Source organism: Oceanisphaera ostreae (assembly GCF_042676125.1).
Classification (GTDB): Bacteria; Pseudomonadota; Gammaproteobacteria; order Enterobacterales; family Aeromonadaceae; genus Oceanimonas; species Oceanimonas ostreae.
Window position 1 is genome coordinate 1 of sequence record NZ_JBHTJS010000028.1, and the last position, 55636, is coordinate 55636.

General features: G+C 49.0%; 61 protein-coding genes (1 of these 61 cut by a window edge). 25 read left to right on the plus strand and 36 right to left on the minus strand.

Annotated elements, in window-relative coordinates; genetic code table 11:
- Window positions 1–223 precede the first annotated feature (223 nt).
- The gene (gene rpmE / locus ACFQ1C_RS06725) at window positions 224–439 is read right to left on the minus strand and encodes a 50S ribosomal protein L31 (protein ID WP_379557834.1); all 216 of its coding nucleotides are present in this window, start codon (window positions 437–439) and stop codon (window positions 224–226) included.
- A gap of 143 nt (window positions 440–582) precedes the next feature.
- Between rpmE and priA the strand changes: the two genes are divergently transcribed.
- The 6 genes from priA (at window position 583) to rraA (ending at window position 7940) form a co-directional block, all read left to right on the plus strand.
- Window positions 583–2781 carry a primosomal protein N' gene (gene priA / locus ACFQ1C_RS06730; protein WP_379557835.1) on the plus strand — a complete coding sequence of 733 codons (2199 nt, stop codon included), beginning with the start codon at window positions 583–585 and terminating at the stop codon, window positions 2779–2781.
- Window positions 2782–2991: 210 nt separating this feature from the next.
- On the plus strand, window positions 2992–4749 hold the full coding sequence (gene argS / locus ACFQ1C_RS06735) for an arginine--tRNA ligase (RefSeq protein WP_379557836.1): 1758 nt from the start codon (window positions 2992–2994) through the stop codon (window positions 4747–4749).
- A 3-nt stretch (window positions 4750–4752) separates the two neighbouring features.
- Window positions 4753–5340, plus strand: a complete 588-nt coding sequence (locus ACFQ1C_RS06740) for an SPOR domain-containing protein (protein WP_379557837.1) — start codon at window positions 4753–4755, stop codon at window positions 5338–5340.
- Between the two features lie 81 nt (window positions 5341–5421).
- The gene (hslV, locus tag ACFQ1C_RS06745) at window positions 5422–5952 is read left to right on the plus strand and encodes an ATP-dependent protease subunit HslV (RefSeq protein ID WP_379557838.1); all 531 of its coding nucleotides are present in this window, start codon (window positions 5422–5424) and stop codon (window positions 5950–5952) included.
- A 46-nt stretch (window positions 5953–5998) separates the two neighbouring features.
- Window positions 5999–7330, plus strand: coding sequence for an HslU--HslV peptidase ATPase subunit (gene hslU / locus ACFQ1C_RS06750; RefSeq protein WP_379557839.1), 1332 nt, complete (start codon window positions 5999–6001; stop codon window positions 7328–7330).
- Between the two features lie 100 nt (window positions 7331–7430).
- Window positions 7431–7940 carry a ribonuclease E activity regulator RraA gene (gene rraA, locus ACFQ1C_RS06755; RefSeq protein WP_379557840.1) on the plus strand — a complete coding sequence of 170 codons (510 nt, stop codon included), beginning with the start codon at window positions 7431–7433 and terminating at the stop codon, window positions 7938–7940.
- A 78-nt stretch (window positions 7941–8018) separates the two neighbouring features.
- Here the strand turns inward: rraA and zapB are convergent, their stop codons facing one another.
- The 10 genes from zapB to ACFQ1C_RS06805 all read right to left on the minus strand — a co-directional run bounded on the left by zapB (window position 8019) and on the right by ACFQ1C_RS06805 (window position 16166).
- Window positions 8019–8270, minus strand: a complete 252-nt coding sequence (gene zapB, locus ACFQ1C_RS06760) for a cell division protein ZapB (RefSeq protein ID WP_379557841.1) — start codon at window positions 8268–8270, stop codon at window positions 8019–8021.
- A 154-nt stretch (window positions 8271–8424) separates the two neighbouring features.
- Window positions 8425–9207, minus strand: coding sequence for a serine O-acetyltransferase (gene cysE / locus ACFQ1C_RS06765; protein WP_379557842.1), 783 nt, complete (start codon window positions 9205–9207; stop codon window positions 8425–8427).
- Between the two features lie 3 nt (window positions 9208–9210).
- Window positions 9211–10161, minus strand: a complete 951-nt coding sequence (fieF, locus tag ACFQ1C_RS06770; protein ID WP_379557843.1) for a cation efflux pump FieF — start codon at window positions 10159–10161, stop codon at window positions 9211–9213.
- A 144-nt stretch (window positions 10162–10305) separates the two neighbouring features.
- The gene (locus ACFQ1C_RS06775) at window positions 10306–10770 is read right to left on the minus strand and encodes a tRNA (cytidine(34)-2'-O)-methyltransferase (protein WP_379557844.1); all 465 of its coding nucleotides are present in this window, start codon (window positions 10768–10770) and stop codon (window positions 10306–10308) included.
- 127 nt (window positions 10771–10897) lie between these two features.
- Window positions 10898–12313, minus strand: a complete 1416-nt coding sequence (dinF, locus tag ACFQ1C_RS06780; protein ID WP_379557845.1) for an MATE family efflux transporter DinF — start codon at window positions 12311–12313, stop codon at window positions 10898–10900.
- Window positions 12314–12387: 74 nt separating this feature from the next.
- Window positions 12388–13035 (minus strand): SCO family protein, encoded by a 648-nt coding sequence (locus ACFQ1C_RS06785; protein WP_379557846.1) that lies wholly within the window; start codon window positions 13033–13035, stop codon window positions 12388–12390.
- The gene (gene cyoE / locus ACFQ1C_RS06790) at window positions 13028–13924 is read right to left on the minus strand and encodes a heme o synthase (protein WP_379557847.1); all 897 of its coding nucleotides are present in this window, start codon (window positions 13922–13924) and stop codon (window positions 13028–13030) included. The genes ACFQ1C_RS06785 and cyoE overlap by 8 nt, the downstream gene beginning before the upstream one ends.
- Window positions 13885–14907, minus strand: coding sequence for a COX15/CtaA family protein (locus ACFQ1C_RS06795; protein WP_379557848.1), 1023 nt, complete (start codon window positions 14905–14907; stop codon window positions 13885–13887). The genes cyoE and ACFQ1C_RS06795 overlap by 40 nt, the downstream gene beginning before the upstream one ends.
- 25 nt (window positions 14908–14932) lie before the next feature.
- The gene (locus ACFQ1C_RS06800) at window positions 14933–15487 is read right to left on the minus strand and encodes a hypothetical protein (RefSeq protein ID WP_379557849.1); all 555 of its coding nucleotides are present in this window, start codon (window positions 15485–15487) and stop codon (window positions 14933–14935) included.
- Window positions 15474–16166 (minus strand): SURF1 family protein, encoded by a 693-nt coding sequence (locus ACFQ1C_RS06805; protein ID WP_379557850.1) that lies wholly within the window; start codon window positions 16164–16166, stop codon window positions 15474–15476. Before ACFQ1C_RS06805 ends, ACFQ1C_RS06800 begins: the two co-directional genes overlap by 14 nt.
- A 23-nt stretch (window positions 16167–16189) precedes the next feature.
- On the opposite strand from ACFQ1C_RS06805, the gene ACFQ1C_RS06810 reads away from it, so the two are divergent.
- The gene (locus tag ACFQ1C_RS06810) at window positions 16190–16405 is read left to right on the plus strand and encodes a DUF2909 family protein (protein WP_379557851.1); all 216 of its coding nucleotides are present in this window, start codon (window positions 16190–16192) and stop codon (window positions 16403–16405) included.
- Between the two features lie 6 nt (window positions 16406–16411).
- On the opposite strand, the gene ACFQ1C_RS06815 is transcribed toward ACFQ1C_RS06810, so the two are convergent.
- The 5 genes from ACFQ1C_RS06815 to lexA form a co-directional block, all read right to left on the minus strand.
- The gene (locus tag ACFQ1C_RS06815; protein ID WP_379557852.1) at window positions 16412–17281 is read right to left on the minus strand and encodes a cytochrome c oxidase subunit 3; all 870 of its coding nucleotides are present in this window, start codon (window positions 17279–17281) and stop codon (window positions 16412–16414) included.
- Window positions 17282–17296: 15 nt separating this feature from the next.
- Window positions 17297–17821 carry a cytochrome c oxidase assembly protein gene (locus ACFQ1C_RS06820; protein WP_379557853.1) on the minus strand — a complete coding sequence of 175 codons (525 nt, stop codon included), beginning with the start codon at window positions 17819–17821 and terminating at the stop codon, window positions 17297–17299.
- Window positions 17808–19427: a cytochrome c oxidase subunit I gene (ctaD, locus tag ACFQ1C_RS06825; protein WP_379557854.1), complete on the minus strand. Its 1620-nt coding sequence runs from the start codon at window positions 19425–19427 to the stop codon at window positions 17808–17810. Before ctaD ends, ACFQ1C_RS06820 begins: the two co-directional genes overlap by 14 nt.
- A gap of 9 nt (window positions 19428–19436) precedes the next feature.
- On the minus strand, window positions 19437–20558 hold the full coding sequence (coxB, locus tag ACFQ1C_RS06830) for a cytochrome c oxidase subunit II (RefSeq protein WP_379557855.1): 1122 nt from the start codon (window positions 20556–20558) through the stop codon (window positions 19437–19439).
- Between the two features lie 331 nt (window positions 20559–20889).
- On the minus strand, window positions 20890–21504 hold the full coding sequence (gene lexA / locus ACFQ1C_RS06835) for a transcriptional repressor LexA (RefSeq protein ID WP_379557856.1): 615 nt from the start codon (window positions 21502–21504) through the stop codon (window positions 20890–20892).
- Between the two features lie 148 nt (window positions 21505–21652).
- On the opposite strand from lexA, the gene plsB reads away from it, so the two are divergent.
- A complete protein-coding gene (gene plsB, locus ACFQ1C_RS06840) occupies window positions 21653–24022 on the plus strand; it encodes a glycerol-3-phosphate 1-O-acyltransferase PlsB (protein WP_379557857.1) in 2370 nt (789 codons plus the stop codon).
- A 136-nt stretch (window positions 24023–24158) separates the two neighbouring features.
- Here the strand turns inward: plsB and ubiA are convergent, their stop codons facing one another.
- Complete coding sequence (gene ubiA, locus ACFQ1C_RS06845) at window positions 24159–25031, minus strand: 4-hydroxybenzoate octaprenyltransferase (protein ID WP_379557858.1); 873 nt, start codon at window positions 25029–25031, stop codon at window positions 24159–24161.
- Window positions 25028–25669: a chorismate--pyruvate lyase family protein gene (locus ACFQ1C_RS06850; protein ID WP_379557859.1), complete on the minus strand. Its 642-nt coding sequence runs from the start codon at window positions 25667–25669 to the stop codon at window positions 25028–25030. The genes ubiA and ACFQ1C_RS06850 overlap by 4 nt, the downstream gene beginning before the upstream one ends.
- 134 nt (window positions 25670–25803) lie before the next feature.
- Between ACFQ1C_RS06850 and ACFQ1C_RS06855 the strand changes: the two genes are divergently transcribed.
- A complete protein-coding gene (locus ACFQ1C_RS06855; protein ID WP_379557860.1) occupies window positions 25804–26196 on the plus strand; it encodes a flagellar basal body-associated FliL family protein in 393 nt (130 codons plus the stop codon).
- A 13-nt stretch (window positions 26197–26209) separates the two neighbouring features.
- On the opposite strand, the gene glpG is transcribed toward ACFQ1C_RS06855, so the two are convergent.
- From glpG to ACFQ1C_RS06905, 10 genes are all read right to left on the minus strand, one after another.
- A complete protein-coding gene (gene glpG / locus ACFQ1C_RS06860) occupies window positions 26210–27043 on the minus strand; it encodes a rhomboid family intramembrane serine protease GlpG (protein WP_379557861.1) in 834 nt (277 codons plus the stop codon).
- Window positions 27043–27360 carry a thiosulfate sulfurtransferase GlpE gene (gene glpE / locus ACFQ1C_RS06865; protein ID WP_379557862.1) on the minus strand — a complete coding sequence of 106 codons (318 nt, stop codon included), beginning with the start codon at window positions 27358–27360 and terminating at the stop codon, window positions 27043–27045. The genes glpG and glpE overlap by 1 nt, the downstream gene beginning before the upstream one ends.
- Window positions 27361–27547: 187 nt before the next feature.
- Window positions 27548–28252, minus strand: a complete 705-nt coding sequence (locus ACFQ1C_RS06870) for an ABC transporter ATP-binding protein (RefSeq protein WP_379557863.1) — start codon at window positions 28250–28252, stop codon at window positions 27548–27550.
- 2 nt (window positions 28253–28254) lie between these two features.
- Entirely contained in the window at window positions 28255–29019 is a 765-nt protein-coding gene (livG, locus tag ACFQ1C_RS06875) for a high-affinity branched-chain amino acid ABC transporter ATP-binding protein LivG (RefSeq protein WP_379557864.1), read from the minus strand.
- Window positions 29016–30257, minus strand: a complete 1242-nt coding sequence (locus ACFQ1C_RS06880; protein WP_379557865.1) for a high-affinity branched-chain amino acid ABC transporter permease LivM — start codon at window positions 30255–30257, stop codon at window positions 29016–29018. The genes livG and ACFQ1C_RS06880 overlap by 4 nt, the downstream gene beginning before the upstream one ends.
- Complete coding sequence (gene livH, locus ACFQ1C_RS06885; RefSeq protein WP_379557866.1) at window positions 30254–31177, minus strand: high-affinity branched-chain amino acid ABC transporter permease LivH; 924 nt, start codon at window positions 31175–31177, stop codon at window positions 30254–30256. Before livH ends, ACFQ1C_RS06880 begins: the two co-directional genes overlap by 4 nt.
- Window positions 31178–31359: 182 nt before the next feature.
- Window positions 31360–32475 (minus strand): branched-chain amino acid ABC transporter substrate-binding protein, encoded by a 1116-nt coding sequence (locus ACFQ1C_RS06890; protein WP_379557867.1) that lies wholly within the window; start codon window positions 32473–32475, stop codon window positions 31360–31362.
- 242 nt (window positions 32476–32717) lie between these two features.
- Window positions 32718–33743, minus strand: coding sequence for an L-threonine 3-dehydrogenase (gene tdh / locus ACFQ1C_RS06895; RefSeq protein ID WP_379557925.1), 1026 nt, complete (start codon window positions 33741–33743; stop codon window positions 32718–32720).
- A 10-nt stretch (window positions 33744–33753) separates the two neighbouring features.
- Window positions 33754–34944: a glycine C-acetyltransferase gene (locus ACFQ1C_RS06900; protein WP_379557868.1), complete on the minus strand. Its 1191-nt coding sequence runs from the start codon at window positions 34942–34944 to the stop codon at window positions 33754–33756.
- A gap of 96 nt (window positions 34945–35040) precedes the next feature.
- Entirely contained in the window at window positions 35041–35703 is a 663-nt protein-coding gene (locus ACFQ1C_RS06905) for a TetR/AcrR family transcriptional regulator (protein ID WP_379557869.1), read from the minus strand.
- Window positions 35704–35846: 143 nt separating this feature from the next.
- Between ACFQ1C_RS06905 and rfaD the strand changes: the two genes are divergently transcribed.
- The 4 genes from rfaD to ACFQ1C_RS06925 all read left to right on the plus strand — a co-directional run bounded on the left by rfaD (window position 35847) and on the right by ACFQ1C_RS06925 (window position 38544).
- The gene (gene rfaD, locus ACFQ1C_RS06910; protein ID WP_379557870.1) at window positions 35847–36800 is read left to right on the plus strand and encodes an ADP-glyceromanno-heptose 6-epimerase; all 954 of its coding nucleotides are present in this window, start codon (window positions 35847–35849) and stop codon (window positions 36798–36800) included.
- Window positions 36801–36840: 40 nt separating this feature from the next.
- Window positions 36841–37962, plus strand: a complete 1122-nt coding sequence (locus ACFQ1C_RS06915) for a glycosyltransferase (protein ID WP_379557871.1) — start codon at window positions 36841–36843, stop codon at window positions 37960–37962.
- A gap of 103 nt (window positions 37963–38065) precedes the next feature.
- Window positions 38066–38320 (plus strand): hypothetical protein, encoded by a 255-nt coding sequence (locus tag ACFQ1C_RS06920; protein WP_379557872.1) that lies wholly within the window; start codon window positions 38066–38068, stop codon window positions 38318–38320.
- Window positions 38321–38325: 5 nt separating this feature from the next.
- Window positions 38326–38544 (plus strand): hypothetical protein, encoded by a 219-nt coding sequence (locus tag ACFQ1C_RS06925; protein WP_379557873.1) that lies wholly within the window; start codon window positions 38326–38328, stop codon window positions 38542–38544.
- 298 nt (window positions 38545–38842) lie between these two features.
- Here ACFQ1C_RS06925 and ACFQ1C_RS06930 read toward each other — a convergent pair whose 3' ends face one another.
- Window positions 38843–39463: a hypothetical protein gene (locus tag ACFQ1C_RS06930; protein ID WP_379557874.1), complete on the minus strand. Its 621-nt coding sequence runs from the start codon at window positions 39461–39463 to the stop codon at window positions 38843–38845.
- A gap of 260 nt (window positions 39464–39723) precedes the next feature.
- Window positions 39724–40374, minus strand: coding sequence for a DUF1796 family putative cysteine peptidase (locus tag ACFQ1C_RS06935; RefSeq protein WP_379557875.1), 651 nt, complete (start codon window positions 40372–40374; stop codon window positions 39724–39726).
- 75 nt (window positions 40375–40449) lie between these two features.
- On the opposite strand from ACFQ1C_RS06935, the gene waaF reads away from it, so the two are divergent.
- A complete protein-coding gene (gene waaF / locus ACFQ1C_RS06940) occupies window positions 40450–41505 on the plus strand; it encodes a lipopolysaccharide heptosyltransferase II (RefSeq protein ID WP_379557926.1) in 1056 nt (351 codons plus the stop codon).
- A gap of 3 nt (window positions 41506–41508) precedes the next feature.
- On the plus strand, window positions 41509–42765 hold the full coding sequence (waaA, locus tag ACFQ1C_RS06945; protein ID WP_379557876.1) for a lipid IV(A) 3-deoxy-D-manno-octulosonic acid transferase: 1257 nt from the start codon (window positions 41509–41511) through the stop codon (window positions 42763–42765).
- 206 nt (window positions 42766–42971) lie between these two features.
- Here waaA and ACFQ1C_RS06950 read toward each other — a convergent pair whose 3' ends face one another.
- Complete coding sequence (locus ACFQ1C_RS06950; protein WP_379557877.1) at window positions 42972–43682, minus strand: 3-deoxy-D-manno-octulosonic acid kinase; 711 nt, start codon at window positions 43680–43682, stop codon at window positions 42972–42974.
- Between the two features lie 87 nt (window positions 43683–43769).
- Here ACFQ1C_RS06950 and ACFQ1C_RS06955 point away from each other — a divergent pair, with 87 nt between their 5' ends.
- Entirely contained in the window at window positions 43770–44834 is a 1065-nt protein-coding gene (locus ACFQ1C_RS06955) for a glycosyltransferase family 9 protein (protein ID WP_379557878.1), read from the plus strand.
- Window positions 44831–45610: a glycosyltransferase family 2 protein gene (locus tag ACFQ1C_RS06960; RefSeq protein ID WP_379557879.1), complete on the plus strand. Its 780-nt coding sequence runs from the start codon at window positions 44831–44833 to the stop codon at window positions 45608–45610. The genes ACFQ1C_RS06955 and ACFQ1C_RS06960 overlap by 4 nt, the downstream gene beginning before the upstream one ends.
- On the opposite strand, the gene ACFQ1C_RS06965 is transcribed toward ACFQ1C_RS06960, so the two are convergent.
- Window positions 45579–46598, minus strand: a complete 1020-nt coding sequence (locus ACFQ1C_RS06965; RefSeq protein ID WP_379557927.1) for a glycosyltransferase family 9 protein — start codon at window positions 46596–46598, stop codon at window positions 45579–45581. The genes ACFQ1C_RS06960 and ACFQ1C_RS06965 overlap by 32 nt on opposite strands.
- A gap of 79 nt (window positions 46599–46677) precedes the next feature.
- On the opposite strand from ACFQ1C_RS06965, the gene coaD reads away from it, so the two are divergent.
- Window positions 46678–47160, plus strand: coding sequence for a pantetheine-phosphate adenylyltransferase (coaD, locus tag ACFQ1C_RS06970; RefSeq protein ID WP_379557880.1), 483 nt, complete (start codon window positions 46678–46680; stop codon window positions 47158–47160).
- A gap of 308 nt (window positions 47161–47468) precedes the next feature.
- Here the strand turns inward: coaD and mutM are convergent, their stop codons facing one another.
- Entirely contained in the window at window positions 47469–48314 is an 846-nt protein-coding gene (gene mutM / locus ACFQ1C_RS06975) for a bifunctional DNA-formamidopyrimidine glycosylase/DNA-(apurinic or apyrimidinic site) lyase (protein ID WP_379557881.1), read from the minus strand.
- Window positions 48315–48496: 182 nt separating this feature from the next.
- On the opposite strand from mutM, the gene ACFQ1C_RS06980 reads away from it, so the two are divergent.
- Window positions 48497–48937 carry a hypothetical protein gene (locus tag ACFQ1C_RS06980; RefSeq protein WP_379557882.1) on the plus strand — a complete coding sequence of 147 codons (441 nt, stop codon included), beginning with the start codon at window positions 48497–48499 and terminating at the stop codon, window positions 48935–48937.
- A gap of 18 nt (window positions 48938–48955) precedes the next feature.
- A complete protein-coding gene (locus ACFQ1C_RS06985; RefSeq protein ID WP_379557883.1) occupies window positions 48956–49513 on the plus strand; it encodes a rhodanese-like domain-containing protein in 558 nt (185 codons plus the stop codon).
- Between the two features lie 47 nt (window positions 49514–49560).
- Here ACFQ1C_RS06985 and rpmG read toward each other — a convergent pair whose 3' ends face one another.
- From rpmG to radC, 3 genes are all read right to left on the minus strand, one after another.
- Window positions 49561–49728, minus strand: a complete 168-nt coding sequence (gene rpmG, locus ACFQ1C_RS06990; protein ID WP_087036289.1) for a 50S ribosomal protein L33 — start codon at window positions 49726–49728, stop codon at window positions 49561–49563.
- Window positions 49729–49739: 11 nt separating this feature from the next.
- A complete protein-coding gene (gene rpmB, locus ACFQ1C_RS06995) occupies window positions 49740–49976 on the minus strand; it encodes a 50S ribosomal protein L28 (protein WP_379557884.1) in 237 nt (78 codons plus the stop codon).
- A gap of 133 nt (window positions 49977–50109) precedes the next feature.
- Window positions 50110–50784 (minus strand): RadC family protein, encoded by a 675-nt coding sequence (gene radC / locus ACFQ1C_RS07000; RefSeq protein WP_379557885.1) that lies wholly within the window; start codon window positions 50782–50784, stop codon window positions 50110–50112.
- Window positions 50785–51099: 315 nt separating this feature from the next.
- On the opposite strand from radC, the gene coaBC reads away from it, so the two are divergent.
- From coaBC to ACFQ1C_RS07025, 5 genes are all read left to right on the plus strand, one after another.
- Window positions 51100–52338, plus strand: coding sequence for a bifunctional phosphopantothenoylcysteine decarboxylase/phosphopantothenate--cysteine ligase CoaBC (coaBC, locus tag ACFQ1C_RS07005; protein WP_379557886.1), 1239 nt, complete (start codon window positions 51100–51102; stop codon window positions 52336–52338).
- Window positions 52319–52774, plus strand: coding sequence for a dUTP diphosphatase (gene dut, locus ACFQ1C_RS07010; RefSeq protein WP_379557887.1), 456 nt, complete (start codon window positions 52319–52321; stop codon window positions 52772–52774). The genes coaBC and dut overlap by 20 nt, the downstream gene beginning before the upstream one ends.
- A gap of 17 nt (window positions 52775–52791) precedes the next feature.
- Window positions 52792–53400, plus strand: coding sequence for a nucleoid occlusion factor SlmA (gene slmA, locus ACFQ1C_RS07015; RefSeq protein WP_379557888.1), 609 nt, complete (start codon window positions 52792–52794; stop codon window positions 53398–53400).
- A 34-nt stretch (window positions 53401–53434) separates the two neighbouring features.
- Window positions 53435–54289: a small-conductance mechanosensitive channel MscS gene (mscS, locus tag ACFQ1C_RS07020; RefSeq protein ID WP_379557889.1), complete on the plus strand. Its 855-nt coding sequence runs from the start codon at window positions 53435–53437 to the stop codon at window positions 54287–54289.
- Window positions 54290–54381: 92 nt separating this feature from the next.
- On the plus strand, window positions 54382–55636 hold the 5' portion of the coding sequence (locus tag ACFQ1C_RS07025; RefSeq protein ID WP_379557890.1) for an LTA synthase family protein. It continues 734 nt past the right edge of the window; only the first 1255 of its 1989 coding nucleotides appear in the window; it begins with the start codon at window positions 54382–54384; the stop codon falls past the right edge of the window.

The window sequence follows — 55636 nt, forward strand, 5'->3', positions numbered from 1 at the left end:
GCCGACTAAATCATGCGTCTCATTTTGATTTATAATGCAATCAAAAGATGTGACTAAGTGACAGGCTATAAGCTGTCAGTTAAGGACAAAGACGAAACCAGCACTGCGGGTTCGGTTAAACGCGTTTAACTCACACAAAACTTAACCGCGAAAGGTCAACAGACCCTAAACATAAGGCAATAAAAAAGGCGCCCTAAGGCGCCCTTTTTGCGATAATAATCGCTTATTTCTTGCTGCCAAGCGCACCGAAGCGCTTGTTGAAACGGTCAACACGGCCGCCACTATCAAGCATTTTCTGCTTGCCAGTGTAGAACGGGTGACAAGCACCGCAAACGTCCAAGTTTAGGCTTTTGCCTAAAGTAGAACCAACTTTAATCTCGTTACCGCAAGAACATTTAGCAGTAATTTCGTTGTACTCTGGGTGAATACCGTTTTTCATGGGAAAACCTCTAAATTTTGTAGGCCGCGTCGCTATCTGATCCAATGCCAGACACCACACGTAATGATTCACGTTTTGTGAAGGGTGCGAATAATATAGTATCGCTTTTTTACAGGCAAGGATTAACGGAGGATAAATCATCAATGTCGATATCTACGGCGCATGCATTGCTGCGGGTTGCGCTGCCCGTTCCGCTGCGGCGAGAATTTGACTACACCTGCCCTTTGCCCCTGCCCGCACCTGGTTGTCGGGTGTCGGTGCCCTTTGGTAATCGGTCGCTAACGGCGCTGGTATTGTCTCACCCCGACGATTCAGACGTGGCGATCGCTAAATTAAAACCGATTACCGCAATAATAGACCAAATACCAATATTAGCTGAAGCGGAGCTTAAGCTGCTGGCATGGGCCACGCAATATTACCTGCACGCCCCAGGCGAGGTGTATTTTCAGGCTCTGCCTACTTTGTTACGCAAGGGAGAAACTGCAGCCTATCGCAGCTCACCTTATTGGCATCTACTGGATGAGCAGGCCGAAGTGTCGACGCAGGCCATTAAACAACAACAAGCGCTTACCCTGCTACGCCAAGGCCCACTAAGCAGCGGCGAGCTACAGATAAGGGGCATTAGCGGTGCCATTTTGCAGGCGCTGGCCAAAAAGCAGATCATAGAAAAACGCGAGCAAGTGCCCGTTCCTAATGATTGGCGAGATACTGCGCTTATTATTGCCCAAGATGATAAGCCACGCCTGACCACCGAGCAGGCACTGGCGGTGAGCGTGATTCAAGGCGCGAATGGATTTACTCCTTTTCTGCTAGAAGGCATTACCGGCTCGGGTAAAACCGAGGTATATCTGCAAATTATGGAAGCGGTATTGCAGGCCGGCTTACAAGTGTTGGTATTGGTGCCAGAGATAGGCTTAACACCGCAGACCATAGCGCGCTTTCAGCAGCGATTTAGTTTACCGATTAGCACGCTACACTCGGGCATGAACGAACGCGAACGGCTAGATGCTTGGTTGTCATGCCGAGATGGCAGCACCGCCATCGTCATCGGCACTCGCTCAGCCCTATTAACGCCCTTCGCCCGTTTGGGCCTGATTATTATTGATGAAGAGCACGATACGTCATTTAAGCAGCAAGAAGGGTTTCGCTATCATGCGCGAGACTTGGCACTGCTACGTGCTCACCAGCTGAATATTCCGATTGTGCTGGGCTCGGCGACGCCCAGCTTCGAGAGCTTGCACAATGCCGCCAGCGGAAAATATCAGCTACTAACCCTAAGTCAGCGCCCAGGCACGGCGACGGTGGCCGAACATGTATTGCTAGACAGCAGGCATGTACAAATGCATGCCGGTATATCCCCCCAGTTAATTGAGTTGCTGGGCCAAGATTTGGCCAAGGGCAATCAGGTGATGCTGTTTTTAAATCGCCGCGGCTACGCACCGGCCTTGTTATGCCATGGTTGTGGCTGGCTGGCGGATTGTGAACGCTGCGATGCACACTTTACTTGGCATCGCAGCCCCTCACGCTTGCACTGCCACCATTGCGACCATCAGCGCCCGCTGCCGCCGGCATGTCCGCAATGTGGTAGCCAGCAGCTGATTGGTACCGGCCTAGGAACGGAGCAAGTAGAGCAAGCCTTAACCGGCCTGTTTCCGCAATACGGCATTATTCGTATCGACCGAGATAATACGCGGCGCAAAGGCAGTTTTGCCCAGCATTTAGAGGGTATTCGCAATGGCCAATATCAAATATTGATTGGCACCCAGATGCTGGCTAAAGGCCATCACTTTCCCGATGTAACGTTAGTCGCCATGCTGGATGCCGACGGTGCGCTGTTTGCCAGTGATTTTAGGGCCACCGAGCGCTTTGCCCAGCTCTATATTCAGGTAGCAGGCCGAGCGGGCCGGGCCAGTAAGCCTGGGCGTGTGGTATTACAGACCCATCAGCCAGAACATGCGTTGTTGCAAGACTTGGCTAATCAGGGTTATCGCCACTTCGCCAATAGCGCATTACAAGAGCGCCAAGCCGCCATGCTGCCGCCCTTTAGTTTTCAGGCACTGTTTCGCGCCCAAGCTCCCGACGCCAACCACGTTCAAAGCTTTTTACAACAGCTGGTGCAACAGTTACAGCCTCAACTGCCAGCCACCGTGCTGTGCTTAGGCCCACTAAGTGCGCAAATGGAGCGCAAGGCGGGTCAATATCGTTATCAGCTATTGTTGCAGGCTAATAATCGACGTGAGCTGGCAGGGGCTTGCCGCTTAGCGTTGGCATTAATTGATACCCTGGTTTCGGCTCGTAAAGTGCGCTGGTCACTGGATATCGACCCCGCCGAGCTGTGGTAATACCAAAACGATTAACCCACTGCTTTATTTTGTTGCTGTATAAGGTCGAACAAATGATCTATGGAATTAAGACTTAGATATGCGCAAATATGCCTTTGAATTGGTCTGAATGCGCTCCCTTTATGCCTTGGCGGTAGTTTTCTGCAGCCGATATGAGTAGAATTTCCCACCCGGGTTAGCTCCAACCTTGTCTTTAATTTGGTGATAATAATGAAAGAACATATTCAGGCTCTGCTTGAGCAAACGCTATCGATCTTGAAACAGCAAGGCAAGCTGCCTGCAGAACTGGCTCCGCGCATTCAAGTAGACAGAACCAAAGACAAGGCTCATGGAGACTTAGCCACTAACCTCGCCTTGCTATTGGCTAAGCCGGCAGGACAAAACCCGCGCGCATTGGCACAACTGCTAGTAGATAACCTACCCGAGTCTGAGCTGGTGGCAAAAACCGAGCTGGCAGGTCCTGGTTTTATTAACTTTTTTCTCGACAGTAACTGGCTTGGCAGCCAAATAGACGCCATGGTGGCCGACGATCGCGCCAACGTGCCGGTAGCAGAACACCCACAAACCATTGTTGTTGATTACTCGGCCCCTAATGTGGCCAAAGAGATGCACGTTGGCCATTTGCGCTCGAGCGTCATTGGCGATGCCGTGGTGCGTGCCTTGGAGTTTCAGGGCCACAACGTGATCCGTGCTAACCATATCGGCGACTGGGGCACCCAGTTTGGCATGCTGATTGCGCACCTAGAAGAACTGGAAAAAGAAAATCCAGATGTCGCCGATTCGGGCTTATCAGACTTAGAGCAGTTTTATCGCGAGTCTAAGCAAAAATACGATGCCGACCCGGTATTTGCCGAGCGCGCCCGCAACTATGTGGTCAAGCTGCAAGGCGGCGACACTTACTGCTTAACCATGTGGCAGAAGCTGGTCAACATTACGCTGCAGCATAATCAAGCCGTGTACGACCGGCTCAACGTGTCTTTAACGCCGAAGCATGTCATGGGCGAAAGCATGTATAACCCCATGCTGGCGGGCATTGTTGAAGACTTACAACAGCAAGGGCTAGCGGTAGAAGACGAAGGCGCGATAGTGGTGTACTTGGATGAGTACAAAAACAAAGACGGTAACCCCATGGGCGTTATCATCCGCAAAAAAGACGGCGGCTATCTTTACACCACTACCGATATTGCCTGTGCCAAGTACCGTTACGAACAACTGAAAGCCGACCGCGTACTGTACTTTATCGATTCTCGTCAGCATCAACACCTGATGCAAGCGTGGAGCATAGTGCACAAAGCCGGTTATGTACCCGAGTCGGTTAGCCTAGAACACCATGCGTTTGGCATGATGCTCGGCAAAGACGGTCGTCCGTTTAAAACTCGCACCGGCGGCACAGTACGCTTGGTTGACTTGTTGGATGAAGCTCAAGAAAGAGCCTCCGCCCTGCTGGCCAAAAGAGACACCGACCTCAGTGATGCAGAAAAAGCCGAAATTGCCTGTCGCGTCGCCATGGGCGCCGTTAAGTATGCGGATCTGTCTAAGAGCCGTACCACCGACTACATCTTCGACTGGGACAACATGTTGTCGTTCGAGGGTAATACCGCGCCTTATCTGCAATATGCCTACACCCGCATCCAGTCTATTTTCCGAAAGTCTGACATTGTTAGCGATGCAAACTTGCAGGGAAAAGTGATTATTAACGCCCCAGCCGAAGAAGTGCTGGCAAACAAGCTGGTGCAATTTAATGACGCTATTAAGTCGGTGGCCGACAAAGGCTTGCCACACCTGATGTGCCTGTATCTTTATGAGCTGTCTGGCGCCTTTATGAGCTTTTATGAAGCCTGCCCCATCAATAAAGAAGGCGTAAGCATTGAAGAGCGCAGCAGCCGTTTGCGTTTATGTGCAGCCACCGCCAAGGTGCTAAAGCAAGGCCTGTCTTTGCTCGGCATAGACACCATGGAGCGCATGTAATCCATGGCCAAGGATTACGTTCGGCGCACTAAGCCCAAAGCTAAAAGCAAAGGCCGTGCGGCATCAACTAAAGGTGGCGCACGCGGTCGTGCGCCTCAGCCGAGCCGCATACCGGTGCTGCCTATCATTTTGCTAATTATGGTAGCCGGTGCTCTTGGTTATCTTATTTATATTGTGAAAGGGGCAGCCGACGGCAGACAGCCCGCCGTTACTCCGGTGGCCACCCAAACCGCTCCAGCCAAAAAGCCTCCAGTGGTTAATCCTATCGACCAAAAGCCGATTGAAAAGTGGACTTACATCGAGCAGCTAGAAAATAAAGAAGTGGTGGTGCACGTACCAGAAGCAACGGAGTCTACGCGCCCTTATTTGATGCAGTGTGGTTCTTTTCGTTCTGCGGCTCAGGCCGAACAACTGAAAGCCAAAATTGCCTTTCAGGGGTTGGTCGCACAAACACGTCATAAAAGTGGCAGTTCTTGGCATCGAGTCATTTTGGGTCCTTATGACAGTAAGCGACTGGCAGAGCAGCATAAACACAAGCTCATTAAGGCAAAAGCAGTAAGTGATTGTGCAATCTGGTTCTGGGAGGGTTGATCTCGCTCACTGCCGTCCCCATTTCTGTGTAAGTGACATTTTTGCCAGCAAGGCTGGCTACACAGTCAAGTGAGGTTTTTAGTGACAACAATCGTTTCAGTTCGCCGTAATGGCAAAGTGGTTATCGGCGGCGATGGCCAAGTTTCTTTAGGCAATACCGTCATGAAAGGTAATGCCCGCAAGGTACATCGTCTGTTTAATGGCAAGGTACTGGCTGGTTTTGCCGGTGGTACTGCCGATGCCTTTACCCTGCTGGAACGCTTTGAGGCCAAGCTACAGGCTCATCAGGGCAACCTAGAACGCGCTGCGGTGGCGCTAGCCAAAGACTGGCGCACCGACCGCTCCTTACGTCGACTAGAAGCTCTATTGGCGGTTGCCGACGACAAAAACTCCTTCATCATTACCGGTAACGGCGATGTGGTTCAGCCCGAGCAAGACTTGATCGCCATTGGTTCAGGTGGCGCTTTTGCCCAATCTGCTGCCCGCGCACTCTTGGAAAACACCGATTTAGACGCCAGCGAAATAGTGCAAAAAGCGCTAACTATTGCTGGCGAAATCTGCGTGTTTACTAATGGTAATCAAACCGTTGAAGAGCTGGATTACAACCACTAATTTGCTTCGGGCTCGACTTATCGAGCCCGCACCATAGGATTTGATTATGTCTGACATGACACCAAGAGAAATTGTCCACGAGCTAGACAAACACATCGTTGGCCAGTCTGACGCTAAGCGTGCTGTGGCTATTGCCCTGCGTAATCGCTGGCGTCGTATGCAGCTTCCTCAAGAGCTGCGCCAAGAAGTAACACCTAAAAATATTCTAATGATTGGTCCCACCGGTGTGGGTAAAACCGAAATTGCCCGTCGTTTGGCCAAACTGGCCGATGCGCCTTTTATTAAGGTAGAAGCGACCAAGTTCACCGAAGTGGGCTACGTGGGTAAAGAAGTAGACAGCATTATTCGCGATCTTACCGATGTGGCTATGAAGTTGACCCGCGATCAGCAGATCAAAAAACATCGTCATAGCGCCGAAGAAGCCGCCGAAGAACGTATTCTAGATGCCTTATTGCCTAACCCGCGCAATAGCAGGGGCGAAGAAGAAAAGGCAGATAACAGCGGTAGCCGTCAAATTTTCCGTAAGAAACTGCGCGAAGGCCAACTCGACGATAAAGAAATTGAAATAGATGTGTCAGCGCCACAAATGGGCGTAGAAATTATGGCGCCCCCCGGTATGGAAGAAATGACTAACCAGCTGCAAGGCATGTTTCAAAACTTGTCCGCTGGACACACCAGCAAACAGCGCAAAATGAAAATTAAAGACGCGCTTAAGCTGCTAGTCGATGAAGAAGCCGCCAAGCTACTGAACCCTGAAGAGCTAAAAGAACAAGCTATTTATGCTGTAGAAAACCACGGCATCGTCTTTATTGATGAATTTGATAAAATTTGTAAGCGTGGCGAAAGTTCGGGTCCCGATGTGTCTCGTGAAGGGGTGCAGCGCGATTTGTTACCGCTAATCGAAGGCAGCACCATTAACACCAAACATGGCATGGTGCGTACCGATCACATGCTGTTTATTGCCTCGGGCGCGTTTCAAGTGGCCAAGCCGTCTGACTTGATCCCGGAGTTACAAGGTCGTTTGCCCATTCGAGTAGAGCTACGCTCACTGGATACCGATGATTTTGAGCGTATTCTTACCGAACCTAATGCCTCACTTACTGAGCAATACAAGGCATTGCTAGCCACCGAAAATGTGGCCGTCGAGTTTACCAAAGAAGGTATTCGCCGTTTGGCCGAAGCCGCGTGGCGAGTAAACGAAAGCACCGAGAATATCGGTGCTCGCCGTTTACACACCGTAATGGAGCGCCTGCTAGATGAACTCTCTTTTGAGGCGTCAGATAAAGGCGGCTCCACTGTGGTAGTGGATGAAGCTTACGTGGATCGTTACCTCAAAGATTTGGTTGAAGACGAAGACTTAAGCCGCTATATCCTCTAATTTCTTCTCGTTACTGGGAGCGGCCACACGATAGTGATTGAAAACCGCTCCCATCGCCTTATACTTGAAGCCACCTTGTTTCCAGTATGTGGCTGATTCTATGGAATACAATACTTCAGAACTGTGCGATACCTATATTGATATGGTGGATGTGGTTGAACCCATGTTCTCCAGTTTTGGCGGCCGTAATTCCTTCGGCGGCTCCGTTTCTACCATTAAGTGCTTTGAGTCTAACGGCCTCATTATTGAGGCAGTAAAAGAAAATGGCGCAGGTCGGGTGCTGTTGATTGATGGCGGCGGCTCGCTACGCCGCGCACTGATTGATGCGAACATTGCCGAAACCGCAGCCGATAACGGCTGGGAAGGCATCATTTGCTATGGCTGCGTACGCGAAGTAGATGCACTGGAAGAGGTTGATATTGGCATTCAGGCCTTGGCTTCTATTCCGGTAGGTAGCGACGATAATGACATTGGCGAGCACGAAGTACCGGTCAACTTTGGTGGTGTGACATTTTTACCTGCCGACTATGTGTATGCCGATACTACGGGGATTATTCTGTCACCTGAGCCGCTGGATCTGGAAGACGAAGACGACGATCAACAGCCGTAAGCTAAAAGCTAAATTAAACGAAAAGGCCAACCCCATGGGTTGGCCTTTTTTATCTCTAACTTACAGCTTACGGCTTTGTTATGCGCTTTCTTCAACTTGGTCGATTTTGCCCAGCAACACGCGTAGACGATCTTGCCATGCTTCATGCTGCTGCTTTAACTGTTGGTTTTCTTGCTCTATTTGAGTGTGATCTTGCTTTAGCTGCTGATTGTCTTCACCTAGCTTAGCGTTCAACTCTTTTAGCTCTTCCACTTCCATTTGCAGCAAGTCAATGGCATCGACCGCAGCCTGAATTTTCGTTTCTAGTTTTTCTAATACATCAAAAGACATGCTCTCACCCCTAACTTACAATGATTTGGCCCACTGGCCCTCAGCAGCCGAGGATACAGCGGCCCTTGACAGACGACAAGTAGCCGATGCTATTGCGGCGCCGATTAGGTTAAATTTATTTGCTTTACGTCAATAACAGGCGTCAGTTGACGTCTTATATATTCTGATTCATATCTCGTGATGGCATTTCTGAGCAAGGGCGTCCCACTACTCTGGCCGGTACGCCCGCCACGGTAGTGTGTGCCGGTACGGGTTCCAATACCACACTGCCTGCACCAATTTTGGCGCCACAACCCACTTCAATATTACCTAATATTTTAGCGCCGGCGCCAATCATCACCCCTTCTCGGATTTTAGGGTGACGGTCACCGCCGGCCTTACCGGTACCGCCTAAGGTCACGCTTTGCAAAATAGAAACGTTATCTTCCACCACCGCCGTTTCGCCCACGACGATGCCGGTGGCGTGATCAAGCATGATCCCTTTACCAATACGTGCCGCTGGGTGTATATCTACCCCAAACACCACCGATATCTGATTTTGTAAATAAGTAGCCAACGCTCGGCGACCATGACACCACAACCAGTTAGCAATTCGATACCCCTGCAGAGCATGAAATCCTTTTAAATACAGTAACGGGGTCGAAAACAGATCCACGGCGGGATCTCGCTCCTGTACCGCACAAATGTCGGTAGCAGCCATATCAAGAATGGCGGGATCTGCCCCCATCACGTTTTCGATCACTTCACGTAAGCTAATGGCTGGCATCACCGAACTTTCGAGCTTATTGGCTAAAATAAAGCTGAGCGAGCACTTAAGCGTGTCGTGATTCAGTATGGTTGAATAATAAAAGCTGCCGAGCATCGGCTCTTCTACGATCATCCACCGGGCTTCTTCGCGGATGCGCAGCCAGGTACTCGCTTGAATGCCGTTTTCCATTGGTTAAACCTTGTTTGCTTTAAAATGAGATGTAGTCATATCCCCACTATTTTGGGGAAGAACCGACAATGGGTCCATATGAATGATGATATCGGTATCAGAGAATAGCTGCTCCAGCTCTCGCTCGGCTTGCACCACGATTTGATGCGCCTGTACCAAAGGTAAGTTGTCATCTAGTTCAAGGTGCAATTGAATAAAACGCGTCGGTCCCGACTGTCGAGTGCGTAAGTCATGTAAACCATGCACTCCTTCTACTGCCAAGCAAACATCAATAATGCGCTTTTGCTCTGCATCCGGCAACTGGTGATCCAACAACATTTGTACTGCATCATACCCAATTTTTAACGCACCTTTAAGGATATAGCCACCAATCAAGAGCGCAAATAAGGAATCAGCCCAATGGAAACCCAACCAAGCTAAGGCAATCGCCAGCAACACTCCCACGTTCAGCAAAAGATCTGATCGGTAATGCAGCTGATCGGCACGAATTGCTACCGAATTGGTTTTTTTTATCACATAACTCTGATAAAGCACCACTGCAATCGTGAGCACTAATGAAAATATTACCACCCCGATCCCGATCCCTGCATGGCTAACAGTTTGAGTGTTCAATAATCGGGAAACACCGGTGATCATCAAAAAAATGGCCGAAGCACTAATAAATGCCGATTGCGCCAATCCCGCCAATGACTCTGCCTTACCATGGCCAAAACGGTGTTCATGATCAGCCGGCATTAACGCATAACGAATGGCCATCAGGTTAATAAATGAGGCACTAATATCCAATAACGAATCGGTAAGTGAAGCCAACATACTGGCAGAGTCGGTATAAAACCAAGCAAATAACTTGGTTATTATCATTAACGCTGCAGCCACCATGGCGACGATTGCCGCCCGAGTAACCAGCCGCCCATAGCTCGATGGCTCAGAAATAGGCTCATCCACACTTGTCACACCAAACTCCTTAGCCCTTCGGGCTGCTGTAAGTTTTAAGCCGTAAGCGATCAGCCAAAGATAAGTCCTGTTACAAACGAATTAACAGCTAAAAGCGCGTTTACAACAGGGGGGATTTGTCTTTAACTTACCGCTTTGTTAAAGCTACTGTCCGCCAATAAAGTCATGTTGGCGCCATGCTTCGTAACTGATGATGGCCACCGCATTGGATAAGTTCAAACTGCGGCTGTCTACCTGCATGGGAATACGAATTCGCAGCTCAGGTGCTATCTCGGTTAACACGCTGTCGGGTAGCCCTCGAGTTTCTGGCCCAAACAGCAGCACATCGCCAGCTTGATAGCTCGCCTTATGATGGGGCCGACTGCCCTTGGTGGTGCAGGCAAAAATACGCTGCCCACTCACAGCGTCTAAGAAGTCGGCATAGTTTTTGTGCTGGAAGATGCGTCCAAAATCCGCATAGTCTAACCCGGCTCGGCGCAGCCTTTTCTCTTCTAAGGTAAAGCCCATCGGTTCAATAAGGTGCAGTCGGCAGCCATTGTTGCGCGCAAGACGCATAATATTGCCGGTATTAGGGGCAATTTCGGGTTCATAAAGTGCAATATCAAACATGGGTTTTCTCTTTGCATGTGAAGAGTAATAATAGCGCCCAGCACCAAGCTAAATACCGTTCGGCGGCTGTTGTGAAATTCATTTTTCCTGTACAGGGTATTGGATGCAGTAAGGGCGCGCCATGATTTTAGTTTTGGCTCTGATTTTTTTTGTTAGCTTGGCTCTTGGTGCTGGGCGCCCGGCGCTTTACTTCTTCACCGTCTTTCAAAATAAATCCCTGCCGGCGGTCTATTCGCCACCAAGCCCAGCCCAGTGTTATCCCTCGAGCCAGCATAAAACACAACATGGCTAGCCACAGACCGTGGTTGCCTAATGATTGCGCTAAAAACCACACCGGAAAAAACACCCCCGCCGTCGATAACAGCATCATATCGCGCATATCACCGCCGCGCGTCGTGCCAATAAAGATGCCATCCAGAATAAAGCACCAACAGGCGGCGAGTGGCATCAATATTAACCAAGGCAAGTATTCGCGGGCCTGCTCTTGTACCTCCGTGATGCTGGTGATCAGGTTAATCAGCGTATGGCCGCCCAGTGCAAAAATGAGCACAAATAATATCGCTACCACCCCACCCCAAAACACATTTAGGGCGCACGCGAGGCGAAATTCAGCTCGATCACGCTCACCAACCGCCTTACCTACCATCGCCTCTACCGCATAGGCAAAACCATCTAGACCAAATGAGATAAACATCAGAAAGTTTATTAGCACCGCATTCGCGGCCAACACGTCATCCCCAAGGCGCGCACCCTGAAACGTCATAAAAGCAAAGGTCAGCTGCAAACACAGCGCGCGAATAAAAATATCTCGATTAAGGCCAAGTAGCTTTTTAAAGGCTTCCACATGCAAAGTGCGCCGCCAAAAGCCGGCTGTAGGCCAGCAATTTCGCCCCTGTATCGTGCGCCAGACTAACCAGGCTCCTAGTGCCGTGGCCAAGTAGTCGGCCAATACCGATGCGGCTGCCGCCCCTTTAACTTGCCAGCCCAAGCCCAGCACAAACCAGATATCGAGCACAATATTGACCCCGTTACCGAGGATCAATAACAACATAGGCGCACGAGCATTCTGATTACCCAACAACCAACCGAGTAGTACCAAGTTGGTGAGAGCCGCAGGTGCACTCCAAATTCTGACCATGACATATTCACGGCCATACATTTGCACTTGGCTGCTGCCCCCCACCAACCAAAAAGCGAGGTCGGTGAGTGGTTTCTGTAGCACTAAAATAAGCAGCGCCAGCCCCCACGCCAGTAAGCAGCCTCGCACTAATACCTGCAATAACCGCTCGTTATCTCCCGCACCCACGGCTTGGGCGGCAAGGCCGGTGGTCGACATGCGCAAGAAACCCAGCAACCAAAAAATCAGGCTAATAATGGTCGCCCCTACCGCGACGCCACCTAAATAATAGGCATGTTCTAAGTGGCCAATAACGATGGTATCCACCAGCCCCAGTAGCGGCACCGTAATGTTAGACAGCACCATAGGCAGCGCCAACGCAAACACCTGGCGGTGGCGGGCGGCATTAAAAAAAGAGGACCACATAATTAGCTCTTACTTAAAGGCGGGGAAGGGTAAAGACATAAACAAGCGCCCAGCATCAGGCGCCGTTTCTTACGCTAGTCGCGCCAGCGCGCTACTATGGCCGAGAAGTTTTTAACCAGCTCGGGGCCATTGACTAAGGGCATTGCGCTTTGCTCATCGAAGTCGGGCCTAAATGAGGCATGTAACTGCCCTTTAGGATTAACCAGAGCAACTGATGCTGAATGGTCTACTAGATAATTGTCGGCATCGCGATCGAAAATACCGTAAATGAGCCCTAGTTGCTGCACTGCAGGCATAAGTTCGTCATGCTCAGCAGTTACCGTTATAAAGTTTGGATTAAAGTAATGGGTATAGGCCTTAAGCCGCTCCGGCGTATCTCGTGCAGGGTCGGCAGACACAAATATTACCTGCGTCTTATCGCTTATTGCCGTTAGTTCTGGATAAATTCGCGACAGATCCGCTAGCGTAGTAGGGCAAATATCGGGACAAAAAGTATAACCCACAAACACCAAGCTCCAATGACCCTGTAGGTTTTGCTGGGTAAAAGGCTGCTCTTCACCATCAGTTAGGGTAAAAGCCGCCAACTCACGTGGCTCGGGGTACACCACCACCGCACCGGTTAAGCTATTATTTTTATCCGAATACCAAAAACCACCGCTTACGGAGCCTATTACTACTAGAGCAACCGCAAGCCCCCATATCCATCTGCTTGTCTTAGCCATAATTTATCCAGTGGTCCGCCAGTAGCAACACAAAAAGCCACATCAAGTGACTAATTGAAAAGTGAAAGCATTGTAGAGCGGTTTGTGCAGAAGGTCTAAACTTCAACCGCCATGCCCATTGAATAAATCGTAAATTAAGTAAGCTCACACCTACCAAATAGAGCAGTCCCGACATGCCAACGACCCAAGGCAGCAAGCACACCAAGGTAAGTAGCAAGGTATAAAGCAACACACAGGTTTTAGTGAACTCGATGCCATGGGTCACCGGTAACATAGGTACCCCCGCCTTGGCGTAGTCATCTCGACGGTGAATGGCCAGCGCCCAAAAATGTGGCGGCGTCCAAGCAAAAATAATCATCACCAGCAACAGCGCATGGCCATGAAATTCGCCGGTGACCGCCGTCCAGCCTAATAAAGGTGGCATGGCACCGGCAAGCCCGCCAATCACAATATTCTGCGGTGTGGCTCGCTTTAGCCACACCGTATACACCACGGCATATCCCAATAAAGAAGCCAAGGTTAACCAAGCGGTTAGCGCATTCACCCACAATAATAATATGGTAAGACCCACCCCCGACAACACAAAAGCAAACGCCAATGCCGAGCCACTTTGCACTCGCCCTTGCGCTACCGGCCGATGATGAGTACGCGCCATTTTAATATCGATACGCCGGTCTAACACATGATTGATGGCTGCGGCTCCTCCCGCCATCATGCCAATGCCTAAAGTGGCGGTAAAGACCTGCAATAAGTTAGGCACCGTCGGCGTTAACAACATACCCACCACGGCGGTAAGCAAAATTAACGCCACCACCTTAGGCTTGGTAAGTGCAAAGTAATCTCGACAGCCTAGACTCCAACGTGTGGAAAATAATGCGCTTCTAGCCATACACCCTCCCTGATTTTCCAAACTCGTTGTGCCACTCCGGTTAAAATTAATAACAAGAAGGCGGCACCGGCATTATGAGCGACGGCTAATAGTAGCGGTAAATGCAACACCACGTTTGCCACGCCCAACGTCAACTGCAACAATAATCCTAGCGCCAGCCAAACTCCCCAGCGCCGTAATAAAGGCTGTCGCCACAATTGCCACGCCAAACTCAATAAGACTAAGGCCGTCACCATGGCCCACAGCCGGTGTGCAACATGAATAGTGATCCGCTCTGGGGCACTCAACACACCATATTGATAGCTGTCGGCAGGCACACCATGGGGATGAAAGGCGCTCCACTGCCACTGGCTCAACCAATCGCCTTGGCATACCGGCAGCTCAACACAGGCCATGGCCGCATAGTTAGCGGCAGTCCAACCACCAAGCGCAATTTGTATCAACAGTACAAGTATTGCCAGCGCCAGCAAGCCGCTCCCCCTCATGCCATGAAAAGAAGCGGGCTCACGATAAGCCGTTTTGGGCATTCGGGTGTTCATCCACAACCAAAACAATAAGGCCAACAAGGTAAAGCCACCCAATAAGTGCCCCATTACGACCAAAGGCAGCAGATTTAGGGTAACGGTGAGCATGCCTAGCGTGGCTTGCCCACAGACTAGCGCCAGCAACCCCCATGTTACCTTTCTGAGATGTCGATGAGCGTGGCGCAGTGACCATAACGCCATCAGCAAGATAGTTACGCCTAAGGTGCCTGCGGCATAACGATGCACCATTTCGTTGCGTGCCTTGGTGAAGTCGACGGGACTATCAGGAAAGCGCAGCGCCGCCGCATCATGATCTGATAGCGAGCTAGGAGCATAGTTAAAGCCATAGCAGCCTGGCCAGTCTGGGCACCCCAAGCCCGCATCGGTGAGCCGAGTATACGCCCCCAGTATCACCACTATCAGCGTAAGGGTAAAAGCAAACAGACACAGTCGGTGCATGGCTTCCTCCATCGTTCAGCAGACTCTAGCCTGCACGGGAATATTTAAGCAGACGCCGTAAGTCACTCAATAGCGCCTTGCCCATTTTTGCCTGCTCTTGCTCTCGTTCTTGTTCTTGTTGTTTATTTACATCAAACTCGACGCCAGACTTAGAACTCGGCAGTACATAACGCATGATCAGCAAACCCGGAGGATCGGCAATGTAAACGTATCCCGCTTCTAACTCGTTGCTAGTGGGCAGCCGCACTACGGCCACTCGGTCACCGTCTCGGCCCAGCGCAGTGTCTATATTATTAAGCAAGGGCTCAACCCTTAAGCAGGCGTCACAGTCTGGGCTTGTTGGTAGTATTAAACGCCACTGATTATCTGCAGCTATCTGCCCTTGTACCCATTCGCCGTGACTGTTCACTGCAGGAGTAAACCAGCCCTGAGTCAAGGTCAGCCAAGCCAATGCCACCGGCAGCAAAAATACCGCCAGCATGGCTAACAAGACTTTTCTAGACCTAATCTGCTGGCCAGGATGCGCATGGTGACTCGGTTGTGACTTATTACGAAAGTTCGAGGTTTTACGTTCCATCATGTTGCCTCCGGTAATACCAAGCAGCGGCAAGCCATACTGCTAGCGTCATAGCAAACCATTGCACCGCATAACCAGTATGGCGCTCTGGCCCCATAACGACGGGCTTCCAGTCGCCTTGCTCAGCACCCACCTTCAATACAAAGGGCAATACCGACTCGCCCCAGATCTGCGCTAGCTCAACGGGTTGCAAATTTGCAACCAAGGGATGGCTTGGATTAAACGACACCTCAGCTAGCGTTAACGGCACCACATAGGGGCGAACAAGGTGGCCAGTTAACTGTGCTGGTGACTGGTTTGAGATAAGAGGCTTAGTGACAGGTAACTGGCGCCGATCTGGGTTTGCCGGCCACCAGCCGGTGTCTACCGCCAACAAGCCATGACGAGTTTGTAGCGGACGGATCAAGCGATAACCGACTCGCCCCGACTCTATCTGATTATCGAGCCATACATCCCCGCCCGCCAGAAAGAGCCCATTGACCGCCAGCTGATAACCAAAGGGAGCCTGAATAGAGAGGGCTTCATTCAGAGTCAATTCGAGGTCGTGACGCTGATGCCACTCCAGTAACAACAGCCGTTTTTCATCGGCGCGTGATAGCTGCCAAGTTCCCATGACGATCATCAACAAAGAGATCACTGCCGTCAGCACCAGTAAACCGCCACTTTTTCCTATACTCAACATTCAGCTTCTCCTGGAACGCATCCATGCTATTCAAGCTACTGATTGTATTATTACTGCTGTTTATGATTGGCAATCTGTTTTGGGGGCTTAAATCTATGCTCTCGCAACAGGCCCCCCGGTTGATGAGCCGCTATATCGGACGGCGCTTAATCTGTGCCGTACTCATAGTGCTGCTGTTGATCATTGCCCTAGCTGCGGGATGGATAGTCCCTCACTCACCCCTAATGAAGGTTTCATAAGAGCCTTTATAGAATATAGACAAAAATAAACAAACAGAGCCAAACTACGTCCACAAAATGCCAATACCAACTGCTGGCCTGAAAACCAAAATGCTGCGCCGGAGTAAAATGCCCCTTGCGCGCCCTTAGCCACATGATGGCCAGCATCAGCGTCCCCAAGGTGACGTGAGCACCGTGAAAACCGGTAAGTAGGAAGAAAGTATTACCATAAATACCCGAATCCAGCCGTAGGCCCAGTTCCTCATAGGCATGCACATATTCCCACACCTGTAGGGTTAAAAAGATCATCCCCAGCAGTACCGTCAACCCCAGCCACTGACTCAGGCGCAGTCGCTTGTTATCAAGCAGCGCCAAATGAGCCAAATGCGCGGTCACCGAAGAAGTGAGTAGAATCATGGTGTTAATCAGCGGCAAACCAAACCAACCCATAGCCGTGGTTTCTATGCCTCCTGGGGTGCTTAGTAACGGCCAGCTGGCGGTAAAGTCCGGCCACAGCACGGCGTTGGTCATCACATTGTTGCCCGCCCCACCCAGCCAGGGCACAGAGAGAATGCGGGCATAAAACAAGGCGCCAAAAAAAGCGCCAAAAAACATTACTTCGGAAAAAATAAACCAGCCCATCCCCAAGCGAAATGAACGATCCATTTGGTTGCTATACAGCCCGGCGCTCGATTCATCAATCACATTGCCAAACCAGCCAAACAGCATCACCGTCATCACCAAAGTACCCGCAGCAAATACGATAGGTCCGGCAATGCCACCAATTTCCGCCACCCAAAGCCCTGCCCCCGAAGCCAGTAAAAACAATCCTAAAGCACCCACCAACGGCCAAGGACTCTGGTCCGGCACATAATATGACTGAAGCTTGACCGACATGTTTGCCTCCTTGGCTCAGCTACTGCTGGCTCGTTCCGTGATGTCATAAAGGGTGTAGGACAAGGTAAATACCTCTATGTCTGCCGGCAGATCCTTGTCCACATAAAAACGCATCGGCATCACCGCTTCGCCGCGTCCTGCCAACGGTTGCTCTTGAAAGCAAAAACATTCTGTTTTGCGTAAGTGGCTGGCCGCACGCCCGGGGGAAACAGACGGAATCGCCCGCAGTGTAATGTCGTTATTACTGGGGTTGTTGATAGTAAAGTCTACTTGGTGCATCTCGCCAGGCCGTACCTGCAACTGGCGAACCGATGGCGTAAACTCACCCCGCAGGCCACTACTTTGGTAGGTAATAAACTCCACCGTAATCAATCGCTGTTCATCCACGACCCTAGACTCGGCTACTGGGCGGTTAGCAGTTTTGCCATTGAGCCCCGTAATGTCACAAAAGACGTCATACAGGGGCACCAGCAAAAAACCAAAACCAAACATAGCGACGGCCAGCAAGGCCAGCTTAAGTGCCTTATTATCGTGCATCATCGTCTGTTACCTCCGGTGGCGTACCAAAGGTATGATAGGGGGCAGGCGAAGGCACCTTCCACTCCAGACCATGGGCTCCTTCCCAAGAGCGAGCCAATGCCGGCTCACCGCCGCGAATACACTTGACAATGAGTACCACAAAAATTAATTGTGATAAGCCGAAGGCGAAACCACCGATACTGACCAAAACATTAATGTCGGCAAATTGCAGTGAATAGTCAGGGATCCGTCTTGGCATTCCGGCAAGTCCAAGAAAGTGCATCGGGAAAAACAACACGTTAACCGAGATAACTGAGCACCAAAAATGCCACTTGCCCAATCGCTCATCAAACATGTGGCCGGTCCATTTCGGTAGCCAGTAATACACGGCTGCAAACACAGAAAGAACGGCACCGGTAACCAACACATAATGAAAATGGGCCACCACAAAATAGGTATCGTGATACTGAAAGTCTGCAGGGATAATGGCCAACATGACCCCGCTGAAGCCGCCAATGGAAAACAGCACGATAAAGGCAATGGCAAATAACATCGGCACCTCAAAGCTCAGCGACCCTCGCCACATGGTGGCTACCCAGTTAAAAATCTTAACTCCCGTGGGTACCGAGATAAGCATGGTGCAATACATAAAGAACAACTCGGCAGCCACCGGCATACCAACGGTAAACATGTGATGCGCCCATACCAAAAAGCTTAAGCCCGCAATAGAGACGACGGCGAACACCATAGAGGTATAGCCAAACAAAGGTTTGCGGCTAAAAGTAGGAACAATGGCCGAAATAATGCCGAAGCTCGGCAATATCATGATGTAAACCTCGGGATGACCAAAAAACCAAAAGATATGCTGGAACATCACCGGGTCGCCACCACCGGCTGCATCAAAGAAGCTGGTACCAAAATATTTATCGGTCAACACCATGGTTACGGCCCCAGCTAGCACCGGCATCACTGCAATCAACAAAAAGGCTGTAATTAACCAAGTCCAACAGAACATGGGCAGCCTCATCCATGTCATGCCTGGTGCTCGTAAGTTCCAGATGGTAACAATGACGTTAATCGCCCCCATAATAGAGCTGATGCCCATAATGTGGATGGCGAACACAAACAGGGCGGTACTGTCTGGCGAATAGGTAGTAGAAAGGGGCGCGTAAAAAGTCCAGCCAAAGTTAGGGCCACCGCCGGGCATAAACAACGACGACAGCAGCAATAAAAAAGCAAAGGGCAGTATCCAGAAGCTCCAGTTATTCATCCGTGGTAACGCCATGTCTGGCGCGCCAATCATTAATGGAATCATCCAGTTAGCCAGCCCCACAAAGGACGGCATAACGGCACCAAAAATCATGATCAAGCCATGCATGGTGGTCATTTGATTAAAAAAATTGGGTTCAACTAACTGCAATCCAGGCTGAAATAATTCGGCGCGGATCAGCATGGCCATAAAACCGCCTACAAAAAACATACACAAGCTGAACAATAAATACATCGTACCGATATCTTTATGATTGGTAGTAAACAGCCAGCGTTTAATGCCCTTGGCCGGGCCATGATGCACCTCGTTAACGTTCAGGTGCTCATCGGCGGTATTGGTTTTATTTAACGGTGCCATCCCTGCCCCCTATTGTCCTTGTCTGGCCTGCTCAATATCGCTGGGTTGTATTACATCTTTAGTATCATTGCCCCAGGCGTTACGCTCATAGGTAATCACTGCCGCCAGCTCTTGAACTGACAACTGCTTGTTAAAGCTTTGCATGGCGGTGCCGGTTTTTCCGTACAGCACGATATTCAGATGGGCCGCCTTATCTTTGAGGATCAACTCATTACCTTTAAGAGCCGGAAAAGCACCGGATATACCTTCGCCATTTGCTTGGTGACACGCGGCGCAAGTACGCTGATAGACCTGTTCGCCTTGCTGCATCAGCTCATCCATCGACATTTCCATTGCCAGCAGTTTTTGCTCATCGGCTTTATCTTGGGCTTGTTTTTCCTGCGCACTCGCCAGCCATCCATCAAACTCATCGCCGGTTCGAGCATCCACTACTATCGGCATAAAGGCATGATCTTTACCGCACAGCTCGGCACACTGGCCGCGATAAATACCGGGGTCGTTGATACGGGTCCAAGATTCGTTAATAAAGCCAGGCACCGCATCTTTTTTCACCGCAAACGCCGGCACCCACCAAGAGTGAATGACGTCATCCGAGGTTATAAGAAAACGAACTTTTCGGTCGGTAGGTAATACCAAAGGGTAATCAACTTCAAGTAAGTAGTTTTCTCCCTTAGCCACCTGCCCTGTAATTTGCTCTGGCAAGGTGCCAATGCGGCTATAAAACTCCACTCCTTGATCAAAATAACGGTAGTGCCACTTCCATTGCGAGCCGGTGATTTGCACCGTGAGATCCGATTCGCTGGCATCTTCCATCGCAACCAAAGTACGGGTGGCAGGAATCGCCATGGCAATCAAAATGATAAAGGGAATAATGGTCCAAATAATTTCGACCTTAGTGCTTTCGTGAAACTGAGCAGCTTGGGCACCTTTAGATTTGCGATGGTGAATAATGGCCCAAAACATAACGCCGAACACCACCACTCCAATCACGGCGCAGATGATGAGAATGATCATATGCAGCCCATATACCTCTTGGCTGATATCAGTGACCCCTTCAGTCATATTGAAGCGTGTTTGCGCTCGCATTGGCAGGGATATCAGCAAGAATAACAGCAGAAAAATTAGCTTCACCACGCACCCCCAGTTTCATCCTGAATTTTGGTGTACTTATCGTGTAAAACCGAGTGGCCAGACTCATTCCTCACCGACCCAACACTCACAACAAGTAAAGCATCAAAAGCGAAAAAAGAAAGCAGACAGAAGAAAATCACGTAAAGATTGAGTGAGGAGTTAAAACTAAATCGCGGGGACTGATGTCTTGTAGAGTTGAATTATTTTAGGTGGGAGTATTAGACCAAAAACGGCAGCATGACCTAAAAAGGTCACTGAACGAGGCATAAGCAGGCAAAATATAGGACATTGGGGCCGCATGGCAGCCCCAATTTAAACGGCGGTAAAAAGCTTAGAAGTCGGCGTTGCGGATAACGCCTACCGCCAGCCCTTCGATAATTAGCTCTTGGCTGCGCAGGTCGATTTCGATAGGTGACAACTCGTCATTTTCGGGAAGCAAGCTCACCTTGCTGCCTTTACGCTGAAAACGCTTTACCGTTACTTCGTCGTCTAACCGTGCCACCACTACTTGGCCATTACGAACTTCCTGGGTTTTGTGCACCGCCAGCAGATCACCGTCCATAATGCCGATATTCTTCATACTCATCCCCTTTACTCGCAGCAAAAAGTCGGCGGCAGGATGAAACAGCGCAGGGTCTAACTGATAATGGCTCTCTATGTGCTGCTGGGCCAGAATGGGCTCGCCGGCCGCCACCCGACCAATCAGCGGTAAGCCCGCATCTTCTTGCTCCTCTTCTTCAACTAACCGAATGCCCCGAGACGTACCCGGCATCATGGTGATCACACCTTTTCTGGCCAAGGCCTTAAGGTGTTCTTCGGCGGCGTTGGCCGATTTAAAGCCTAATGTACGGGCAATTTCGGCACGGGTGGGTGGCATGCCGGTTTGTTGGATATGTTCTTTAACTATATCCAGTACCTGAGACTGACGCGGAGTAAGGGCTTTCATAGTACACCTGTTTTTTTATACAGCTTACTGTCAGTATATCCAGTAAACTCAACAGAGCAAGTACAAAATCCTGCTGCAGTAGCGTCAAGACATCGGAGGTCTGATCTGATAATCTTGCCCACCGCATAAATATTGGGGTTGCTGTTGTATGATGTTCGGTTCTTCTTGGGCTCGCCGCTTGTTTCGTCCGTTAATTGCCACCTTGGTAAACCATAAAAGTCTGCCCGCCGATCCGGTGGCCGAATTGGCCATCAATCTTGAGCAGCCGATTGTTTACATCTTAAAAACGGCGTCTATTTCAGACTTACTCACACTAGAGCTTTGCTGCGAAAAATTAGGCCTGCCGAGCCCTTTTGCGCCTTTAACGATTGAAGCGCACATCCAGCCCCGGGTGATCTGCTTAGATAAACCCGCCAGCTTAGGTCGTCGCGCTCGCGGCGCAACCCCTTACTTGGCTGAATTCAATCAACTGTTAGCGGCACAAGAGCGGCACCCGGCTCCCATTCAGCTAGTTCCGGTGAGTCTATTCTGGGGCCGAGCACCGGGCCGCGAAGGTGACCGTGCGTCTTCGCTGAGCATAGTACGCAGTCGTTCCCCTAGCGCCTTGCGCAAGGCGCTAATCGTGCTGCTAAAGGGCAGAGAAAATCGGGTACGTTTTAGTGCGCCGTTGTTGTTGACCCAACTTCAAGAGCGCTCGGCTGCCGACCCTAATCTAGCTCATAAGCTAGCCCGCATTACTCGTCTTCATTTTAGCCGCCAACGGCTGGCCGCCACCGGGCCAAAACTGCCAAACAGAGAGCTGCTGCTAACACAATTATTGCAAACCGACGGCATAGTGCAGGCCATACAAGAGCATAGCCAGCAGCAATCACAAGATATCGCAGCGTCGCGTCGTCAGGCTCAGGCCTATATGAATGAAATTGCTTCTAACTTTTCCTATCCGCTGATCCGCTTTGGCGACCGATTACTCGGTTGGCTTTGGCACAAACTCTATCGCGGCCTGTCGGTAACCGGCGCCGAGCGAGTACGGCAATTGGCTCAAGAAGGCCATGAGCTAGTCTATTTGCCCTGTCATCGCAGCCACATGGACTATTTACTGCTGTCTTATGTGATTTATCACCAAGGCATGGTGCCGCCCCATATTGCGGCCGGCATCAACTTGGACTTCTTTCCTGCCGGCCCCTTATTTCGTCGTGGCGGGGCCTTCTTTATTCGTCGTACCTTTAAAGACAACAGACTTTACGCCACCGTGTTTCGGGAGTATCTCAATTTATTATTTCGCCGTGGCTATGCGGTGGAATACTTCGCCGAGGGCGGCCGCTCGCGCTCCGGTCGTTTGCTCCCTGCCAAGCCCGGTATGCTGTCGATGACCCTCGAAGCCGCCATGCAAAACAATGATCGTCCCATCACTTTAATCCCAGTGTATCTAGGCTATGAACATGTCATGGAAGTGGCCAGTTATCATAAAGAGTTACAAGGTGGCAGTAAGCAAAAAGAAAGTGTTTGGCAACTGCTGGGCATCATTCGCAAGCTACGTAACTTTGGCCGTGGCTTCGTCAACTTTGGTGAGCCATTGCCATTAGCCGAATGGCTAAATACAGAGGCAGCACCACACAGCACCACTCGCGAGCTAGTCACTCCGCTGGCCCGCGAGGTAATGACCCGCATTAATTCCGCCGCCGCCGTAAATGGCCTCACGCTAAGTGCCACCGCACTGCTTACTTCAGATCGCCACGCCCTCACTCGCCAGCAGCTGCAACAACAAATGCAGATCTATCTGGATTATCTGCGCCTTTGCCCTTACAGCGAACACGTGGTTATTCCTGAACAACAAAGCGAACAATTACTGGCTCAAGCATTAGAACTAGGAAAATTTGAGCAAGAAACTAATACCTTGGGGGAGATCATCTATCTTGATCGCCACCAATCGGTACTGTTGAGCTATTATCGCAACAATATACTGCATCTATTTGCCCTGCCGGCACTGTTAGCAACTTTAATAGAGCGTCATGAGGGCATTGTTACCAGCGAGTTATTACGACGCTTACAGCGTTTATACCCCCTGCTAAAAGCCGAGCTGTTTCTTAATGTGGCGCACTGCGAGTTATCGGCACAACTTGAGAGCCAGTTAGCAGCATTACAGCAACTGGGTTTAGTGGAGTTTCGCCAGCAAGGCTGGTGGGTTGAGCCACAGCAACAGCTGCAACTACTGTTATTGGCAAGGATTATTCGACCTTCGTTGCAACGCTACAGTGTGGTAGTCGCCTGCCTAAAGCCCAGCGTCGAGCGCCAGCAGCTGCAAGATAACAGCCAGCAACTCGCCGAACACCTAGCCATGTTACACGGCATTCAGGCGCCTGAATTATTCGACAAAACGCTGTTTAATATGCTGGCTGAGGCATTAGAAACTGCAGGTTACGGCCATCAGGCTCAAGCAGGACATGACGAGCTAGAGCAGCTACGTTGCACACTCTACCCCCTATTGCCCAGTGCCGTCCGCCGCAGTTTGCAAGGTTGAATGTTGAATGTTGAATGTTGAATGTTGAATGTTGAATGTTGAGCAAAAATATAACACCAAGTACCGAGCTAAAAGATCAATGTTTGGACCTTTATAGGATCTGATTTCATCTTAGGCTCGGTGCTGTATTTGTGTCTTACAGCAGGGTGATCACTATGCCGACAAACACCAGCATGCCTACGAAGTTGTTATTCAAAAAGGCAGTAAAGCAAGGCATGCGTTCACGATCGCGAATAAGTCGCTGCTGATAAACAAACAAACCAGCACTACCCAACAAGCTCCAATAGAACAGCGGGCCCAGCGCAAAGGCGAGCCCTGCCGCCACTAATAACGCCAAGGTACTCAGCTGCAATAGCCCCACCATTAACTTGTCGCGTCGGCCAAATAAAATAGCGGTGGATTTAACGCCAATGCGCAAGTCATCGTCGCGGTCGACCATGGCATACATAGTGTCGTAGGCAATGGTCCAGGTGAGGTTAGCGGCGAATAATAACCACAGCCCTATTGGTAAACTATCACTTTGTGCGGCAAACGCCATTGGGATTGCCCAAGAAAAAGCGATGCCCAAAAATAGCTGCGGCAAGTGAGTGTAGCGCTTCATAAAGGGATATAACGCCGCCCAGCCTAACCCCGCCACCGACAGCGTAATCGTCAGGGCATTCATGGTCAGTACCAGTAAAAAAGAGATTAGCACTAACAACGCAAAAAAGCCCAACGCTTGGCGCTCCGTCAGTTCCCCCGCAGGCAAGGGTCGGGCAACGGTGCGTTTAACATGGCCATCAATATGACGGTCCGCATAATCATTGATCACACACCCCGCCGAGCGCATAGAAAACACGCCCACCACAAACACCAACAAAACCCAGGGTGACGGCTGGCCGTTACCAGCAATCCAAATCGCCCATAAGGTAGGCCACAGCAACAGTAAGGTACCAATGGGCTTGTCGAGTCGGGCTAATGCCATATAGGCACGCCAGCGGGGGCGAGCGGTAGTGGGAGTGGTTGTCATCGGTGCTCTCTATTTAATTCTCTGTTTGACTCTCGGTAACGTTGAGCTGCAGGTAAAAATAATTCGGTTACCAATACGCCAGCTTGAGGGATAGCCAGCAATGAACGCCGTGCCCAAGGCAAAGCATCCGAGGCACTAGCTTGAGTATTAGTTGGTATATTTGAAAATAACGAAGCCGGGCCTAACTCAGCTTGCTCTTGCAGCAACTGCAGCCACTGATTGCGAGTAAGCTGCGCAAACTCAAAGTCACTACGGGTTAGTTTAGGGTGCTCAAACAATAACTCTCCCAAAGCTCGCTCTCCTAACCCGCCCAATGCAGGAACGGCCTTTAAAGCGGCAGGTGAATACAGCGAGCTGGCATAAACCCACGGCTGATTGTCACACAACAATAAGACTTCTCGGCAATAAGCGCGATCTACACCCAACCAAGCCGCCTGGTCTACCGTTAAACTCACTTGCGCACGCGTGCGCTGTAATTGTACGCGAAAGTGTTGGCAACATTGCCGTAAGCGTTCGGTTAAAGAACCGGTGTCTTGCAGCCAGTCACGTAGCTCTTGTTGACACTCTGGTTGAGATTCTAGCTGACGTTCTGGTTGCCTGGTGTTCCAGCTCCAGGGGGCATCTGTAGGATAAATCACGGCTGTATTTCGCCATTAACTTGGCAATGTTCACCGTTTAATTGCAGCTTTAATCTCAAAAAACACGTATTCACTTGACCGGCCCACACTTTGTTTAAACAATACCCATATTATTCTGCTAGCAAGGCTTATTAATGTTTCGCTTACTCGCTCTTTGTGTCTTATTCACCGTTGGATCTCTTCAGGCGGAAGAAGCTGTCCCAGAAGGGCCATTATATTACACCATAGAGCCTGACATTATTACCAACTACCAGAACTCAGGGCAATCATTAGGCTATGTTCGGGTAACAGTAGATTTAATGCTAGAAAGTGCGGACCAAATGCCGCTGGTAGAACTGCATATCCCCCTGCTGCGAGATGCCATTAATAACCTGCTGGCCGAGCAAAATCGGCAAGAGATTCGCTCTCTAGCAGTACGCAATGAACTGGCACAGCTTGGCCGAGAAAGACTCAATGACTTACTATTGAAAGAAACCGGTGAAACACCGATTCGCCGCCTGATGTTCACCAAGTTTCTCTATCAATAAGTAATAAGTTCGTTTACCGCACCGGCTTGGCTCGATCAAGCCAAGCTTGCAGCAGGCCGATTAGCCCGCCGCCCAAATGGGCTAAATTAGCCACGGGCCCCAATACACCGGTAAAGCCTAACACCAGCCACACCACCATGATCACTGCCATGCCGTCGGGTAAGCCAATTCCACCCATGGGGTTGAGTCGACCCGATAGCCACACATACGCTAGCAGCGCATACACCACACCAGACAAGCCGCCAAAGTAAGGGCCGCTGGTCAAAAACTGCATCACATTAGGCAACAAAGCCGCCACCAGTAACAAGAGCAGTAATTTGCCATGTCCACGACGGCGCTCGACCATACTGGACAGATACCACCACCAAAATAAATTGAACACCAAGTGCATTAAAGAGAAGTGCAATAATGCAGGCGTAAAACCGCGCCAAAAATCGAGTCCCAGCAACAATGAAAGCTGCGGCGGAAATGCCAACAGCTCAAACATAGGCAGACCCAAGCGGCTGAAGCCATATACTATTACGCAGGCCAGCAGCACTAGCATATTGACGGGGCCGGTGCGGCTAAGCACGTCTCTGAACAAGCCTGGTTGCGATTGCCCCTTGGCAAAGTGTACTTGAGTATCGCCCTGACGCCAGGCAGCGTCTTGATAGCGAGGATGCAGCGGCTCGGCAATAAAGCGCTTTACCTCTGGCTCAGCGGTCAGCCACTGCGACTCATCGACCAGCCAAATACTAACATTGTGCTCATCATCCAGCGTCAGTTCGCATTTAAAGCCGATGTCAGCTAGGTAATCTACGAATGACTGAGCACGGCGCGGATCATCTAGCACTAACAGCAACTTCATTACTGCGCCACAACAGGCTGTGTGCGACGCCAAGCTTCAAAGCCGCCATCTAGGCTGTACACCTCTTCAAAACCTTGATTAATAAGGTATTGAGCGGCACCTTGACTACTAACGCCGTGATAACACATCACGATAACCGGCGTCTCGTAATCAACCTCGTTAGTAAAGGTGACCATACTGTCGTTAGTTAAATGAAAAGACTGTTCAACATGCGCCAGGGCAAACGACTGGGGATCGCGAATATCCACCAATCGAGCCTGACCTTTCGCCAGCAGGCTATCGGCCTCGGCAACAGAAATATGGGCAAACTGTTCCATGGGTAACTCCTTGCATTAATTTCGGCCAGTTTACCCAATCTCATCCCACTTGGCATTAGGCAGTGTTTTATTATCAGCACTCAGCCTGTCGAATAGCAGCTTTACGCTTTAAGCCATACCTTGGCAGTAAAAGTAAGCCGATGTTTATCTACCACTTACAACGTAAGGCTTATCGCGATGTTTTTAGTTAGCCCCCCAAATACGCCTGTCGTACCTGTTCGTTGACCAACAGGGCAGCACCGGTATCGGCCAAAATAACCCGACCGTTTTCCAACACATAACCTCGGTCGGCCAGCTGCAGCGCCTGATTGGCATTTTGCTCAACCAGAAAGATAGTCATGCCTTTTTCGGTACGCAGCCGCGCTATGGTGGCAAAAATCTGCGCAATGATAATGGGCGCCAAACCCAGCGAAGGCTCGTCTAGTAGCAACAATCGCGGCTTGCTCATCAGGGCGCGGCCGATGGCCAGCATTTGCTGCTCCCCCCCCGACATGGTGCCAGCGCGCTGATGCATTCGCTCCTTGAGTCGAGGAAACATCTGGTATACCTCGGCGAGCAACCCTTCGTGCTCGCGCTTATCAACGAAAAAGGCGCCCATATACAGGTTTTCTTCCACCGAGAGTCGAGCAAAAATTCGTCGTCCTTCCGGCACGATGGCGATGTCTTTACGCATAATGGCGGCCGTATCTAGGCTGGTGAGATCCTGGCCCTCAAACATCACCCGCCCCTGAGTCGGCTTGGGCTCGCCACAAATGGTCATCATCAAGGTGGTTTTACCGGCGCCGTTGGCACCAATCAAGGTGACAATTTCACCCTGCTCTATATTGATGGTGACGTTTTCCAGCGCCTGAATCTTGCCATAACCGGCATTAACATTATCCACATGCAGCATGTTCAGGTTTCTCCCAGGTAGGCTTTGATCACATCTGCATTATTGCGCACCTGCTCTGGCGTGCCTTCGGCTAAGGGGCGCCCCTGATTCACTACATAAATGTAATCGGAAATATCCATCACCAGCTTCATGTCGTGCTCAATTAATAAAATGCTCACCCCTTCGTTGTCACGCAAGTCGCAAATCAGCCGATTCAGCTCATGAGTTTCATTCGGGTTTAGCCCCGCCGCCGGCTCGTCCAGCATCAACAGTTGTGGCCGTGCCGCCATGCAACGGGCAATTTCTAGTCGCCGTTGCTGGCCGTAAGACAAGTTATCCGCGGTCCGGTTGGCAAACTCGGTAAGCTGTACTTTTTCTAGCCAATAATGCGCCAGCGCTAGCCCTTCCCGCTCCGAGCGGCGAAAGGCCGGTGTTTTAAACAACCCCGACAGAAACCCGGTATTAAGATGAAAATGCTGCGCCACCAGCAGGTTCTCGAGCACCGTCATCTCTTTGAACAAACGCACATGCTGAAAGGTCCGCACCATGCCTAGACGAGCAATCTTATGACCAGGCATACCCGCAATGGCCTGCCCTTTGAATTGCACCGAGCCGCCACTGGGCTGATAAAAGCCCGACAAACAGTTGAACACGGTGGTTTTTCCGGCGCCATTCGGACCAATTACAGAGACGATTTGCCGCTCTTGCATATTCAGCGCCACTTGATCCACCGCGACTAACCCGCCAAAGCGCATGGTGAGACCGGAAACCGTTAATAAAGCCGTCATGGTTTTAGCTCCATATGTGGTCGGCGCATCGGCAATAGCCCCTGAGGCCGCCAAATCATCATCAGCACCATCAACAAGCCAAACAACAACATGCGGTATTCGTTAAATTCGCGGGTTAATTCCGGCAATATTGTCATGACGATGGCCGCCAGTACCACCCCAATTTGGGACCCCATGCCGCCCAACACCACGATGGCCAGGATGATGGCCGATTCGATAAAGATGAAAGACTCGGGGCTGATAAAGCCCTGGCGTGCCGCAAAAAAGCAGCCGGCAAAACCGGCAAAAGCCGCACCTATGGTAAAAGCACTGAGCTTGATAAGCGTTGGGTTAAGCCCCAGCGAGCGACAGGCAATTTCATCCTCGCGCAACGCTTCCCACGCTCGTCCCAGCGGCATACGCAATAAGCGGTTAATAACGAAAATCGTCAGCACCACCAGAATTAATGCCAGCAAGTACAGAAAAATAACCTTATGACTGGAGTTGTAGGCTATCTCAAAATATTCATGAAATGTATTGTCGCCGCGACGCTCAAACTCCAACCCAAACAAGGTAGGTTTGGGAATACCGGCAATACCGTTCGGGCCGCCGGTGATCTCGGTCATGTTGTTCAGCAAAATTCGGATGATTTCGCCAAACCCCAAAGTGACGATAGCCAGGTAGTCACCGCGCAACCGCAACACCGGAAAACCGAGCAAAAAGCCGAATAACGCAGCCATGCCACCGGAGACCAACAAACAGGTCCAAAAATCCAGCCCAAAGTAAGTATTCAGCAGCGCATAGCTGTAGGCACCCACCGCATAAAAGGCGACATAGCCCAAATCCAGCAATCCAGCTAAGCCCACAACGACGTTGAGCCCTAGCCCCAACATCACATAAATCAGCGTCAAAGTTGCCAAGTCCACGGCACCGCGAGAGCCCATAAAAGGCCAGATAAGCAAGGTGGCCAACACCAACACGGTTACGATGCGATACAAACCGGGCCGTTCTTCCTGCGCCGGCAAGGAAAAACTACCTTTGCGCTGTGACCAGTACTGAAAAGGTTTACGCAATTGATGATGAAACAGCTGCACCAAAAACACCAGACCGGCACCCAGCGCCAGCCACTCCCAGGCTTGATCCATCCGATTACTTACAATCAGCTGGGTGCCCTCGGTTTCCAGCCGAAAGCCCAACAGCCAACCAGCCAGTAATAAAAACAGCAGGCCAGCAATAAAAGCAGGTTTTAATTTACTCATACTTTTTCTACCTCCGGCTTGCCTAAAATACCGGTCGGCATAAACAACAACACCCCGATCAGCAGTCCAAAAGACACCACGTCTTTATATTCGGTGCTGAAATAGGCCCCGGTCATGGCCTCGGTCACTCCCAACAACAGCCCCCCAATAACGGCACCAGGAATACTGCCGATGCCACCGAGTACGGCGGCGGTAAACGCCTTGAGCCCAGCCATAAAGCCAATGTAGGGGTTAATTACGCCGTAGTAAGACCCAAGCAAGACACCGGCTATTGCCGCTAGGGCGGCACCAATCACGAAGGTGAGCGAAATCACCATATTGCTGTTGATGCCAAGCAGATTAGCCATTTGAAGATCTTCGGCACAGGCTCGGCAGGCACGGCCCATGCGCGAGCGAGAGATAAACCACGACAGCAAGGTCATGGTGATTACGGTTACCAAAAAGATAATCAGCTGCATATAAGACAGAGAGGCCTGAAAACCGCCCTCGCCAAAGGTCCAGCCACCGGAAATCAGCCGGGGCATGGCGATATCTCGCGAACCCTGAAACAGGCGCATCATATTCTGTAAAAAAATCGACATACCGATGGCGGAGATCAACGCAATGAGCCGTTTGCTGCCACGCAGGGGGCGGTAGGCCACTCGCTCTATGGAATAGCCATATACGCTGGTTAAAATGATGCTGCCCAGAAAGGCGGCGGTTAATAACAGCAAGGTGCTGTCAATACCTACCATCATCAGCCCCGTCATCACCATAAAAGAGCCATAGGCGCCAATCATATACACCTCGCCATGGGCGAAGTTGATCATGCCGATAATGCCATACACCATGGTGTAACCGATGGCGATGAGTGCGTAAGTACTGCCAATAGTCAGGCCATTAAGCAGCTGTTGAATAAAATAAAGTGCGGGCTCAGACATACAACTTTCCTTGTCGTAAGAGCGAGAGAAACCCTTGGTTTGAGGGCAATACCGGCACCATTTTGGCGCTCGAATATATAAGTAAACTTGAACTGGTTCGATGAAAGCGACTCGGCCAACCGATGGCTGAGCCGCTTAATCGATCATTACTTGATTACTAGATAGAGCAAACGCTGTCTTACTTACATCTCAGTTGAAGTGCCGTCTTTATGCCATTCAAATACGCCAAACTCAAACCCCATGAGATCGCCTTTTTCATCCCAGGACAAAGGCCCCATTACGGTATTAACAGGCTCGGCACGCAGTGCTTTTGCGACCGCTACTGGGTCGGTGCCCGCACGTTTAAGGCCTTCGGCAATGGCTTCAACTGCCGCATAAGTGGTCCACACAAAAGGACCACTGGCGTCGTCACCCTTCGCCTGAATAGCCTGCACTACTTCGACGTTTGCCGGATCCAAATCATACTTTTTCGGCAGAGTGACCAACAAGCCTTCCGACGCTTCGCCGGCAATAGACGTAATGTCTTTATGCCCCACACCTTCCGGCCCCATAAAACGGGCGTTAAAACCCTTTTCGGAAGATTGGCGCAAAATCAGCCCCAGTTCTGGGTGATAGCCACCGTAATAAACAAAATCGACCTTATCGCGCTGTAGCTTAGCTACTAGCGTAGAAAAGTCTTTATCGCCCGAGGTTACCCCTTCGTAGGCTACCACTTCCACGCCGGCCGCTTGTAGTGCATCGCGTACGCTGGAGGCCAGACCTTCACCGTATTGTTTTTTGTCATGAATAATGGCAATGCGCTTGGGCTTGACCTGCTCCATGATGTAACGAGCCGCAGTCGGGCCCTGATCACTGTCCAGCCCAATGGTGCGCATTACAAATTCCAGGTTACGCTCGGTGATCACCGGGTTGGTAGAGGCAGGGGTGACCATGAGAATGCCTTCATCGTCGTAAACATCCGAGGCAGGTAAGGTGCTGTCGGAGCACAGATGACCGACTACAAACTGGATGCCATCGTTCACTACCCGGTTCGCCACAGCCACCGCCTGCTTGGGATCGCAGGCATCATCGTATTCAACGGCCTCCAGGGTATAGTCCCCCAGAGTGCCCGACTTGTTGAGCATTTCGACCGCCATACGAGCGCCGGTAAACTGCATATCACCATATTGCGCCACCGCGCCGGTAATGGGCCCAGCAATACCGATTTTAACGGTTTCTGCCGAGGCCGAAAACGCCGCGCCATAACCTAGGGCAACCGATACCGCCGCTGCCACCGCTTTCTTGTTCCATGTGCTCATTTCGCTTCCCTCTATCCATTGAGTTATTGCGCCGAAGAAACTTCGGACTGTTCTTTTTCTAACCTGAGTGTGTCATTTTCACAAGCAAAATGTGTTGCGTATGACACCGGTTATAGCAGAAATACCAGAATTGTGAAGCAAGGCGTACATTACAACAGGAGGGATAAGCGCAGAAAATTAACACTTTAAATACAAAAGGCCGGCTTAGCCGACCTTTTGTCATCAAAATAATCGAGCGGGTTTTAGGTCCAGTCGAGGATTACCTTGCCGGATTGACCAGAGCGCATGGTGTCGAATCCCTGCTGAAAATCATCCACCTTGAAGTGATGGGTGATCATCGGGCTTAAATCCAGACCGGATTGGATCAGGCTGGCCATCTTGTACCAAGTTTCAAACATTTCTCGGCCGTAGATGCCCTTGAGTACCAAGCCTTTGAAGATGACCTTGGTCCAGTCAATCGCCATATCCGATGGGGGGATGCCCAACATAGCTATCTTGCCGCCGTGGTTCATCTTATCGAGCATGTCGCAGAAAGCGGCTGGTACGCCAGACATTTCCAATCCCACATCGAAGCCTTCGGTCATGCCCAGCTCAGACATCACGGTCTCCAGCTTTTCGCTGGCCACATTGACTGCACGGGTCACGCCCATCTTGCGCGCTAGATCCAATCGATATTCATTCACATCGGTGATCACCACGTGACGGGCACCTACGTGACGGGCCACTGCTGCCGCCATAATGCCAATAGGTCCCGCACCAGTGATCAATACATCTTCACCCACCAAATCGAACGACAAGGCGGTATGCACTGCATTACCAAAGGGGTCAAAAATAGCCGCAAGATCGTCAGACACTTCGTCGGGCAGTTTAAAGGCATTAAACGCCGGAATGACCAGATATTCGGCAAAAGAACCTTCGCGGTTAACACCGACACCTACCGTATTACGGCACAAGTGAGTGCGCCCAGCACGGCAGTTACGGCAATGACCGCAAGTAATATGGCCTTCACCCGAGACGCGATCGCCTACCGCAAAGCCACGCACTTCTTGGCCCAAAGCCACCACTTCTCCGACATATTCATGCCCTACTACCATGGGTACGGGTATGGTATTTTGCGCCCATTCATCCCAGTTATAAATATGAATATCGGTACCGCAAATGGCGGTTTTACGAATTTTTATCAATAAATCGTTATGCCCCAACTCCGGCTCGGGTACGTCTGTCATCCAGATGCCGGGTTCTGCTTTCAATTTTGCTAATGCTTTCATCATGGCTTCCTTAAATTACACCCAGCTCTTGGCCTACATCAGTAAAGGCAGCAATGGCTTTATCTAACTGCTCACGACTGTGCGCCGCCGACATTTGAGTACGAATACGCGCCTGACCTTTTGGCACCACCGGGAAGGAGAAACCAATCACGTAAATGCCGCGCGCCAGTAACTTATCGGACATTTGTGAGGCCAGCGCCGCATCGCCCAGCATCACCGGAATAATCGCATGATCTGAGCCTGCTAAAGTAAAGCCAGCCGCGCTCATCTGCTGGCGAAAATAAGCACTGTTTGCTCGTACTTTTTCACGCAGTTGAGCACCGTTCTTCAGCATTTCAAGCACTTTGATGGACGCTCCAACAATGGCCGGCGCCACCGAGTTAGAAAACAGATAAGGTCGTGAGCGCTGGCGTAACCAGTCGATCACTTCTTTTTTACCCGAGGTATAACCGCCAGATGCTCCGCCCAAGGCTTTGCCCAAAGTACCGGTGATAATATCAACCCGATCCATGACACCGCAAAACTCGGGAGTCCCGCGGCCTTGTTCGCCCACAAAACCCACCGCGTGAGAATCATCGACCATTACCATGGCATTATATTGCTCGGCCAAGTCGCAAATGGCGCTCAAATTAGCAATCACGCCATCCATCGAGAACACGCCGTCGGTGGCAATCAACTTAAAACGTGCGCCATCGGCCTCTGCTTGCTGCAGCTGCGCTTCTAACTCGGCCATATTATTGTTGGCATAGCGATAACGCTTGGCTTTGCACAAGCGCACGCCGTCAATAATGGAAGCATGATTCAGCGCATCAGAAATAATGGCGTCGTCTGGGCCAAGCAGGGTTTCAAACAAACCGGTATTGGCATCAAAGCAAGAGGTGTACAGAATGGTATCTTCCATACCTAAAAAGGCAGATAAGTCGGCTTCCAGCTGTTTATGTAAGTCTTGAGTACCGCAAATAAAGCGCACCGATGCCATGCCAAAACCGTGGCTATCAAGACCGGCTTTTGCGGCTTGTATTAGCTCTGGGTGATTTGCCAACCCTAAGTAGTTGTTGGCACAAAAATTAATCACCTCATGTTGTCCTACGGTGATGGCCGCATTTTGAGCAGAACTAATAATACGCTCTTGTTTGAAGAGCCCTTCCGCTTTGGTTTGCGCTAACTGTTCGGATAAATAAGCATAAAATGCCGCTGACATAGTGAACTCCCGCTATCAATCTGGCTAAATGAGCATTAACCAGGTCATTTTACTTCTTAATAACCAAAAATTCACATTATATTCCACCAGTAAGCGCTATTTGTGAAAGGGATCACTGGGTTTGGTCGCAAGCGCCTGATAATGTGCCATCAGCTTGGCCATTTCGAGTCCCTGCTCGGGCTGAACGTAAGGCTTAAGCAGCAATAGCACCCGAGATACTCCTTCATAGAGCACGGCTTGGCTAATGTGCGGCGTAAGCGATTGTGCCGACTGATAACTAACCCAGAACGACACCAACATTCTGAGTATTTCGGTGATGGGTTCTATTTCACTATCGGGAATGGCCAGCACTTGTTGTTTGTTCAGCTCTCGCAGCAACGACTGCAAATTGATGGTGAGCTCTTGCTGCACCTCAAGGTACTGGCGATGCAATTCATCGTCTCTTTGTAAAATATCGTTGAGGTTGGCGTAAAAAAAACGAAACTCCCACATCACGTAAAAGATGGCATCTAAATAATGAAACCATACCGCGGGGCTGGCACTGGCAGGCCCATTAATGGGTGTAAAACCTTTGCGTAAGTGGTCGCTATATTGCAGAAAAATTTGGTGGATAATGTCGTTTTTATTGCGAAAGTGATAATAGAGGTTACCAGGGCTGATCCCTAGGTGAGCGGCAATATGGTTGGTGGTGACGTTTGCTTCACCTTGCTCATTAAACAGCTGTAAAGCTGCAGAGACAATACGTTCTTTGGTTTTCATCGGCGTAACCAAATATTTAAAGTTGTTTATCAAAGCATAACACAGGCTGCTGGGTTAGTTTTCTGCCGGCTAAGCGTGATAAACTTATACGTAATTTAGTTCGTTTTGCCGGACAGCTTCCGGCCAACAAGAGGCATACAGCGATGATCATTGTAACTGGCGGCGCCGGCTTTATCGGCAGTAATCTGGTAAAAACCCTCAACGACCAAGGGCGCACCGATATAGTGGTTGTCGATGATCTCACCGATGGCACCAAGTTCGTCAACTTAGTCGACCTCACCATTGCCGACTATCTCGATAAAGACGAGTTTATTCAGCGCGTTTTTTCTGGCGACGATTTTGAAGAATGGGGCGGCATCGAAGTGATTTTCCACGAAGGCGCTTGCTCAGCCACCACCGAGTGGGACGGCAAGTTCATGATGGAAAACAACTACCAATACTCCAAAGACTTGCTGCATTACTGTATCGAGCGTGAGATCCCGTTCCTATATGCCTCTTCTGCTGCCACCTATGGTGGGCGCAACGACAACTTTATTGAAGAGCCGCAATATGAGCAGCCGCTCAACGTCTATGGTTACTCAAAGCAATTGTTCGACCAGTACGTACGCCGTTTAATGCCAGAGATTAACTCTCAAGTAATCGGATTAAAGTATTTCAACGTTTACGGCCCTCGCGAACAACACAAAGGCGGTATGTCGAGCGTGGCGTTCCACTTGAATACACAGCTGCATAAAGGCGAAAACCCTAAGCTGTTCGCTGGTTGTGATGGCTTCCCTGACGGTGGTCAAATGCGCGACTTCATCTATGTGGCAGATGTGTGCAAGGTAAACCTGTGGTTCTGGAAAAATCCAGAAGTAAGCGGTATCTTCAACTGCGGCACCGGTCAAGCCGAACCATTCCAAAACGTAGCAGAAGCGGTGATCAAGCATCACAACAAGGGTGAAATCGAATATATCCCCTTTCCCGAGCAGTTAAAGGGCCGCTATCAAAGCTTTACCCAAGCGGATCTCACCAAGCTGCGCGCCGCCGGTTATCCCCACGAGTTTAAAACTGTGCCCGAAGGCACCAGTGAATATTTGGCTTGGTTAAATCGGTAAATAGTTAAGTCGATAAAAAGCCGAATAAATAAGGATCTATATGAATAATAGTAGCCACTGTGTTGCCCATATTTGTCTTTCTAAAGGCTGGGGCGGGCTAGAAATGTATCCGGCTCGTGTCAGCAAGTACTTACCAGAACAAGGCTGGCAAGCAGTGGCTATCTGCCTAAAAGGCGGCAAGGTAGCCCAATCATTTCACAACGTGGGAAGTGATGTTTTTGAAGTCGACAGCCAAGCTAGTGCTTTTGTCGGGATCCGTAAGCTAGTGAACTGGCTTAAAATAAAAAAAGTCACGGTGCTGCATTGCCATAAATCAAGCGATCTGCGATTGGCTGCCATACTAAAAAAAATAATTGGCTGTCGTGTGATTTTTACTGAGCATATGGGTGTGACTCGTCCAAAAAAAGATCTGATACATCGTTGGGTATATAGCCATGTCGATCAAGTGCTCTCTATCAGCGATGTCACCTTAGCCCGTAATATTAAAGCTCTTCCCGTGGACCCAAGTAAAATAAAGCGGCTTTGGTTAGGCACTGAGTTTCAAGACCCAGATCGAACAGTCATCGATATCAAGCAAGAGCTGGGGCTACCTGAACAACAACTTATTATTGGTTTACCCGGTCGACTCTGCCCAGGGAAAGGACATCTGGTACTACTTGATGCCTTTAAATTATTGCAAAACGATAGTGATTTCAAAGATGCAAAACTCCTTATCGTTGGTGGGCTCAGTGCACAAGATGGTGCAGATGAAGATTTTATTAGAGGGTTAAAAAATAAGATAGATGACGCTAAACTAACCGACAAAGTGATCTTCTCTGGCTTTCGCGCTGATATGCCTAATTTACTTGCGATCATGGACGTAGTCTGTATCCCTTCAAAAAATGAAGCGTTTGGTCTAACCGCCATCGAGGCAATGGCAGCGGGAAAAAAAATCGTTGCCGCAAGTTCCGGGGCTTTGCCAGAAATCATTGCCAATACGGGCTTGTTAGCATCACCAGACTCGGCTGAGAGCTTTGCACTCGCTATCAAAAAAATTCAACAAAAAGATTACCAAGAAATATCTCATTCGGCTAAAAACAGAGCTAAAAATATATTTAGCATACATGCTCATGTACTGGCTTTATCTGTTATTTACCTTAATCAACCATCTATTATTGAATAATCATGAACAAATACATCTATCTTAGATTGACCAACTCTATTAGAATATTAAAAAATAAACTCTTCTTATCAAAAAATCCTATTTAATATGGAATAAACTAAGAGTGAAGGGTGTCGAGAATGTTATTTTGGTAGAAGGAGCAGGGAAATTAAGAAATTGTAAGATATCAATAAAGGGAAACAATACAATAACTATCAAAGATGGAGCTAATGTTAGCTACTCTCAATTAAACATTGCAGGTGACCATTGCGACATAACCACTGGTGAAAATACTGATATCGGCGGGGCTATCTTTCATCAAAAGGTAATAACACAACACTCAGCATTGGAAGTGACTGCATGCTATCAAGAAATATAAACATTATGACCTATGACGGCCATCCTATTTATGATAGAGACAGTAAAAAACAAATAAATCATCCACAGAGTATATGTATAAAAAATAATGTATGGATTGCAGCGAATGCTTCCATATTAAATGGCATCACAGTAGAAAGCGGCAGTGTAATTGGTTTCGGATCTATTGTTACAAAAAGTATTTCTGCCAACAGTATATCGGCTGGTATCCCGGCAAAAAAATAAAAAAACATTTACTTGGAGCATTAGATTTTTAATGTTAAATACATTTTGAAGCACATCCAAATAATTAATTAATTTTTAAGGCTCTGTACGCTGCAAGGAACTTTACGTCTATCAATTATTATAACCACCTTATTCATATACAGTAACTCGCCTCAGATGATGAACGCTTTTAAAATGAGAAAAAATCGTATTGAGGCATGAAAATAATAGTTAAAAATAGAAAATCTACGTTAATATAAAAATCAACCTCTAAATGGTGGATAACCTTTCACCTAATAACTTGGCGAAGTTTAATTATTCAAGAATAAACATCAAAACTTTTCTTAAACACAGAAAGAATAATATTTTTATTTTCTTCTCCCTCAAGCTTACTATCAATTAGTGAAGAAGACAGTTGCTTCCATTTCTTTTTTTTATATATAGACAATTTACGAAAATGTGTGTCTATCCAGAACAACCCAACTCCTTCCTCTACTAAAAAATTATTTAGATGAAAATCTCGATGAACATATCCATATTTAGCTAGAACAACAGCCTCATCGGCTAGCATCGTCATAAATTCAACTTTCTTACTTTCTGACAAAGAATTAAAGTAGGTTAAACCCGGAGTTAAATTATCCTTATACTCAATCATCATAAATGAAAGAATATTATTAAATGGTGACAGAGGCACACCCCAGCAATATAAATCAGGCGATTTTAATCCTGCTGATCTCACTATTTGATATCCTTTATGCTCTCTTCTTGCATCAAGCCCTAATATAAAAGCTCTTCTTAAAAAATCTCTAAAAAACCAACGGAAAAATTGCTGACTAATACTATACTTTACGTTCTCTACCTTTAATAAAATCTTATCGTTAGCAGATAGGTACAAATCACTAGAAACACCTGTGTGATTATTGTACTTAAAAAAATCCATATTGTTCTTTAATTTCAAACTCGAAAAACAAAATACATTATACACTACTGCGTCCAATCGCATCTTAAAAAACATTTACCTAGCTCCGCTTTTAAAAGCTCACAATCATTACACGTCTACGATTTATGTCAATCATTTCTTCGCTTCTTATTATCCATAAACAACTAAAATATAAAAATTTTGAACCTACAACTACGAACATAGTGTTTTATAATGTTATATTTACCTGACTTAGGTTTATGGATGTATTAAAGCAACTATCAATTAAACTTACGACTAAAAAATTTATTAATCCGTTGCGCCTTCCGATTAAAAAATTTCAGAACAGACCTTTTCAGAGATCGATTCACTGCTCTTTCAAGTTCATCCAGAGAATAGACGTAGAACTCAAGCATAGAAAACTTTAAACTCAAACACGCTCTTAGACTTTCAGTAAAAAAAGCACTTTCACTTTCACTTTCTGGATTAAATATAAAAACTACGATCTTACTCTCTTTTGTTAAGTTTAAAAATCTATCTATTCTTTTATTATATTTATCTGCCACACCTTCATACATGTCGCCATCAAATAGATCGTGTGGAAAGATCATCCCATACTTACCACAATATGCTGTAACAACCACCTTATCTGATTCAACTACAAGTCCGTCTTCACCCTCAAAAAGAGCAGCCTTATGCGGTTCAGAGAACGTAATGTTATTTAAATCAAAAAATCCATTAAAGTCGTTTTCAATTACTTTAATAACAGAACGATTTGGAGTAATACACCAATCAAAAGGATAAGCTTTTTTTCTTAATCCAGAGTATCTTAAAAGCTGCGCAACATCGCAATTATAACCTAGAGAGACAAACTCGCACTCATTGCTACTCAATAATTTTTTCAGAGTAATAGTGCCTTTTCCAATCGTCATTTCATCACCTCATATCACAGCTCTAACTGTAGTTTATGATACTATATGCAAACTAACACCGATAGATAAGTGATGATGAAACTATTAGTTATAGGTCCTTCTTGGGTAGGCGATATGGTGATGTCACAAAGCTTGTACATCAGCCTTAAGCAACAAAATCCCGATGCTGAGCTGCATGTGATGGCGCCGGCTTGGTGCTGTGCTCTGCTAGAGCGTATGCCTGAAGTAGACAAGGCCATCGTGATGCCACTAGGGCATGGCGACCTTAGGCTAGCCGAGCGTTTTCGTCTCGGGCGGCAACTCGCAAGCGAGGATTATGACTGGGCAATAGTGCAGCCCAACTCTTTAAAATCGGCGCTGATCCCGCTGTTTGCAGGTATTAAAAAACGTACCGGCTGGAAGGGTGAGTCACGCTATGGGCTATTAAACGACCTACGTAATAATAAGGCTGATTTTTCGCTGATGGTAGAGCGTTATGCGGCACTAGCTTATTCCAAGGCGGATATGAAAGACGGCCGCCGCATACCGGCGATATCTTGGCCTGCATTGAAAATTGATCAAAGTAATCAACAGCAAGCCTTGGTTGAGCTTAAGCTCAACAAAGAAAAACCGATTGTAAGCTTGTGCCCTGGTGCCGAGTTTGGCCCCTCTAAACGCTGGCCAGAACAGCACTATGCCGAAGTGGCCAAGCAGAAAATTGAGCAAGGTCAACAGGTATGGATATTTGGTTCAGCCAAAGATATTCCGGTTGCCGAGGCCATTCGTCATTATCTGCCCGCCGCATTGCAAGCGCATTGCCACATTCTTGCGGGCAAGACCTCTTTGCATCAGGCGATTGACCTGATGGCACTTAGTTCAGTAGTTGTTTCCAATGACTCCGGCTTAATGCACATTGCCGCCGCCGTAAAATGTCCTTTGGTGGCGATTTATGGCTCAACGTCGCCTAAATACACCCCTCCATTGGCAAAAAGAGTCGCTATCGTTCATACCGACATTGAATGTAGGCCCTGTTTTAAGCGCGAGTGTCCATTAGGGCATTTAAAATGCCTAAAAGAGCTGCCAGCAGAAAAAGTGCTTACTGCTATCAAGCAATTGATGGCTTCAGAGCGCCTTATCGTGACCGCTCGGTAACTTATGATTTATCGCTTATTATATAACTTACTCATTCACCTATTAAGCCCCCTATTGCTAGGCCTGTTGTATTGGCCGAAAAAGGGAAAACCCAGTTTTGGCCGCCGCTGGCCGGAACACTTAGGGTTAGTGCCCGCTTCTCGGCAAGACAGTCCAGTTTGGCTACATGCGGTGAGTGTCGGCGAGATGATTGCCGCCACCTCCGTCATTAAGGCCCTGAAAGCCGAGCAGCCAGACTTGCCAATATTGGTGACTACCACTACGCGCACCGGTGCCGATTTGGCGGAAAAGTTAGGTGACTTAATTGAGCATCGCTATGCGCCGCTGGACTTTCCTTGGGCTATTGCTTTATTTTTACGCCGCATTCGCCCGCGCGCATTGCTTATTATGGAAACCGAACTCTGGCCCAACTGGCTGGTAGCCTGTGGCCGTAAACAGCTACCCGTGATGGTGCTTAATGCTCGACTGTCGGCCCGATCTGCCAAGAAATATCAACGCTTTCACGGTATATTCCAGCTGTTATCGGCGAATATCAGCCATATATCTTGCCAACATCAAGCAGATGCCGACCGCTTTGCGACACTCGGCCTTGCCAAAGACAAGCTCAGCGTCACCGGCTCGATAAAGTTTGATATTGATTACAGTGATGATGTACGCCAGCAAGGGCAACAGCTACGCGATCAACTAGGGATCGCTCGCCCAGTATGGATTGGTGCCTCGACTCACGCGGGGGAAGATGAACAGTTACTAGATGCTCATAAACTCTTGTTAGCGCAGCAACCCGATGCTTTGCTTATTCTTGTGCCTCGTCACCCACAGCGCTTCGATCACGTTGCAGAGTTAATTACCCAGCGCCAAATTACCTTAAGTCGCCGCACTCAAGCGATGATTGCTGACGCTCAGGTATATTTGGGAGATACCATGGGGGAGCTACCGATGATGCTGGCAGCGGCTGATATTGCGTTTGTGGGGGGGAGCTTAATTGAGCGTGGTGGTCATAATCTGCTAGAGCCAGCGGCATTGGGTAAACCTGTACTAACGGGGCCTTCGGTTTTTAATTTTAATGATATCTATCAGCGACTTTCAGAAAATAACGGGCTAATTACGGTGCAAGACAGCCATACCTTAGTCGATGCATTAAACCACCTATTTAAAGACAAAGCATCCCGGCTACAAGTGGGTCAACATGCATTGGATGTAGTAAAGAATAACAAAGGCGCGATTAGCAAAACGCTTCAGCATATAAATAATTGGGTATGACAGAGGCAAATACGGCAGCAAGCGCGCAACTCAAAGCGTACCGCCTTTTGTCTGCGCTGTATTTTAGCCGCCTTGCTAAGCAACCTCAGCATCTCGCTTTTAAATGCTGAATCAAGTTCAGCACGATGACAGAAGAAAGATGCTTGGGTAAACCTGATAAGACAGTAGAAGCCAAAAAGGTATTTTGGGGGACTGGGCGCTATATTTTAACCTTGTGACTTATAGCTGTTCAGCAATATACGCCAATCGGCTTCTTGCCAATTAAAATCTGGATGCAAACCTTGCTCTTTTCTAAACGAGCGCAACAAGCGGTCCATATTTTCTCGGGTCCAGGTGTTGGGTTGACGAAAGTGGCACTTGTCGAAGTCGATCAGCCAAACCTTACCATCATCATCAAGCAGTATATTGTGGCTATTTAAATCCGCATGATAGAGGCCCGCATCGTGAAACTGACGAATGGTCTTGCCCACGGTTTGCCACTCACTTTTATCTAGCGCTCTCTCTTTTAAAATAGCGACTAGGTCACGGGAATTATTAATACGACTTAACATGATGTCGGCCCGATACACTAAATTCGAGCGCACCATGCGAGCAGCACAAGGCCGAGGAACTGGCAAACCGCGTCGATAGAGTTTGGTTAGCACGGTAAACTCACTCATGGCACGGCTTTTAGACTCAGCAACATGTAGAAAGGTGTCTTCCATCACGCGGCCAATCATACCGCCACGGTAGTAATGGCGTAGCACCTTGTGACTAATACCATCTTCTACAAACCAGGTGGTATTGCGCCCTATCGCCTTACCGCGAATAGCATCTTGTTCACGCCAGTAGTCAATTTCAAAAAAATCACGTTTAAATGAGTCAAAACACTCCGGGTCATACCAGATTATCTCGGAGCCATGCTCTATGCGTTTCATTGCCGTCCTCACCCAAGCCGAAAAGACAGATTTTACATGGCTCGCTAGCCTTTGCATAATGCTGCACTCAGATCTTGGAGATTTTATATGGCATTGCTCGGTTCGGCTCCCGCTAGCCTGTGTTTATTACGCTTATCCGCCATTGGCGACTGCTGCCATGCCATTGCCCTCGTGCAGGCAATACAGCGCCAATGGCCAGAAACCAAAATCACCTGGATAACCGGTAAAGTTGAGGCTAAGTTGCTGCAACTGTTACCTAATGTCGAAATTATTGTGTTCGATAAATCTGCCGGCATGGGGGCTTATTCCGCCTTATGGCGACAGCTCGCGGGGCGTCGGTTTGAGGTATTACTGCATATGCAGGCAGCACTTAGAGCCAGTATTGCCAGCCTTGGTATTCGTGCCAAACACCGATTAGGGTTTGACCGACAGCGGGCTAAAGACGGCCAGTGGCTATTTACTAACTACAAAGTGAGTGCTTCGGCTGAGCATGTAGCTGATGGCTTTATGGCATTTGGCCAAGCGTTGGGATTAACGGATGTTAAGCCGCAATGGTCACTGGCCGTGCCAGAAGAAGCACTGTCGTGGGCCAGCACCTACACAACAGAGCAACCACTGCTACTGATCTGCCCCGCCGCCAGCAAGACCTATAAAAATTGGACGGCCGAAGGCTATGCCGCCTTAGTTGATCATGCCCATCATAAAGGCATGAAAGTCATGTTGATTGGCAGCCCTGCCGTACAAGAACGAGAGTTAGCCGCCAACATTATGCAGTTAACGGTTAATATCACTAACAACTTGGTGGGTGAAACCAGTTTGCCGCAATTGTTGGCGTTAATTAGCGGGGCGAGTTTGGTCGTAGCCCCTGATACGGGCCCTACTCACATGGCTACGTTAATGGGTACTCCGGTACTTGGCTTATATGCCCACCATAACCCTAAGCGCACCGGCCCTTATTATTGCCGCAACTATGTGGTGAGCGTGTACGATGAAGCCTTGTTAGCAGAAACCGGCAGAACCGCCGAACAGTTACCGTGGCGCACTCGAGTAAAAGACGCTAACGCCATGCAACGCATCACCATCGATCAAGTAACGACACAGTTTGACCGCATGATCACTGACTTTAACTTAACGCAGGACCCTAATTCATGAGCACTCGCCCCACGCTGGCCGCCGTATTAATTGTTAAAAATGAAGCAGAAAATTTAGCCGATTGCCTGGCTACTTTGGATTGGGTGGATGAAATTGTGGTGTTGGACTCGGGCAGCACAGATGCGACGCAAGCGGTAGCACAAGCCGCCGGAGCGCGATTCTTTGTCAATGACAGCTGGCCAGGTTTTGGTAAACAACGCCAGATTGCTCAGGCTCATGTACTGTCGGACTGGGTGTTATGGATTGATGCTGACGAGCGCGTCACCCCCGAGCTTAAGGGCAGCATAGAGGCGGTCCTCGCCAACCCCTCAACTAATAGCGTGTATTCGGTGCCGCGATTATCTTGGGTATTTGGTCGTTTTATTCGCCATTGCGGTTGGTATCCAGACCGTGTATTGCGGCTTTATCCCAAGGCTCTCACCGGCTATAACGATTCATTAGTGCATGAAAAAGTGATCATCAAAAAAGGCATTAAAACCAAAAAGCTCAAAGGTGATTTACTGCACTATACCTATCGTGACTTAGAGCATTATTTAGTGAAGTCTGCCGGTTATGCGGCGGCTTGGGCCGAGCAGCGCCAGCAAAAAGGCAAAAAAGCCTCGTTAACCCAAGGCGCATTGCACGCGGCGGGCTGCTTTATAAAGATGTATATCTTAAAAGCCGGCTTTTTAGATGGTAAACAAGGGTTATTATTGAGCCAACTATCGGCACATTCCACGTTTGTGAAATATGCTGACTTATGGATTAAGACAAGTACTCGCGGGCCCAAGGAGTAACGGTTTTAGTCACTTCACTGATGTCCACTTGGCTCATATCTTCTACTTCGGCGTTAATTGGTGGGTGAAAAGCCAAGTGTCGCCCTTCGCTGTTTAATGGCCGCCAGCGCAGTGGCGTGGCAGAGCGGCGCAACGGAAAGAAGCCGACTGTGGGCACGTCTAATGCTGCTGCAATGTGCAGTGGCCCTGTGCTGCCAGCGACAAACAGGCTGCCACAGGCCAGTAGCCGACAAAAATCCGGTAACGCCAAATCATGAGCTAACACTGCGCCCTCACCTACTTTATCTACCACTTGTTGCGCCAGTGTTTGTTCACCTGGGCCTGCGGTCAGCACGGTTTGCAGCTGGGGATATAAGTAGCGCAATTGACGCGTTAAATCCGCATATTGTTCAACCGATAAGTTATTGGCCGAGCCACCACTGCCCGCGTGCACCAATAACCAAGGCTTTTGGGCGGCGATACCTAATTGCTGAGCTTGAGCGATTTTAAAATCCGCTAAATCGTCTTTATCAAAGCTCAGATATGGCGCTTGAGGCTCAATAATGGCCAGTTGATTATGCTGTAGAAATGCACGGATCAGGTCTAGGTTATATTCATATTCAGGCTTGGCCGATTGCGAACGGCGCTGGGTCACCCTGTGGTTATACAACAGTTGTGCTAACTTAGTGGCGGGTGCCCAGCGCTGTTTAATTCCCGCCTGCCACATTAACTTGGCGTTGCGAAAATTGGAGAACAAGCAGATAACCGCATCGAAAACCCCAGACTTAAGCTGTTCCAGTAAGTCTTGTTGAGCCGTAGAGTTTGCCTCTTTACCGGGGTCGATAATCACCTGATCAATACTCGGGCACAGTTCGGCCAAGGGCTGAGTATAACCGGGTACCAAGGCGGTAATATGGTAGTCTGTAGACTCTTTAAGCATGGCGAATGCCGGCCACGCCAGCATAAAGTCACCAATTTTATCGTTACGTACTACCAATACTCGTTTTATCACTTCGCTCTCCCACTGGCCGTTATACGGTACTATTCTATCTTAAAATTTCTCTATCGTTTGTTAATAAGGACGCAATATGAGTACTAGGGTCATTTATCCCGGCACCTTCGATCCCATTACCAATGGCCATTTAGATTTAATTGAGCGCGCTTCATTGTTATTCGACGAGGTGATCGTCGGCGTGGCCTTTAGCTCCAGCAAGCAGCCCATGTTTGACTTGGAGGAACGCGTTGCTTTAGTCACCGCGGTCACCCGCTCGCTGGGTAATGTGCGTGTAGTGGGCTTCTCGGGCCTGTTGGTCGACTTTGCCAAGCAGCACCAAGCCAAGGTACTGATCCGAGGTTTACGTGCCGTCTCCGACTTTGAGTATGAGTTTCAGCTGGCTAATATGAATCGGCGCTTAATGCCGGAGCTAGAAAGTGTGTTTCTTACTCCTGCGCAAGAGAACTCATTTATTTCTTCCTCTCTGGTCAAAGAAGTTGCCCGCCACGGCGGCGACATCAGCCAATTTGTGCCCGAAGCTGTGACTAAGGCCATTAGCTTGAAGATAGCGTCCTAAGCTCAGCGGCATGCTCCAAGCTAGTACAATATACCAAAACCATTTTTTGCAACGGAAGAACACGGAACGCACGAAAAAATTAAGTTGAGATAAGAGCGCAAGGGACCAAGAGATCTTATTGGTAAGAGCAAGCCATTCGCAGCGGTTTTGTAGGTCCAATTCATTGGACCGGTTTTTGGTCGATTGAAATAGCCCCTACAAAACTACCTTTCCGATCTGATCTCTATTTTCCGTGCTGCTCATAAATAAAGAGCCGTGCTTCTCGTAGCAAAGAGTCGTGGCGAAGAAGTCTGTAGCCTTTTGTTGAGCTAGGCGCTTGGTGCTGGGCGCTGGGCGCTATTCTTCGGCTGGCACAGCGGGCAGAATACGGTGCTGCGTCCGCCCATTCGTACTTCTTGTAACAGGCCGCCGCAAGCGGAGCAAGGTTGCCCCGCTCGGCCATACACTTGTAGTTCTTGTACAAAATAGCCGGGCTTGCCGTCACTGCCAGTAAAGTCTTTTAAGGTGGTGCCGCCCTGAGTGATAGCACGCGCCAACACTTTTTTTATTTCATCAGTTAATGCCAAGTACTGCACTTGACTGATCTCATTTGCGGCACGCTGCGGGTGAATAGCGGCGCTAAACAAAGATTCGTTAGCATAAATATTCCCCACCCCCACCACCACGTGGTTATCCATAATAAACTGCTTAACCGCAATTTTACGCTTGCGACTGCGCTCATATAGGTGCTCACCATCAAAGTCATCGGTTAGCGGCTCAGGCCCCAGCTTGGCCAGCAACGCATGCTGCTCTGCGGGTTCTCTGGTCCAGAGTAGACAACCAAAACGGCGGGGATCATTTAAGCGCAGCAGCTTACCATTGCCTAACTCAATATCTACATGGTCGTGTTTGCCGGCGGGACTGCCATGGGGAAGTACTTTTAAATTGCCCGACATGCCCAAATGCAAGATGGCGGTTCCCCAGTCAGTTTCTAGCAGCAGATACTTGGCTCGGCGTCGAATACCAGTAATGCTTAAACCCACCAGCTCCTGAATCTCCGCAGGTATTGGCCAACGCAGGCTAGCGTTACGCACCACTACTCGCATTACGGTTTCGCCCAGCATAAACGGGGTGATCCCTTGGCGACTAACTTCTACTTCTGGTAATTCCGGCATGTACACTCTCCTATCGGCTGGGCGTCAGTATACCTGATTGCCAAAATCTCCTGTACACAGCATCGGTGCAAAAAGTAAGTCCAGCACTCAAATCACCCGAAGCGAACAAGGAAATACTTGGCGCCACACAAATATTAGACTAATCTAATTAAAGTTGTCGTCATCAACAAAAGGATCTGTGTATGAAAAACAAACGGCTCGCCACACTCGCCCTCGGCACCGCACTTCTCACCACTGGCGCTCAAGCTCAAGAACACACTCCAAATATTAAAGACGCGCTGGTCATTGTTAATAGCGGCTCTTTGCAAACTCAAGGCATGGCCATGGTGCTCGCCAGCGCTATGCAAGCCCAAGGCACTAGCATCAATATTTTGCTGTGTGATAAAGCAGGAGATTTAGCACTACAAGAAACCCAAAGCGCTGTCTTGCAGCCTAAAGGGGTAACTCCAGAACAACTGTTAGCAAAGTTACAGCAAGCAGGCGCTAAAGTTGATGTGTGTGCGCTGTATTTGCCCAACAGCACGCATAATAAAGACCAGTTACGCGCCGGTGTTGGCGTGGCTATGCCAGCCGATATTGCGCAGCAAATGACCAATATCAATACCCGCGTGTTTAATTTTTAATGACTCAAGAGGTTAATAATGAAAAAGTTACTTTCTTCTGTACTACTCTCTGCCGCGTTATTTGGCGGCAGTGCACAGGCACTTGCTAATGAGATAGGAATTACCCCACAAGCCACCTATCAGCTAACCCAGCAACCAGAAAATAAGGTGCTGTTTATTGATGTACGTGATCCGGTTGAGATTATGTTCATTGGTTTTAGTGATGCCGTAGACCAGAACATTCCTTATTTAATGGTCGATAGAAATGAGTGGCAAGAGGAACAGCAACGTTTTCGTATGGAACGCAATCCAGACTTTGTCAGTCAGGTAGAAGCAGCACTGGCCGCAAAGGGACTCGATAAAGACGCCACTATTATCACCATGTGCCGCTCAGGCAGCGAACGCGGTTTGCCCAGTGCGGAATTTTTAAGAGAGCACGGCTTTAAAAACGCACGCTATGTGGTAGATGGCTTCCAAGGGAGTAGCATCAAAGAAGGCGAACAGAAGGGTTTTCGTACGCAGAATGGTTGGCAGAACTCCAACCTACCTTGGCAGAGCAAAGCCAATTCCGACAAAATTTATCGTAGCGGTAAATAAAAATAAAAAAACCCGGCCGAGGCCGGGTTTTTTGAGAGTGCAAAATCTTATTTGATTTTGCCTTCTTTATACATTACATGCTGACGTACAACGGGATCAAACTTTTTGATTTCCATTTTTTCAGGCATGTTACGCTTGTTCTTGGTCGTGGTGTAGAAGTGACCAGTACCAGCGCTTGAGTTCAGGCGGATCTTCTCGCGAATACCTTTAGCCATTGGTTAACTCCTTAAACTTTTTCGCCACGGGCACGAATGTCAGCTAAGACAGCTTCGATACCATTTTTGTCGATAGTACGCATACCTTTAGTGGTAACGCGCAGTTTTACAAAACGCTTCTCGCCTTCTACCCAAAAACGGTGAGTTTGTAGGTTAGGCAGGAAACGACGCTTGGTAGCGTTTTTGGCGTGAGAGCGGTTGTTACCAACAGCTGGCCGCTTACCAGTTACTTGGCATACTTTAGACATGTCAGTCTTCTCCAATACTTACTTTTGCTCGAGCAATTAATCACCCCGTTGGCCGTCTATCGGGGCAAAATAAGGCGGCAATTTATACAGCATACCGAGCTAAAGATCAATAAAAAAACCAAAATCGCAGCCATTAAAGCCAGCCACGCTCGGCAAAAGAAACGGTTTCACCATCACCCACCACTAGATGGTCCAGCACGCGTATATCTAACAACCCAAGGGCTGATTGAATGCGTTCGGTAATCATGCGGTCGGCTCGACTGGGCTCGGCGACGCCGGATGGATGATTATGCACCAAAATCACCGCCGCAGCACCCCGTTTTAGCACCAGAGAGACAATTTCACGTGGATAAACCGCAGCTGCGTCTACCGTACCAAAAAATAATTCGTGAAACTCCATCACCCTGTGCTGATTATCCAATAATAATAAGGCGAATACTTCTCGGGGCTGATCACGCAATCGCGCTTGTAAAAATTCCCGCGTTAGCTCGGGGCTAGTGAGGGCATTTTCACGAATGAGTTTTTCATCTAAAAATCGTCGCATTAACTCCTGGCTGGCTTGCAGCTGAACATACTTCGCTAATCCCAGCCCTGGTCCCGCACAAAAACTCTGTTGATCTGCCATTAACAACTGACGCAACGAGCCAAACTCATTTAGTAATGTGCGCGCCAAACTAACTGCATCCATGCCCTTAGCGCCGGTGCGTAGAAAAATGGCCAGCAACTCTGCATCAGATAAACTGCTTGGCCCACGACTGAGTAGCTTTTCGCGCGGGCGCTCTTGCAGGGGCCAATCTTTAATACTCATCTCCACCTCCATGTGGTTATTGTGCAGTTAAAAGATTAAAGATCTCTTCGCCACGGAATAAACCGACTCACACGGAAAATTAAGATTCAAAATAATTGATGATTAAGATCTTATAATAAAAATATGTTTTCGCTTTACTCTGTCGCTCTGCATCTGTGGATTCCGTGGCAAAATAGCTCTTAGATTTTAAGGTATCTGTCGCTCGCAGCTGCCAAGGCAGCATTACAATTAAGCCTAGTCTAAAGCTAGGCAATCACCGCCAAAGCCGTTTTTTTATGATAATCTTGCCACTCTGTCAGCGGGTGGAAAACAGTAATGTCATTAACAGGAAAACGCATTTTAATTGGTATAAGTGGCGGTATCGCAGCCTATAAAAGTGCCGAGTTGGTACGCCGTCTTAAAGAGCGTCACGCCGAGGTACGTGTGGTGATGACCGAGTCGGCCAAAGCATTTATTACGCCGCTGACCTTACAAGCCGTCTCGGGTGAGCCGGTATCTGATGCCTTATTAGATCCGGCTGCTGAAGCGGGTATGGGCCATATTGAACTGGCTAAGTGGGCCGATTTAATATTAATTGCCCCCGCCAGCGCCAACACCTTGGCCAAATTAACGGCAGGGCTTGCAGACAACCTATTAACCACCCTGTGCCTAGCCACCCCCGCTCTCGTAGCCGTGGCGCCTGCTATGAACCAGCAGATGTATCGCCACCCCGCCACTCAGCATAATTTAACCCTGCTAGCGCAGCGCCACACCTTGGTATGGGGGCCTGCCCTTGGTGCTCAGGCCTGTGGCGATACCGGCCTTGGCCGTATGCTGGAGCCCATGGAGCTAGTGGCGCTTATCGAACAGCATTTTACACCGCTTTCGCCACCAGCGGCGCAGCCGAAGGCACAACTGTTAGCAGGCGTTAAGCTGATGCTAACCGCAGGGCCTACTCGAGAAGCGCTGGATCCGGTACGTTTTATTTCTAACCACAGCTCGGGCAAAATGGGCTTTGCGTTGGCAGCGGCCGCCAAGCAACTGGGAGCTGATGTTACCTTAGTCAGTGGCCCCGTTACGCTAATCACTCCTGTAGGAGTGACCCGAGTTAATGTAGAAAGTGCGGCACAAATGCATGCCGCAGTAATGCAAGAAATTGCACAGCAACACATTTTTATCGCCTGTGCCGCCGTGGCAGACTACGCACCAAAGGTGGTGTCTGAGCACAAAATTAAAAAAACACAGCGCGATGAAATGATCATCGAGTTGACCAAAAATCCCGATATTGTGGCGGAGGTGGCAGCACTCACCAGCAAACCGTTTACTGTCGGTTTTGCCGCCGAAACTCAAGATCTAGCGCACTATGCCCAAGATAAACTTAAGCGTAAAAAACTTGATATGATTGCGGCTAACAATGTGGCTGCGTTGGGCCAAGGCTTTAATAGCGATAATAATGCGCTAACCGTATTTTGGCCTAACGGTCACACTGAATTACCGTTGGCAGACAAACACCAGCTAGCCACTCATCTTATTACTCTAATTGCAGAAAAATACCATGACACCCATAGAGCTTAAAATTCTTGACCCCCGCGTAGGTACCGATTTCCCTCTACCTGCCTATGCAACTCCCGGCTCTGCCGGTTTAGACTTACGCGCCTGCCTAGACGCCTCTCTGACTTTAGCTCCTGGCGATACGCAACTACTGCCTACAGGCCTAGCCATTCATATTGCAGACCCAGGCCTGTGCGCCACCATATTACCGCGCTCTGGTCTTGGCCATAAACACGGCATAGTATTAGGCAATCTGGTGGGCCTAATTGACTCTGATTATCAAGGTCAGTTAATGGTGTCTTGCTGGAATCGAGGGTCAACGCCGTTCACCATAGAACCTGGTGAGCGCATTGCACAGCTAGTTATTTTACCGGTCGTGCAGGCCCAATTTACGCTCGTTAATGAATTTAACCACAGTGAGCGGGGAGAAGGCGGTTTCGGTTCTTCCGGTCGCCAATAACCGAGTTAAGCGTATCTATGGCCAATACCCAAATTAAAAAAAATCGACGCGAACAAATTCTACAAGCACTGGCGCACATGTTAGAGACAAGCCCCGGACAGCGTATTACCACCGCCAAGCTAGCGGCAGAAGTGGGCGTATCCGAGGCGGCACTCTATCGACACTTTCCTAGCAAAGCACGGATGTTTGAGGGATTAATCGACTTTATTGAAGAAACACTCTTCTCTCGCATTAATCTGATTTTGCAAGATGAAAAAGACAGCGCCTTGCGATTGCGCTATATCATGCAGCTGATTTTGGGCTTTTGTGAACGTAATCCCGGAATCACTCGCCTGCTTAATGGTGACGCCTTACAAGGTGAACACGAGCGATTACTGGCACGTATCAACCAGCTATTTGAACGGCTTGATGTTCAATTCAAGCAGGTTATGCGCGAGCGCCGGCTATACGAAGGCGAGGGCTTTGCAGCCGACGAGAAAGTACTGGCCAACCTACTCTTGGCCTACATTGAAGGGCGTATTAATCAATATGTCCGCAGTCAGTTTCGCCTTAAGCCGACCTTACACTTTGAACAGCACTGGCAGCTACTGCTGACACAATTAACCACTCTGGCCATAGAGTCTTAATGGCCGATCACCCTATACATAGAGAGATAAACTGATGGAAACAGACATTCTCAGTCCAGATATCGTCAATCAGGCTCAAAGCTGGATCAGTAACAACCAAGAGCTGATTATCCACTATGCGGTGAATATTGCCGCGGCGATTCTGACTCTGGTCATCGGCTTTATCGCAGTGGGCATGCTCACTCGCGGCGTTAACTCAGTGATGAAAAAGCGCAACGTAGATACTACTATCTCCGATTTCGTGACCAGCCTCATCAAGTATGGTCTGCTGGCCTTCGTTATTATTGCTGCTCTGGGCCGAGTAGGCGTGCAAACCGCCTCTTTTATCGCCATTATTGGTGCCGCAGGTCTAGCGGTTGGCTTAGCACTACAGGGCTCCCTGTCTAACTTTGCTGCCGGCGTGTTGTTGATAGGATTTCGTTTCTTCAAGGCCGGTGATTATGTGGAAGCAGGCGGCACCGCCGGCACCGTGCAGTCGGTACAGATTTTCACCACCATTTTAATGACAGCGGACAATCGCATGATAGTGGTGCCCAACGCCAAGATCCTGAACGACAACATCATCAACTATTCTAAAGAGAAAACCCGACGGCTCGACTTGGTCATTGGCGTGTCTTACCGCGCCGACTTAAAGCTGACTAAAGAGGTACTAACGCGCATCATCAATGCAGACCCTCGGGTACTTAAAGAGCCCGAGTGCCGAATTGCGGTCAGTAATCTAGGTGCATCTTCGGTCGACTTTATTGTCCGCCCTTGGGTTGAAGCTGGTGATTATTGGGCTCTTAAGTTTGATTTATTAGAGAAAATTAAAAACGAATTAGACGCCAATAACATCGGCATCCCTTTCCCGCAAATGGATGTGCACTTAATCAAAAACGATGTAGCATAAGCTCGTTGCATGCAGTAGAAAAGCCGCGAATCTGCGGCTTTTTTTATGAATAATACCTATCATAACCGCTCTATTTTTAGCCTAGGCCCACTATGTACCAAACTCGTATTCGTCTATTGTTTCGCCTGCTTTGGCTGCAGGTTGCCTGGCTGGTGCTGATCCTGTTAGGTGCTCGCTATCTGATGTTTCAGCAATTTGCAGATCCGCAGACATTAGTCGGGCAAGCTGATGATGTGCGCCGTATGTGGGTCACGGGAATACGATACGATTTGCGCATTGCCGGTATGGCCTTGGCACCCTTGCTATTATCAGGCTTACTGCTGGCCGCTTGGCATAACAGTTGGCAAGTTTGGCGACGCTTAGCGCCGCTATTTATTGCTTTAGTCAGTCTCATTGTGGCGGCTGCGGCCATTGGTAATTTTTATTACTACCAAACTTATCACCATCATTTTGATGTGTTCGCATTTGGTCTTTTTGAAGATGATACCTCGGCCGTATTAGCCAATATGGGCCAAGATTATCCAGTGATTAGCGCCAGCTTATTAGCCCTGCTGGCCGCCGCTATTCCTGCTTTGCTGGTCTATTATCAGCTGCGATTGGCGCCACGTAAGCGCCCCATGCCTTGGGCTTTTTTTGTGGTGTATGTACTCATAGGCGTCAGCCTAGTGTTCGTGTTTGCACGCGGCAGCGTCGGCACCTTTCCACTGCGCCGTGGCAATGCACAAGTGTCAGAATTATCGGTACTTAATCAGTTAACGCCGAATGCGCTAATGGCACTCGACTGGGCATGGAAAGATAAAAAAAGAGACGTACAGTTTACGACCGTAAGCCAGCAACAAGGCCAACAGCTACTACACACTTTAAACTTTGCATCACTCAACGGACACACGCAAAGCAACGACTACCTAGCGCAGCAGCCACCTCATGTGGTGCTGGCAATGATGGAAAGCTTAGGCAGTAATATGTTGGCGTTTGATCAACCAAGCAACAATGACTTGTTGGGCCGACTACGCCCGCATTTTGCTGACGATTTCTTGTTTACCCGTTTTTTATCACAAGACAATGGCACAGCACCATCATTGGCCGCGTTATTCTTCAACAGCCCAGTACAAAATATCAGCCATTCATCGGCCCAACATATTGACCTAGACACTCCCTTCGATATTTATAACAAAGCCGGTTATCGCAATATTTTCATCTCTCCTGGTAATATGATGTGGCGTAATTTGGTTAACTATCTACCACTGCAGGGAGTAGATGCGGTTTATGATCAAAACGCGCTGTTGGATTATTATCCAGAAGCAGAGCAATACATGACCGACTGGGGCCTGCCAGACGAATATGCCT

Excerpts from the sequence above, each read along its gene's own strand:
- rpmE (WP_379557834.1), bottom strand. The coding sequence starts at position 439 with ATGAAAAACGGTATTCACCCAGAGTACAACGAAATTACTGCTAAATGT.
- priA (WP_379557835.1), top strand. The coding sequence starts at position 583 with ATGTCGATATCTACGGCGCATGCATTGCTGCGGGTTGCGCTGCCCGTT.
- argS (WP_379557836.1), top strand. The coding sequence starts at position 2,992 with ATGAAAGAACATATTCAGGCTCTGCTTGAGCAAACGCTATCGATCTTG.
- ACFQ1C_RS06740 (WP_379557837.1), top strand. The coding sequence starts at position 4,753 with ATGGCCAAGGATTACGTTCGGCGCACTAAGCCCAAAGCTAAAAGCAAA.
- hslU (WP_379557839.1), top strand. The coding sequence starts at position 5,999 with ATGTCTGACATGACACCAAGAGAAATTGTCCACGAGCTAGACAAACAC.
- rraA (WP_379557840.1), top strand. The coding sequence starts at position 7,431 with ATGGAATACAATACTTCAGAACTGTGCGATACCTATATTGATATGGTG.
- zapB (WP_379557841.1), bottom strand. The coding sequence starts at position 8,270 with ATGTCTTTTGATGTATTAGAAAAACTAGAAACGAAAATTCAGGCTGCG.
- cysE (WP_379557842.1), bottom strand. The coding sequence starts at position 9,207 with ATGGAAAACGGCATTCAAGCGAGTACCTGGCTGCGCATCCGCGAAGAA.
- ACFQ1C_RS06775 (WP_379557844.1), bottom strand. The coding sequence starts at position 10,770 with ATGTTTGATATTGCACTTTATGAACCCGAAATTGCCCCTAATACCGGC.
- dinF (WP_379557845.1), bottom strand. The coding sequence starts at position 12,313 with ATGTGGTCCTCTTTTTTTAATGCCGCCCGCCACCGCCAGGTGTTTGCG.
- ACFQ1C_RS06785 (WP_379557846.1), bottom strand. The coding sequence starts at position 13,035 with ATGGCTAAGACAAGCAGATGGATATGGGGGCTTGCGGTTGCTCTAGTA.
- cyoE (WP_379557847.1), bottom strand. The coding sequence starts at position 13,924 with ATGGCTAGAAGCGCATTATTTTCCACACGTTGGAGTCTAGGCTGTCGA.
- ACFQ1C_RS06795 (WP_379557848.1), bottom strand. The coding sequence starts at position 14,907 with ATGCACCGACTGTGTCTGTTTGCTTTTACCCTTACGCTGATAGTGGTG.
- ACFQ1C_RS06800 (WP_379557849.1), bottom strand. The coding sequence starts at position 15,487 with ATGATGGAACGTAAAACCTCGAACTTTCGTAATAAGTCACAACCGAGT.
- ACFQ1C_RS06805 (WP_379557850.1), bottom strand. The coding sequence starts at position 16,166 with ATGTTGAGTATAGGAAAAAGTGGCGGTTTACTGGTGCTGACGGCAGTG.
- ACFQ1C_RS06810 (WP_379557851.1), top strand. The coding sequence starts at position 16,190 with ATGCTATTCAAGCTACTGATTGTATTATTACTGCTGTTTATGATTGGC.
- ACFQ1C_RS06815 (WP_379557852.1), bottom strand. The coding sequence starts at position 17,281 with ATGTCGGTCAAGCTTCAGTCATATTATGTGCCGGACCAGAGTCCTTGG.
- ACFQ1C_RS06820 (WP_379557853.1), bottom strand. The coding sequence starts at position 17,821 with ATGATGCACGATAATAAGGCACTTAAGCTGGCCTTGCTGGCCGTCGCT.
- ctaD (WP_379557854.1), bottom strand. The coding sequence starts at position 19,427 with ATGGCACCGTTAAATAAAACCAATACCGCCGATGAGCACCTGAACGTT.
- lexA (WP_379557856.1), bottom strand. The coding sequence starts at position 21,504 with ATGAAAGCCCTTACTCCGCGTCAGTCTCAGGTACTGGATATAGTTAAA.
- plsB (WP_379557857.1), top strand. The coding sequence starts at position 21,653 with ATGATGTTCGGTTCTTCTTGGGCTCGCCGCTTGTTTCGTCCGTTAATT.
- ubiA (WP_379557858.1), bottom strand. The coding sequence starts at position 25,031 with ATGACAACCACTCCCACTACCGCTCGCCCCCGCTGGCGTGCCTATATG.
- ACFQ1C_RS06855 (WP_379557860.1), top strand. The coding sequence starts at position 25,804 with ATGTTTCGCTTACTCGCTCTTTGTGTCTTATTCACCGTTGGATCTCTT.
- glpG (WP_379557861.1), bottom strand. The coding sequence starts at position 27,043 with ATGAAGTTGCTGTTAGTGCTAGATGATCCGCGCCGTGCTCAGTCATTC.
- glpE (WP_379557862.1), bottom strand. The coding sequence starts at position 27,360 with ATGGAACAGTTTGCCCATATTTCTGTTGCCGAGGCCGATAGCCTGCTG.
- ACFQ1C_RS06870 (WP_379557863.1), bottom strand. The coding sequence starts at position 28,252 with ATGCTGCATGTGGATAATGTTAATGCCGGTTATGGCAAGATTCAGGCG.
- livG (WP_379557864.1), bottom strand. The coding sequence starts at position 29,019 with ATGACGGCTTTATTAACGGTTTCCGGTCTCACCATGCGCTTTGGCGGG.
- ACFQ1C_RS06880 (WP_379557865.1), bottom strand. The coding sequence starts at position 30,257 with ATGAGTAAATTAAAACCTGCTTTTATTGCTGGCCTGCTGTTTTTATTA.
- livH (WP_379557866.1), bottom strand. The coding sequence starts at position 31,177 with ATGTCTGAGCCCGCACTTTATTTTATTCAACAGCTGCTTAATGGCCTG.
- ACFQ1C_RS06890 (WP_379557867.1), bottom strand. The coding sequence starts at position 32,475 with ATGAGCACATGGAACAAGAAAGCGGTGGCAGCGGCGGTATCGGTTGCC.
- tdh (WP_379557925.1), bottom strand. The coding sequence starts at position 33,743 with ATGAAAGCATTAGCAAAATTGAAAGCAGAACCCGGCATCTGGATGACA.
- ACFQ1C_RS06900 (WP_379557868.1), bottom strand. The coding sequence starts at position 34,944 with ATGTCAGCGGCATTTTATGCTTATTTATCCGAACAGTTAGCGCAAACC.
- ACFQ1C_RS06905 (WP_379557869.1), bottom strand. The coding sequence starts at position 35,703 with ATGAAAACCAAAGAACGTATTGTCTCTGCAGCTTTACAGCTGTTTAAT.
- rfaD (WP_379557870.1), top strand. The coding sequence starts at position 35,847 with ATGATCATTGTAACTGGCGGCGCCGGCTTTATCGGCAGTAATCTGGTA.
- ACFQ1C_RS06915 (WP_379557871.1), top strand. The coding sequence starts at position 36,841 with ATGAATAATAGTAGCCACTGTGTTGCCCATATTTGTCTTTCTAAAGGC.
- ACFQ1C_RS06925 (WP_379557873.1), top strand. The coding sequence starts at position 38,326 with ATGACCTATGACGGCCATCCTATTTATGATAGAGACAGTAAAAAACAA.
- ACFQ1C_RS06930 (WP_379557874.1), bottom strand. The coding sequence starts at position 39,463 with ATGGATTTTTTTAAGTACAATAATCACACAGGTGTTTCTAGTGATTTG.
- ACFQ1C_RS06935 (WP_379557875.1), bottom strand. The coding sequence starts at position 40,374 with ATGACGATTGGAAAAGGCACTATTACTCTGAAAAAATTATTGAGTAGC.
- waaF (WP_379557926.1), top strand. The coding sequence starts at position 40,450 with ATGAAACTATTAGTTATAGGTCCTTCTTGGGTAGGCGATATGGTGATG.
- waaA (WP_379557876.1), top strand. The coding sequence starts at position 41,509 with ATGATTTATCGCTTATTATATAACTTACTCATTCACCTATTAAGCCCC.
- ACFQ1C_RS06950 (WP_379557877.1), bottom strand. The coding sequence starts at position 43,682 with ATGAAACGCATAGAGCATGGCTCCGAGATAATCTGGTATGACCCGGAG.
- ACFQ1C_RS06955 (WP_379557878.1), top strand. The coding sequence starts at position 43,770 with ATGGCATTGCTCGGTTCGGCTCCCGCTAGCCTGTGTTTATTACGCTTA.
- ACFQ1C_RS06960 (WP_379557879.1), top strand. The coding sequence starts at position 44,831 with ATGAGCACTCGCCCCACGCTGGCCGCCGTATTAATTGTTAAAAATGAA.
- coaD (WP_379557880.1), top strand. The coding sequence starts at position 46,678 with ATGAGTACTAGGGTCATTTATCCCGGCACCTTCGATCCCATTACCAAT.
- mutM (WP_379557881.1), bottom strand. The coding sequence starts at position 48,314 with ATGCCGGAATTACCAGAAGTAGAAGTTAGTCGCCAAGGGATCACCCCG.
- ACFQ1C_RS06980 (WP_379557882.1), top strand. The coding sequence starts at position 48,497 with ATGAAAAACAAACGGCTCGCCACACTCGCCCTCGGCACCGCACTTCTC.
- ACFQ1C_RS06985 (WP_379557883.1), top strand. The coding sequence starts at position 48,956 with ATGAAAAAGTTACTTTCTTCTGTACTACTCTCTGCCGCGTTATTTGGC.
- rpmG (WP_087036289.1), bottom strand. The coding sequence starts at position 49,728 with ATGGCTAAAGGTATTCGCGAGAAGATCCGCCTGAACTCAAGCGCTGGT.
- rpmB (WP_379557884.1), bottom strand. The coding sequence starts at position 49,976 with ATGTCTAAAGTATGCCAAGTAACTGGTAAGCGGCCAGCTGTTGGTAAC.
- radC (WP_379557885.1), bottom strand. The coding sequence starts at position 50,784 with ATGAGTATTAAAGATTGGCCCCTGCAAGAGCGCCCGCGCGAAAAGCTA.
- coaBC (WP_379557886.1), top strand. The coding sequence starts at position 51,100 with ATGTCATTAACAGGAAAACGCATTTTAATTGGTATAAGTGGCGGTATC.
- dut (WP_379557887.1), top strand. The coding sequence starts at position 52,319 with ATGACACCCATAGAGCTTAAAATTCTTGACCCCCGCGTAGGTACCGAT.
- slmA (WP_379557888.1), top strand. The coding sequence starts at position 52,792 with ATGGCCAATACCCAAATTAAAAAAAATCGACGCGAACAAATTCTACAA.
- mscS (WP_379557889.1), top strand. The coding sequence starts at position 53,435 with ATGGAAACAGACATTCTCAGTCCAGATATCGTCAATCAGGCTCAAAGC.